This window comes from Agrococcus sp. GCM10030265 (assembly GCF_042666675.1).
Taxonomy (GTDB): domain Bacteria; phylum Actinomycetota; class Actinomycetes; order Actinomycetales; family Microbacteriaceae; genus Agrococcus.
Genome location: NZ_JBHTCZ010000002.1, coordinates 454,815 through 509,475 on the forward strand (window position 1 = coordinate 454,815; position 54,661 = coordinate 509,475).

The following is a 54,661-nucleotide window of genomic DNA, read 5'->3' on the forward strand; positions in this document are numbered from 1 at the left end:
AGCCGAGGTCGCTCGCGACGCGCGCCGTCGTCTCGCAGCACTGCTCGGTGCGGATGCCCGTGACGACGACCTCGTCGACGCCGAGCGCGCGCAGTCGCGCATCGAGGTCGGTCCCCGTGAACGCATTGTGCACGCGCTTCGCGACGTGCACGTCGTCGTCGCGCGCGTCGAGGCCGTCCTGCAGCCGCACGTGGCCGAGCGCCGGGTCGAACGCGCCCGACGTGCCGGGCTCCTCGTGCAGCACCCACGCGACGACGTCGCCGCGGTCGCGGCCGTGGTCGACGACGCGTTGCACGCGCGCGACGATGTCGGGCGCGGACACCTCGGCCCACTCGGCCGCGCGGGCGCGGAAGGACTCCTGGACGTCGATGGCGAGGATGGCGCGCATGCGACCATCCCAGCGCATGCGACGACGGCCGACCAGCGGATGCCGGTCGACCGTCGTCGAGATGCCGCTAGGCTGGGCGGCGGAGCGTGCAGCTGCGTCAGCGGCGTCCGAGCCAGCGGGCGACGGGGATCGAGCCGTCCTGCCAGGGGGTCAGCGCCCAGGCGACCGCGTACGCGACCCAGCCGAGCACGGGCAGCAGGAACGACAGCAGCACGACGAGGCGCACGAGCCACACGTTCCAGCCGACGCTCCTCGCGATGCCGCCCGCGAGGCCGCCGAGGATGCGCTGCGGGCCGCGGCGGAAGCCGGTCTTGCGGATGGAGTCGAAGATGCTCATGGCGACGACGCTATGCGGCGCGCCTGTGCCGTCGCCCTGACGCGGGTTCGACGGCGCTGCGGGCGACGATGGGCCCCTGAGCATGGCGCGCACGCCGCACGCGGAGACGAAGAAGGCCCGGAGCCATGGGCTCCGGGCCGTTCGTGCGCGAGGGGGGACTTGAACCCCCACGCCCTAATACGGGCACTAGCACCTCAAGCTAGCGCGTCTGCCATTTCCGCCACCCGCGCAGGTGTCGAATCCTCTGCAGGACCGAGGAAGACACTAGCACGCATCGCGGGGCCCGGATGACCACCGCCGCGCCCCGCGCGCCGCTGCGCCGATGACGATCGACGTCCGTGGCCGCGACTAGCCTTGACCGGTGACCCACGCGCTCTCGCCGACGGCATCCATCGCCCGCGACCTCATCCGGTTCGACACCCAGAACTACGGCGAGGGCCGCTCGAACGGCGAGGCCGACGCCGCCGCGTACGTGAGCGCGTTCCTCGCCGACCTCGGCATCGCGAGCCGCACCTTCGAGGCGGCGCCCGGCAGGCACAGCGTGATCGCCGAGCTCGAGGGCTCCGATCCGAGCCTGCCCGCGCTCGTGCTGCACGGCCACCTCGACGTCGTGCCCGCCGACGCGTCGCAGTGGAGCGTCGACCCGTTCGAGGGCGTCGTGCAGGACGGCATGCTGTGGGGTCGCGGCGCCGTCGACATGAAGGACATGGTCGCGATGATGCTGCAGGCCGTGCGGCAGCTCGTCGAGTCCGGGGCGAGGCCGCGTCGCCGCATCATCCTGGGCTTCTTCGCCGACGAGGAGGACGGCGGGGCCTACGGCGCCCACTGGCTCGTCGAGCACCACCCCGAGGTCTTCGCGGGTGCGTCGATGGCGATCAGCGAGGTCGGCGGGTTCTCGGTGACCCTCGACGGTCGCCGCGCCTACCTCCTGCAGACGGCCGAGAAGTCGCTGCTGTGGATCCGCCTGCGCGCGACGGGCACCGCGGCGCACGGCTCGCAGGTCATGCGCGACAACGCGGTGACGAAGCTCGCCCGCGCCGTGGCCGCGCTCGGCGCCCACGACTTCCCCGTCGAGCTCACCGACACGACGCGGCAGCTCGTCGACCAGGTCGCGGGCATCCTCGGCATCGACGTCGAGGAGGTCGGCCCCGACGAGGTCGCGCTGCGCACCGGCGGCATGTCGCGCTTCCTGCGCGCGAGCCTGCGCACGACCGCCAACCCGACGATGCTCGACGCCGGCTACAAGCACAACGTCATCCCCGGCACGGCCGAGGCCCGCATCGACATGCGCACGCTGCCCGGCCGCGAGGAGGAGGCGCTCGAGACGGCGCGCCGCATCGTGGCCGAGGCGGCCGACGACGTCGAGCTCGACATCGTGCGGCAGGACGTGGGCCTCGAGGTGCCGTTCGCCGGCGAGGCCGTCGAGGCGATGGTCGCCGCGCTGCAGCGGCACGATCCCGACGCCCCCGTGCTGCCGTACATGCTCTCCGGCGGCACAGACAACAAGGCGCTGTCGCTGCTCGGCATCGCCGGCTACGGCTTCGCACCGCTGCGGCTCACCCCCGACCTCGACTTCGCCGCGATGTTCCACGGGGTCGACGAGCGCGTGCCGCTCGACGCCCTCGACTTCGGCACCGCCGTGCTCGCCGACCTGCTGCGGGAGCTGTAGATGCAGTGGCTCGAGGCCGTGCTGCTCGGCATCCTGCAGGGCGCGACCGAGTTCCTCCCCATCTCGTCGAGCGCGCATCTGCGCATCGCGGGCATCTTCCTCCCCGGCGCCGAGGATCCTGGCGCGACGTTCACCGCGATCACGCAGATCGGCACCGAGCTCGCGGTCGTGCTCTTCTTCTGGCGCGACATCGTGCGCATCCTCCAGCGCTGGTTCGGCGCCCTGCGTGGCACGGTGCCGAAGGACGACCCCGACGTGCGGATGGGCTGGCTCGTCATCATCGGCACGGTGCCGATCGTCGTCGCGGGCGTGCTCTTCCAGAGCCTCATCCGCGACCAGCTGCGCTCGCTGTGGATCACCGCGACCGTGCTCATCGTCTTCGGCGTCATCCTCGGCGCGGCCGACCTGCTGGGCCGGCGCGACAAGGGCCTGCGCGAGATCACGTACCGCGACGGCATCCTCGTCGGGTTCGCGCAGGTGCTCTCGCTCATCCCCGGCGTCTCGCGCTCGGGAGCGACGACCACGATGGGTCGCGCCCTCGGCTACGAGCGGCCCGCCGCGGCGAAGTACGCCTTCCTGCTGGCGATCCCCGCGGTGTTCGGGGCTGGTCTGTACGAGACGTACCAGGCGCTCACCGAGCCGTCCGAGGTCGGCTACGGCTGGGGCCCGACGATCCTCGCGACGATCGTCGCGTTCGGCGTCGGCCTCGCGGTCATCCGCTTCCTCATGGCGTACATCTCGAAGCGCTCGTTCCTGCCGTTCGTCGTGTACCGCGTCGCGCTCGGCACGGCGCTGCTCGTGGCGCTCGGCGCAGGCTGGATCGCCGCGTGAGGGCGTGGGAGCGGGCCGAGACCCCGCGACTGCCCGGCCGCGGCGAGCGCCCTGCGCTGCACGACGCGAAGACCGACGCCCCGCTCGTCGTGCCCTCGGGCGACGACGCCTCGCTCTACACGTGCGGCATCACGCCGTACGACGCGACGCACATCGGCCACGCGGCGACGTACCTCGCGAGCGACACGCTGACGCGCGTGTGGCTCGACGCGGGCGTCGACGTGCGCACGGCCATGAACTCGACCGACGTCGACGACCCGCTGCTCGAGCGCGCCGCGCGCGACGGCGTCGACTGGCGCGAGCTCGCCGAGCGCGAGCAGGAGGTGTTCCGCGCCGACATGGCGGCGCTGCGCATCCTGCCGCCCGACTCGTGGATCGCGGTGACCGAGCGCATCGACGCGATCGCCGAGGCCGTGGCCCGGCTCGTCGACTCCGGCGACGCCTACCGCGTCGACGACGACGTGTACTTCGACACGACGCGGCAGCGGGCGTACCCGCTGGGCCTCGGCAGCCGCACGGACCGCGAGGCGATGCTGCACCTCGCGCGCGAGCACGGCGGCGACCCGGATCGCGCAGGCAAGCGCGACCCGCTCGATCCGCTGCTGTGGCGTGCCGAGCGGCCGGGGGAGCCCGCGTGGGAGTCGCCCGTCGGCCGGGGCAGGCCGGGCTGGCACATCGAGTGCGCCGTCATCGCGATGGCCGAGCTCGGCGCGCCCTTCACGGTCGCAGCGGGTGGCACCGACCTGCGCTTCCCCCATCAGGAGATGCAGGCGCACCACGCCCTCGCGCTCGGCGCGTCGCTCTTCAGCGTCGCGCGGGCGAACGCAGGGCTCGTCGCGTACCAGGGCTCGAAGATGTCGAAGTCGCTCGGCAACCTCGTGAAGGTGCGCGCCCTGCTCGACGAGGGCGTGCGTCCCGCCGCCATCCGGCTCGCGCTGCTCGACCACCACTGGCGCAGCGACTGGGAGTGGACCGACGCCGACCTCGAGGTCGCGAACGAGCGCCTCGACCGCTGGACGTCGTGGGCGCAGGTGCTGCCCGACGACCCGTCGCTCGAGGACTCGGTGCTCGACTGGCTGCGGTACACGTTGCACCACGACCTCGACACCCCGGCTGCCCTGCAGGCGGTCGACGCGTTCGTCGCCCGCGCGCCCGCCGACGACGTCTCGATCGACGCGATCGACGCGCTCCTGGGCGTCCGGCTGCGCTGAGGAGCCGCCGCATGGCGAAGGAGCCGAAGCGCGAGAAGGCGTGCGCGCAGTGCGGGCGCCCGTTCACCGACCGCAAGCGCTGGAGCGGGCGCGATCAGTGGGATGCGGTGCTGTACTGCTCGCGCCGCTGCCGCAGCGAGGCGGCCGCGGCCAGGCGACGCACGCGCGGCGACGCCTGACGCACGCCTCGCCGCGCAGGCGGGTCGGCGACGGCCGTCATCGTCGTCGCCCGGGTGCGCGGCGATGATTCCTGCTGCGACGCCACGCGACGGCACGCGCTCGCCGGGCTGCGCGTCGCGCCCGCTCGGGCGCGAGGATCCGGCGGCAACGGAGGACGAAGGTCGCGAGGAGCGCGACGAGCACGCCGAGGCCGGCGCTCGCTGCCTGCACCTGCGCGGTCGAGAAGCCCCGATCGTCGTCGGCGCCCACGACGAGACGCCAGAGCAGGAAGCCCGTCAGCAGCAGCCCGACGACGATCGCGACGACCTGCCCGGCCTGCGCGGCGGCGACTCGATGCCTGGCGGGCACGGGCACCGCCACGATCACGGCGAGCAGCACGACTGCCGTGATCCAGGCCGGCACGCCGAACGACCACGCCGTGTCGGCCGAGATGGCGTCGTTGCGTCGGGACGGGGGAGCGACGGCGACCCCCGCGACGAGCGCGGCCGTGATGCCCATGGTCGTCGCCGTCGTCCATGCCGCATGTGCGAGCCTGCCGCGCCCGGGGGCGGCCGAGGGTGCTGCCATCGCGGTCGCGAGCGATCAGACGGGCGGTGGGGGAGCGGGACGGTCGTCGCCGTCCTCGTCGCCGTCGCCCTCCGCCTCGTCGTCGGGGTGCTGCGTCTCGAGGAAGCGCTGGAACTCCTGCGCGAGCGCCTCGCCGGACGCCTCGGGGCTCTCGACGGTGTCGCGCTGCTGCTCGAGGTGGCCGATGTACGCGCGCATGTCGTCGTCGCGGTCGGCGAGCTCGTCGACGCCCGTCTCCCACTCGCCCGCCTGAGCAGGCAGGTCGCCGAGCGGCACGGTGATGTCGAGCAGCTCGGTGAGCCGGTCGAGCAGCGCGATCGTGGCCTTCGGCACGTGCGTCGCGTGCACGTAGTGCGGCACCGACGCCCACACGCTCGCCGTCTGGATGCCCACCTGCTCGGCAGCCATCGCGATGACGCTCATGATACCCGTGGGGCCCTCGTACTCGCTCTGCTGCACCCCGAGCCGATGGCGGAGCGACGCGGACTCGCTCGTGATCGTCGTGGGCGTGGGGCGCGTGTGCGGCACGTCGGCGAGCATCGCGCCGACGAACACGATGGCGTCGACCTCGCACTGGCGCGCGATGTCGACGGCCTGCTCGGCGAAGTCCTGCCAGCCTCGGCTCGGCTCGGCGCCGAGGAGCGCGAAGAGCTCGCCGTCGGCACCCGTCGACACCGACATGCCCGCGTCCTCGACGATCGCCTCGCGGGCGCTCGACCTCGTCGGCGCATAGGCGATCGTCGCGGGCCACGAGAGCGCACGCGTACCGTCCTCGAGACGCCGGATCACGGGGCGCGCGAACGTGAAGTCGATGAAGTCGTCCGGCTCGATCTCGTCGAAGGGCTCGAGCTCGCATGCCTCGATGACGCGTCGCACGGCGCTCGAGGCCGCCTCGCCCGCATCGTTCCACCCCTCGAACGCGACGAGCATGATGCGCCCGACGATGGGTCCCGTGCTCACGAACGACGTCCTCTCATCAGGCGACCACCCTACGCCCGCGCCGCGCGGTCGACCGGTCGGTGCACCCAGCGGCGGAACGTAGGATGGTGCGGTGAGCGATCTGGATGCCGTGCTGTGGGATCTCGACGGCACCCTCATCGACAGCGAGTCCTACTGGCGCGTCGCCGAACGCAGCCTCGTGGCCGAGTTCGACGTGGCGTGGACGCGCGAGGACGAGCGTGCCCTCGTGGGCGTCGACCTGTGGGACGGCGCCCGGTACATGATCGGCAGGGGCGTCGCGATGGATCCCGACGCCATCGTCGCTCGGCTCGAGCGCGAGGTGCTGGCGCAGCTGCGCGAGCACGTGCCGTTCCGGCCTGGCGCTGCCGAGCTGCTGACGTCGCTGCGCGAGGCGCAGGTGCCGCTCGCGCTCGTCACGATGTCGACGCGGGCGCTCGCCGACCTCGTGCTGTCGACGAGCGAGGCGCAGCTGGGTGCGCAGCCGTTCACGGTGTCCGTGACGGGCGACGAGGTGACGCGCGGCAAGCCCTTCCCCGACCCGTACCTGCAGGCGCTCGACGCGCTCGGCGCGCGCGCCGCCGCCTCCGTCGCCTTCGAGGACTCGATCCCCGGCACCGCCTCGGCGGTGCGCGCGGGCCTCGTGACGGTCGGCGTCCCGCATGAGGCCGACATCTCGGCCGTCGAGGGCATCACGCTCTGGCCGACGCTCGCCGGGCGCTCGGTCGACGACGTGCGCGCGCTCGTGGGCGTGAGCGCATGACGCCCCGCACCGGCCCGCTCCGCCTCGGCGACCCCGTGCAGCTCACGGGCCCGAAGCAGCGCCTGCACACCATCGTCCTCACCGAGGGCGCCACCTTCCACACGCAGCACGGCGCCCTCGCGCACGAGGAGATCGTCGGGCACCCCGACGGCTCGATCGTGCACGTGGGCGAGCACGCCTACCTCGCGGTACGGCCGCTGCTGCACGACTACGTCATGTCGATGCCGCGCGGCGCGGCCATCGTCTATCCCAAGGACGCCGGCCACATCCTCGCCTACGCCGACATCCAGCCGGGCCTCACGGTCGTCGAGGCCGGCGTGGGCTCGGGTGCGCTGTCGCTGTGGCTGCTGCGCGCGCTCGCCGGCCAGGGCGAGCTCGTCTCGTTCGAGCGGCGCCAGGAGTTCCTCGACATCGCCGAGGCGAACGTCGCCGGATGGTTCGGCGAGCGGCCCGCCAACTGGCGCACGGCCGTCGGCGACCTCGCCGAGACCCTCGGCGACCACGTGCCCGAGCAGACCGCCGATCGCGTCGTGCTCGACATGCTCGCTCCGTGGGAGTGCGTCGACGCGTCGGCGACGGCGCTGCAGCCCGGCGGCATCCTGCTCGCGTACGTCGCGACCGTGACGCAGCTGTCGCGCACGGTCGAGGCCGTGCGCGAGGACGGCCGCTTCGCGGAGCCGCACTCGCAGGAGACGCTCATCCGCTCGTGGCACGTCGACGGCCTCGCCGTGCGACCCGACCACCGCATGGTGGCCCACACGGGCTTCCTCATGACGGCGCGCCGCGTGGCCGACGACCTCGAGATCCCCTCGTTCAAGCGCCGCTCGAACAAGGCCTCTTACACCGACGCCGACGTGGAGGCGTGGACGCCCGGCGCCGTCGGCGATCGGGAGAAGAGCGACAAGCGCCTGCGCCGTGCCCTGCGCGACGCGAGGAGGCAGTCCGACCGACTCGCCGCCGGTACCATCGACCCGACTCCCTCCACGAAGGAAGACGCGTGACCAAGTCCCTCCGTCGGCCGCTCACCGCGGTCGCCACCCTGCTCGTCGTCGGCTCCGCGCTCACGGCGTGCCACGTCATCCCGTCGGAGGTGTCCATCGCAGGGTGCACGCCGTCCATCCAGCCGGGTGGCGCCTCGAACGGCGTGCGCGCCACGTCCGACGCGACGCCGACCGACGTGCCGTTCGACACGCCGCTCGCGAGCGACGAGACGCAGGCGAGCATCTCGGGTGCGACCGATGACCCGGCGGCTCCCGGCGACGTCGTCGTCGCCGACTACACGCTGTACGACGGCACGACCGGCGAGGTGCTCGAGTCGACCGACCAGACGCTGCTGCGCGCGCTCGCCGACGACAGCGGCGACGAGATGCGTCCGGCCTCCGCGCAGCTCACGCTGCGCACGGGTGGCGAGACCGTGCTGTCGCAGGGCCTCGAGTGCGCGACGGCCGACTCGACCGTCGCGCTCGTGGCGCCGTTCGCCGACCTCTTCGGCGAGTCGGTCGCGCAGTCCGGCATCGACCCGGCGTCGACCGCCGTGCTCCTGCTCGACGTGGAGGACACGTTCGCCGGCCGCGCCGAAGGCTTCCCGCAGCCCGCGGTGGGCGGCATCCCCGCCATCGCGATCGCACCGGACGGCACGCCGGGGCTCACGTTCCCGAGCACCGCGGCACCCACCGAGCTCACGGTCGCCACGACCATCCAGGGCGACGGCGCCGAGGTCGGCGAGAGCGACGAGGTCGTCGTGCAGTACACGCTCGCCGAGTGGGGCGCCGACGAGGTGACCGAGACCACGTGGGGCTCCGCGCCGGCGCGGTTCACGCTCGACGAGCTCATCCCCGGCTTCCAGCAGGCCGTGACCGGTCAGGACGTCGGCAGCCAGGTCGTCGCCGTCGTGCCGCCGGAGCTCGGCTACCAGGACGGCCGCACGCTCGTCTTCGTCATCGACATCCTGGACGCCGAGGCTCCGTGACGCAGGTCAGCGTCGAGGAGCGCCAGTTCTCACTGATGCTGGCGCTCCTCCACGCTGCGCACGGCGCCACGAAGCGCGAGCTGTTCGAGCGCGTCGCCGGCTACCAGGGCCGCCCGATCGACGCAGCCCTCGAGCGGCAGTTCGAGCGCGACAAGGACGACCTGCGCGAGCAGGGCTTCGTCATCCACGTCTTCACGCCGCCCACCGAGCACGACAACAACCAGGAGTCGCGCTACCGGCTGCTCGACGAGGCCGTGGGCGCGCCCGAGGACCTCGCGTTCTCGGATGCGGAGCGCACGCTCATCGACCTCGCGCTCCGCGTGTGGCGCGACGGTGGCCTCACCGAGGAGTCGCAGCTCGCGACGACGAAGCTGCGCGCCGACCCGCGATACCGCGCGGGCCTCGCGCACGCGGTGCTGCCGAGGCAGGCGGCCGTCGACCGCGCCTTCCAGGCGCTGAAGCGCGCGACGGAGCGCGGTCACGTCGTGCAGTTCGCCTACCTGAAGCCCGGCGAGCGCGCGGCGACGCGGCGCACGGTGCAGCCGTGGTGCGTGCTGCTGTTCCGCGGTCGGTGGATGCTGCACGGCTTCGACGTCGACCGCGGCGCGACCCGCACCTTCCTGATGCGCCGCGTCGTGAGCGACGTCGCGAGCCGTAGGCCGGCCGAGCCGTTCGGGGTGCCGGAGGGCGCCGCCGACGCGGCGCTCGCCGACCTCGAGCGCATCTGGTCGAGCGCGACGGCGACCGTCCGCGTGCTGCCGGGGTCGGATGCCGAGGTGCGCCTCGCGCGCCGGCGCGACACCGTCGTCGATGGCGACGTCCTCACGCTGCACCACGCCGACTCGAACCTGCTCGCCGACGAGCTCGCCGGCTACGGCGCCGAGGTCGTGGTGCTCGAGCCCGCCGACCTGGCCGCGCTCGTGCGTGCACGGCTCGAGCGCATCCGCGACGCGCACGGAGAGGACGCCTGATGGCGAAGGCGAAGGGTCCGAGGCAGTCGATCGCGCTGCTCGTCGCCCTCATCCCGTACCTGACGGCCGAGCGCAGCGTCACCGTCGAGGAGGCCGCCGCGCACTTCGAGGTGCCCGAGCAGCGCATCCGCGACGCCGTCGACCTCATCTTCATGTCGGGCGTGCCCGACGGCCTCGGCGACTTCGAGCGCTTCGACGTCAACTACGACGCCTACGAGCAGCACGGCGTCATCGAGCTGAGCCACCGCCCGGCGCTCGACGGCGACGTCATCCGCCTCGCGCCGCGGGAGATGGGCGCGATCCTCGCCGGCCTGCGACTGATCCAGGGCGTGCAGGGGGTCGACGACGCAGCCGTCGCGGCCCTCGTGCGACGCCTCGCGCGGGCTGCGGTGCCCGCCGCCGCGACGATCGGCGTCGACGCGCCCGTGGCCGATCAGACGGCACGCGCGGTGCGCGACGCGATCGAGCATCGCGTCGTCGTGCACCTCGACTACCGCAAGCCCGGCGCGCCCACCGAGCGCCGGACGGTGGCACCGACGGCCCTCGAGCTGCGCGACGGGCAGGCGTACGTGCGCGGCTTCGACCTCGATCGGGGCGCGGAGCGCCGCTTCCGCGTCGATCGCACCGAGTCGGTCGCGCACGCCGACGTCCCGTTCCCGGATGCGGCGCTCGCGCCCGCACGGGAGCGCATCGACCCCGACGAGACGATCGTCGTCCGCGCCACGCCCGCAGCGGCTGCGATGCTCTCCGACTACGCCGACGGGCCCTCGCGCCCCGATGGCGAGCACGAGATCGTCGACATCCGGGTGTGGAACGCCGACGCGGTGCTCCGCCAGGTCGCATCGCTCGGCGGGGACGCCGTAGTGCTGCGCCCCGCATCCGCGCGGGCCGCCATGCGCCGCTTCGCCGAGGACGCGCTGCGCGCAGGCGAGGGCGACGGCGCGGCGTAGCGCTCGACGCATAGCCCTCGCACAGCGGATCGACGCGCCACGCTGCGTCATCGGGGCGCGATCGCGGTACCCTGGGGGAGACGACAGGAGACATCATGGGCGGATTCGGCGCCAACCTGGCCTCCCACTGGTGGGTCATCCTCATCATCGTGGTGCTCATCTTCGGTGCGACGCGACTGCCGATGCTCGCGAAGGGCGTCGGGGAGTCGATCAACATCTTCAAGCGCGAGGTGAAGAAGGACGCACCCGCCGACGATGCGGAGACGACCACGACGACGACGTCGGGCGACGCGCGCGACTCGAAGTAGCGCATGGCCGTGACGGCCGGAGCCGCGAGGCGCGGTGCCTCGAATCCCGAGGGACGCATGCGGCTCGTGGAGCACCTGCGCGAGCTGCGCAGGCGCTTCGTCATCTCGTTCGCCGCGATCGCCGGACTCGGCATCGGCGGCTTCTTCCTCTCCGACCTCGTGCTCGAGCTGCTGTCGGCGCCCCTCGTGGCGTTGCAGCAGGAGGGCCGGCTCGTCGAGCTGAACATCACGTACATCACGCAGGCCTTCGACATCAAGATGCGCATCGGCCTGCTGGTCGGCCTCATCGCGGCGAGCCCCGTGTGGCTCTACCACCTGCTCGCATTCCTGCTGCCGGGCCTGCACCGCAACGAGCGGCGCTACGTGTGGGGCTTCCTCGTCGCCTCCGTGCCGCTCTTCCTCGGCGGCTGCGCCATGGGCTGGTTCCTGCTCCCGCGCATCATCCAGCTCTTCGTCGGCTTCGCGCCCGAGTCGCTCACGTCGTTCCTGTCGGCGCAGGAGTACTTCGACTTCTCGTTCAAGCTCGTCGTCGCGATCGGGCTCGGCTTCGTCGTGCCCGTGCTCGTGGTGTTCCTGAACCTCGCGGGCGCCGTATCCGGCACGGCGATCCTGCAGGGCTGGCGTTGGGCGGTGCTCGGCATCGCGCTGTTCGCCGCATGCGTGACGCCCGCGGGCGAGCTGCTGTCGATGTTCCTCATCGCAGGCCCCATCGTCGTGCTGTACTTCGGCGCGGCGGGCATCGCCGTGCTCAACGACCGCCGACGCGCGAAGCGCCTCGCGGCCGACGCCGCCGTCGGGCAGCCCGCGTGACGGGCATCGCCACCGAGGCCTTCGGCGCTGCGCTGCCGTTCGGCCTCGATCCATTCCAGCGCGAGGCGTGCGAGCTCGTCGAGCAGGGGCGCAGCGTGCTCGTCGCGGCGCCGACGGGCGCCGGCAAGACGATCGTCGCCGAGTTCGCCATCCACCTCACGATGGCCGCGCCGACGGGTCGCGTGTTCTACACGACGCCGATGAAGGCGCTGTCGAACCAGAAGTTCCGCGAGCTGCAAGCGGTGTACGGCGACGACGCGGGCCTGCTCACCGGCGACACGTCGATCCGCGGCGACGCGCGCGTCGTCGTCATGACCACCGAGGTGCTGCGCAACATGCTCTACGAGGGGCGCGACCTCTCGGATCTCGAGCACGTCGTGATGGACGAGGTCCACTACCTCGCCGATCGCTTCCGCGGCGCCGTGTGGGAGGAGGTCATCATCCACCTCCCGAGGCACGTGCGGATGGTGTCGCTCTCCGCCACGGTCTCGAACGCCGAGGAGTTCGGCGCCTGGCTGCAGGCGGTGCGCGGCGACACGAGCGTCGTGCTCAGCGAGCACCGGCCCGTGCCCCTCGACGGGCACGTGCTCGTGCGCGGCTCGCTCGTCGACCTGTTCGACTCGCGCGGCGACGCCGAGAGCCATCGCCCCAGCCGCGAGCTCGTCGAGCGCACGCGCGGCAGCGACGGCTCCGCGGCGCACGGCCACCGCGATCGTGGCGGCCACAACCGGCACGTGCGCCGCGGGCAGCAGGGCCGCAAGGGCATGCGCCGCGGCGCGGTCGTGCGCGACTCGTCCACGTGGCGCGGCGAGAGCCAGCAGCGCAGGGTCGATCGCGTCGCGCTCGTCGAGCTGCTCGACGACGCGACGATGCTCCCGGCGATCTGCTTCATCTTCTCGAGGAAGGGATGCGACGCGGCCGTCGAGCAGGTGGTGCGCGGTGGCGTCGCGCTCACGAGCGCCGACGAGCGCGCCGAGATCCGCGCGATCGTCGAGGAGCGCACGCGGCGGCTCGACGAGTCCGATCTCGCGGTGCTCGGCTACTGGGAGTGGGTCGACGGGCTCGAGCGCGGCGTCGCAGCGCACCACGCCGGACTCCTGCCCGTGTTCAAGGAGATCGTCGAGGAGCTCTTCCAGCGTCGCCTGCTGCGCGTCGTCTTCGCCACCGAGACGCTCGCGCTCGGCATCAACATGCCCGCGCGGACGGTGGTGCTCGAGAGGCTCGACAAGTTCAACGGCGAGGCCCGCGTGCGCATCACGCCCGGGGAGTACACGCAGCTCACGGGGCGCGCCGGGCGTCGCGGCATCGACACCGAGGGACATGCGGTGATCGTCTGGACGGGAGAGCAGACCCCGCAGGAGATCGCGAACCTCGCGTCGCGCCGCTCGTACCCGCTGCAGTCGAGCTTCCGCCCGACGTACAACATGGCGGTCAACCTCATCGATCGCTTCGGCGTCGACCGGACGCGCGGCGTGCTCGAGACGTCGTTCGCGCAGTTCCAGGCCGATCGATCGGTCGTGGCCCTCGCGCGGAAGGTCGTCGACCAGCGTGCGAGCCTCGAGGGCTACGCCGAGTCGATGACGTGCCACCTCGGCGACTTCGCCGAGTACGCGCGGCTGCGCCGAGAGTCGAGCGACCTCGAGCGCGACGCCGCGCGGAACGGGCTGAGCCACGCCGAGCGCGACGCGGTGCAGCAGCGCCTGCGCGACCTGCGCGCGCTCATGCGCTCGCATCCCTGCCACGCGTGCCCGGATCGCGAGAGCCACGCGCGCTGGGGCGAGCGCTACTGGCGCCTGAGGCGCGACGTCGACCAGACGGACCGGCAGATCTCGCGTCGCACCGGCGAGGTCGCCGAGCGGTTCGATCGCATCTGCGACGTGCTGCGCACGCTCGACTACGTCACCACGGGCGACGACGGCGCCGAGGTCGTGACGGCGGCGGGAGAGACGCTGCGCCGCATCTACGGCGAGCGCGACCTGCTCGTGTCGGAGTCGCTGCGCCGCGGCCTGTGGACGCGGCTCGACGCCGCCGATCTCGCGGCGCTCGTCTGCGCGCTCGTGTTCGAGCCTCGCCGCGGCGAGCAGGCATCCGAGCGCCACCTGCCCGGCGGCCCGTTCCGCGACGCCCTCGCCGCCACGACGACGCTCTGGGCCGAGCTCGACGACCTCGAACGCGGCCGCAGGCTGCCCGGCAGCGAGCCGCCGCAGACCGGGCTGTCGGTCGCGATGCATCGATGGGCGCGCGGCGCGCACCTCGACGCCGTGCTGCGAGACACCGACCTCGCCGCCGGCGACTTCGTGCGCTGGGTGCGGCAGACGGTCGACGTGCTCGAGCAGCTGCAGGACGTCGGCTCCGCCCGCATCCGCCGCACCGCGCGCGACGCCGTCGAGCGCATCCGCCGCGGCGTCGCCGACCTCGGCCAGGAGGCCTCCGCATGAGGCCGCTGCGGCTGCGGGCGCCGATGCCCGCCTGGGGCTCCGTGCTCGCCGGCATCGGCGGCGCGGCGCTGCTCGTGCTGTCGTTCCAGCCCTTCGACTGGTGGCCGCTCGTGCTGCCGGGCGCCGCCCTCGCGATCGTCGCGCAGCGCGGTCGGCGCATGTCGGCGGCATTCGGCGTCGGCACGCTCACGGGCGGCGTCTTCTTCCTCGTGCACATCCAGTGGATCACGGTGTACCTCGGGCCGGTGCCCCTCGTCGGGCTCTCGGGCCTCATGGCCGTGTGGTGGGGGCTCGGCGGCATGCTGCTGACGCTCGCGTGGCGGCTCGGTGAGCGCCTGCGCGGCTCCTGGGCGCGACTCGTCGCGCTGCCTGCGCTGCTCGCAGGCGTGTGGATGCTGCGGGAGTCGCTGTCGTCGACCGTGCCGTGGGGCGGGTTCTCGTGGGGCCGCCTCGCGTACTCGCAGGCATCGAGCCCCATCGGCGACGCCGCATCGTGGGTGGGCGCCTCGGGCCTGACGTTCCTCATCGCCTTCGTCGCGGCCCTCGGCGCGTGCCTCACGCTCGCACGCGGCATGCTCGTGCGGCGCCGGGCCGTCGTCGCGGCGGCTGCGGCCGTCGCGCTCGTCGCGATCCCCGCCTTCCCCGTCGAGCAGACGGGCGAGGTGCGGGTGGGGGCCGTGCAGGGCGACAGCGAGGCCGGCCTGCTCGCTCCGTACACGGCGGGCGAGATCATCGCGCAGCACGCGGAGGCGACCGAGCTGCTGGAGGGCGAGCAGATGGACCTGCTCGTGTGGCCCGAGAACGCGGGGGAGTACCAGCCGCAGGAGGATCCGGCGCGCATCGCGCTGCTCGACCGCGTGCAGGAGCAGGTCGGTGCACCTCTCGTGCTCGGCGCCGTGACCGCGGAGGGCGACGACACGTACAACGCGTTGCTGCTGTGGGACGAGGGCGTGCAGGCCGACTACCGCAAGCGCCACCCGGTGCCGTTCGCCGAGTATCTGCCGGAGCGCGACTTCTTCGGCCCCATCCTCGACGCCCTCGGCTTCCTCGACCTCATCCCGCGCGACTACTCGCTCGACCCGACGAGCGAGAACGCCTTCGACGTCGACGGCGTCGCCTACGGCCTGGCGATCTGCTTCGACATCATCGACGACGGCCTCGTGCGCGAGATGGTCGCCGAGCACGGCGCCCAGATCATCCTCGCGCCCACGAACAACGCCGACTTCGGCGAGGGCTCGTGGGAGAACGTGCAGCAGCTCGCGATCGCGCAGCTGCGCGCGCAGGAGGCGGGCCGCGCGCTCGTCAACGTGTCGACCGTGGGCACGAGCGCCATGGTGCTGCCCGACGGCACGATGGTCGATAGGCTGCCGCAGTACGAGCCTGGAGCCATGATCGAGACCTTGCCGCTCAGCGACACCGTGACGCCCGCGATGGCCGCCGGTGCTGCGATCGAGCGTGCGATCGTCATCGCGTCGATCGGTGCGCTCGTGGGGCTCGCCCTCGTGCGGAGACGGCGTGCCTAGCGCGCTCGTCGTCGTGCCGACGTACGACGAGGCCGAGAGCCTCGAGCGCACGATCGGTCGACTGCGGCAGACCGTGCCGCACGCACGCGTGCTCGTCGTCGACGACGAGAGCCCCGACGGCACCGGCGAGCTCGCCGACCGACTCGCCCTCGAGGACGCCGGCGTCGAGGTGCTGCACCGCACCGAGCGCGGCTACGGCTCCGCGGTGCGCGAGGGCTTCCGTCGCGCGCTCGACGCGGGCGTCGACGCCGTCGCGGTGATCGACGCCGACGGCTCGTACGACGTCACGCTCCTCGGCGAGATGCTCGATGCCATCGACGAGGACGTCGACCTCGTCATCGCCTCGCGATGGGTGCCAGGCGGCGACGTGCGCGCGATGGCGGGGCGCAGGCGCGCGCTCTCGCGCATCGGCAACGGCTACGCTCGCTCGCTGCTCGGCACCGACGTGCAGGATCTCACCTCCGGGTTCCGGGTCTACTCGACGCGCGTGCTGCGACGCATGCCCCTCGACCGGATGCGCACCGACTCGGTCGCGTTCCAGATCGAGCTCGCGGTGCGCGTGGCGCAGTCGGGCGGCCGCATCGTCGAGATGCCGGTGCAGTTCACCGAGCGAGCGGTCGGCGTCTCGAAGACCGACGTGGGGATGGTGCTCGACACGCTGCGCCGCGTGACGCTGTGGGGGGCGCGCGGCATCCGCGCGCGTCCGCGTCGCTCGATGGAGTGACGAGCGGGCGAAGGCTCAGTCGAGGCAGTACTCGTTGCCCTCGGGATCGTGCATGACGATGAAGCCGAGGGAGAGCGGCGGCTCGGGCTCGTGCCTGCGCACACGCGTCGCACCCGCCGCGACGTGGCGCGCGCACACCGCCTCGAGCGCCTGCATGCGCTCCTCGGGTGCCACGTCGGCCGCGGCGCGGAGGTCGAGGTGCACGCGGTTCTTCGCGGTCTTGCCCTCGGGCACCCGCTGGAAGAACAGGCGCGGGCGTCTGCCCTCGGGGTCGACGAGGGCGGACGAGTCGTTGCGACGTTCGCTCGGCACCTGCATGCGCTCGAGGAAGGCATCCCATGCCTCGAGCGGATCGTCGCCCGGTGCGAGGTCGACGCCCGGCGGCGGTGGATGCACGTAGCCGAGCGCGTCGCGCCAGAACGCGGAGAGGGCCTCGGGGTCGTGCGCGTCGAACGTGACCTGGAAGTCGATGGGCATCGTGCGCCTCCTCGCGTCGATGCCCGCGAGGCTACCGCGCCCCTCGGACACCCTCGCCCTCAGCGCAGCGTCGCCATCGCGACGTCGGCGCGGTCGGTGACGATGCCGTCGACGCCGAGCGCGACGAGCCTGCGCATGGCCGCCGGCTCGTCGACCGTCCACACGTGCACCTCGACCCCCGCGGCGTGGAACGCGGCGACCGAGCGCTCGTCGACGATGCGGATGCGTCCGGCACGCTCGGGGACCTGCACGGCGTCGACGCGCTCGAGCGCCCGGGACGTCGTGCCGCGCAGCCCGAGCCGCACCGCAGCCAGCGCGCGCACCATGATGGCGCGCGACGCGCTCGTGGCGACGCCGGGGAGGGCTGCGACGGCCTCGGCGCGCGTGCGCTCGTCGAACGACGTCACGAGCACGCGACGCACGGCGTCGGCCTCGCGGATCGCGCGCACGGCGGGCGCCACGGCCGTCGGCACCTTGAGGTCGAGGTTCCATCGCACGTGCGGCAGCGCCTCGAGCGCGTCGGCGAGCGCGGGCACGCCGTGGCCGCCACCGAGGTCGATGGCCTGCAGCTCGGCGAACGTCGCATCCTCGACGCGCACGGACGAGCCCGCGACGCGCTCGAGGGACGCGTCGTGGTGGAGCACGGCGACGCCGTCGGCGCTCACGCGCACGTCGGACTCGACGTGGGTGGCGCCGACGGCGTCGGCTGCTCGGAATGCGGCGAGCGTGTTCTCGGGAGCCTCGGTCGCGAGCCCGCGGTGGGCGAGGATGCGCGGCCGAGGCCCCTCGAGGAACCTCACTGCTGCGGCGGCTGCTGCGGCGGGTAGGGCGGCTGCTGCGGGGGAGCCGGCGGCTGCGGCGCCGAGCGGCGACCGGGCTCGGATGCCTGACCGGGCACCTCCTGCTCGGCCTCGCGCACGGAGTCGAGGGCATCCTCGAGCCCCACGCCCGGCGTCTCGTCGGCGATCGACGTCGACGACGAGATGCTCGTCGCCTCGCCGGCGCCCTTGGGGTCGATGCCCGAGTCCTTGAGGGTCTCGGCGATCGAGGGCACGGCGACGTCGCTCACCGAGTCGGGCTCGAAGGTCTCGTCGAGGATCGACGGCCCCTGGCCGTCGGTGAAGGTCCTCGTCGCCTGGAAGGGCACCTCGGCCTTGCCCTGGAAGAAGCCCTTGCCGATCTCCTGCAGCGCGTCGGTGAGCTCGGACGGGATGATCCACAGCTTGTTCGCGTCGCCCTCGGCGAGCTTCGGCAGGGTCTGCAGGTACTGGTAGGCCAGCAGCTTGTTGTCGGCGTCGCCGGCGTGGATGGCTGCGAAGACCCGCTCGATGGCCTCGGACTCACCCTTGGCGAGCACGACCTGCGCCTCGGCGTCACCCTTGGCGCGCAGCACCTGCGACTTCGCGTCACCCTCTGCGCGGAGGATCGTCGACTGGCGCTGACCCTCGGCCTCGAGGATCTGCGACTGCTTGAGGCCCTCGGCGGTGAGGATGGAAGCACGACGCTCGCGCTCGGCGCGCATCTGCTTCTCCATGGGCTCGAGGATCGACTGCGGCGGGTCGATCGACTTCAGCTCGACGCGCGTGACCTTGATGCCCCACTTGCCGGTGGCCTGGTCGAGCACGGCGCGCAGCTGCGAGTTGATGACGTCGCGGCTCGTGAGCGCCTCCTCGAGGTTCATCGAGCCGACGACGTTGCGGAGCGTCGTCGCCGTGAGCTGCTCGACGGCCGAGAGGTAGTCGGCGATCTCGTACGTCGCCGAGCGCGGGTCGTTGACCTGGAAGTACACGACGGTGTCCATCGCGACGTTCAGGTTGTCCTCGGTGATGACCGACAGCGGCGGGAAGGTGCGCACCTGCTCGCGCATGTCGACGCTGTACGCGAGCCGGTCGATGACCGGCACGAGGATGTTCAGGCCGGGGCCGAGCACGCGGTGGAAGCGGCCGAGGCGCTCCACGATGCCGGTGAATCCCTGCTTGATGATGCGGATCGACCTGGCGATGATCACGACGACGACGATCAGGACGATCGCGACGATGATCAGCAGCAGGACTGGGCCGAAGAGGTCCATGTCGAGCGTCTCCTAGCGGTTCGGGTACGGGGTGTCTTGGGGTCAGCGCTCGGCGGGGACGACGACGGCCGTCGCGCCCTCGATGGCGGTGACGACGACGCGCTCGCCGACGTCGAGGTCGCGAGGGCGCGTGACGGGGGAGAGGCGGGCGGACCACGTCTCGCCGTTCGCGAGCGTCACCTCGCCTGCGAGACGGACGAACTGCTTCGTCACCTCGCCGCCGATGCCGACGATGGCGTCGACGTTCGTGCGAGCGCTCTGGCCGGAGCGATGGATGCGGTTGAGGAGCGACGGCCGCACGAGGAAGAGGAACAGCGCGGCTGCGACGGCCGCGATGATGACCTGCGCCCAGATGGGCAGCCCGGTGAGGCTCGACACGAGCCCCACGAGGGAGCCGAGCCCCAGCATGAGGAACGTCAGCTCGAGCGTGATGAGCTCGATGACGAGGCAGATCAGCGCGATGGCCAGCCACCCGACCCACGCCCACATCCAGATGTCCATCCACCCCTCCTGGCGGCCACCCTATCGAGCGCGTCCGCACGCACCCTGGGTGTCGCGCGGCCCGGGCGCCTCCGCCGCGCGACCGCACCCGAAAGGTAGGGTCGAGGGTCGAGAAGAAGGAGCACTCGTGGAGAACCCGCTGCAGCCTGCGTCGCTCGCAGGCAAGGCCGCGCTCGTGACCGGCTCGAGCCGTGGCATCGGCGCCGCGACCGTCGGCCTGTTGGCCGGCGCAGGTGCCGACGTCGTCGTGAACTACCGCAACAAGGCGCCGCGCGCCGAGAAGGTGGCCGCCGCCGCGCGCGAGACGGGCGTCCAGGCGCTCGTCGTGCAGGCCGACCTCACCGACGCCGGCAGCGTCGCGGCCATGTTCCAGGCTGCGAAGGACGCGTACGGCGGTCTCGACGTGCTCGTCATGAACGCCTCGGGCGGCATGGAGGCCGGCCTCGGCGACGACTATGCGATGCGGCTCAACCGCGACGCGCAGGTCGCGCTGCTCGATGCCGCGATCCCGGTGCTGCGCCCCGGTGCGCGCGTCGTGTTCGTCACGAGCCACCAGGCTCACTTCATCCGCACCGTGCCGACCATGCCCGAGTACGAGGCGGTCGCGCTGTCGAAGCGGGCGGGCGAGGATGCGCTGCGCGAGCGCATCGTCGAGCTCGAGGCGCGAGGCATCGACCTCGTCGTCGTCTCCGGCGACATGATCGAGGGCACGATCACCGCGACGCTGCTCGAGCGCGCGAACCCGGGCGCCATCGCCGGCCGCCGCGAGGATGCAGGGCGCCTGTACGACGTCGACGAGTTCGCCGCCGAGGTGGCGCAGGCCGTCGTCGACCCCGTGCCGCACGACCACACGCGTCTCGTCGGCGACGTGTCCGGCTTCCAGGCGCAGGCCTGATGCGCGCCGCCGACATCGAGCTCCTCGTCGAGCTGTCGCGGCCGGCCGTCCATCCCGACGCGGGATGGGCGGTCGTCGCCGCCTCCCGGCCGTCGATCGCCGCGAACCGCGGCGTCGGCCAGCTGTGGCGCGTCTCGCTCGCCGACGGCTCGCGCACGCGGCTGACGCAGGGCGTGTCCGATGCAGCGCCGCAGCTGACGCCGGACGGCTCGCGCATCCTCTTCCTGCGCGGCGACGCGAAGGATCGACCGCAGGTGTGGGTCATGCCCGCCGACGGCGGCGAGCCCGTGCAGACGACGGACGTCGCGGGCGGCGTCACGGGCTTCCGGATCTCGCCGGACGGCGCGCGCCTCGCGCTCACGGTGCGCGACGTCGAGCCCGGCCGCGCAGGCACCGTCGAGGGCCTGACGCCGGAGGCGCAGTCGCCGCGGCGCATCCTCGACCTGCACGCGCAGCGCAACGGGGTCGGCTACCGCATCGACGCGCACAGCCGCGTGGCCGTCGCATCCGTCGTCGACGCGGCCGCCGAGCCCGACTACGACCGAGCGCCGTCGCCCGCCGACGCGGGCGACGCCGAGCGGCAGGAGCCCGCATCGCGCATCCCCGAGTCGCGCACCCTCACGTCGGGCGACGTCGACCACGTCGGCGCGGTGTGGAGCGCCGACGGCACGGAGGTGCTCGCCATCCGCGTCGACCACGGCGCGCGCACCGACCTGCGGAACGCGATCGTCGCGATCCCCGCCGACGGCGGCGAGGAGCGCGAGCTGCTCGGCACCGGCCACGACCTGTCGATCGCGGAGGTCGCCGCGGATGCGGATGGCCTCTGGGTCGTCGCGCAGCACGTGGGCGAGCGCGGCATCGACTTCGTCGCCCGCAACGCCGCGCTCTACCGGGTCGTCGGCGACTCGGTCGAGCTGCGCACCGACCCCGAGACGGTCGACCTCGCGGAGGGCCATCTCACCCTCGTCGACGACGGCGTGCTCGTGCAGGACCGCACCCGCGGCCGCGTGCAGGTGCTGCACGTCGGCGCCGAGGGCGTCGCACGGCTCACCGCCGACGCGACGGAGGCGACGGGCGTCGCAGCCGCGGCGGGCACGATCGTCGCGACCGTGCAGACGCCGACCTCGTTCGGCGAGCTCGGCGTCGTCGAGCAGGGCGCCGTGCGCATCCTCACCGACTTCGGCGCTGCCCTGCAGGCAGCGGGCATCGTCGAGCCCGTGGAGCACGACCTCGTCGTGCGCGACGGCGAGCGCGTGCACGGCTGGGTGTGGCTGCCCGAGGGCGAGGGACCGCACCCCGTGCTGCTCAACATCCACGGCGGCCCGTTCGCGCAGTACGGCGTCCACGTGTTCGACGAGGCGCAGGTCGCGGTCGCCGCAGGCTACGCCGTCGTGCAGTGCAACCCGCGCGGCTCGGCCGGCTACGGCCAGGCGCACGGGCGCTCGATCCGGCAGCGCATGGGCACGGTCGACCTCCACGACGTGCTCGACTTCCTCGACGGCGCCCTCGCCGCGCATCCGCGGCTCGACGCCGACCGCGTCGGCATCATGGGCGGCTCGTACGGCGGCTACCTCACGGCGTGGACGATCGCGCACGAGCAGCGCTTCCGCGCCGCGATCGTCGAGCGCGGCTTCCTCGACCCCGACGCGTTCGTCGGCACCAGCGACATCGGGTCGTTCTTCGGCGACGAGTACGTCGGCACCGACCCCGCGCTCGTCGCGTCGCAGAGCCCGATGGCCGTCGTCTCGCAGGTGACGACGCCCACGCTCGTCGTGCACTCCGAGCGCGACCTGCGCTGCCCGCTCGAGCAGGCGCAGCGGTACTTCGCCGCCCTGCACCGCCAGGGCACCGACGCCGAGCTGCTCGTCTTCCCCGGCGAGGACCACGAGCTCACGCGCTCCGGGCAGCCGCGCCATCGCGTCGAGCGGTTCGAGGCCGTGCTCGACTGGTTCGGCAGGCACATCACCGCCTGAGCCGCCGGGCACGCGACGAGGCCCCGCACGCCATCGCGTGCGGGGCCTCGACGCATCCGGGCGCTCAGCCCCGTCGCGCGCCGGCCCGCTGGCGCATCCCCGCCTCGTCGTCGAGCCAGTTGGTGCCCTTGTTCCTGAGGAACACGACGTAGACGACGAGCGAGCCGGCGATCGCGATCGTTACGTAGCCGATGAACAGCGGCACCTGACCCGCGCCGTTCGCGGCGGCGTAGAGCAGGGGAGCGGTGCCGCCGAACATCGAGTTGGCGAGCGCGTAGCCGAAGCCGACGCCCAGCGCGCGCACGTGCGTCGGGAAGAGCTCGGCCTTCACGACCGCGTTGATCGACGTGTAGCCCGTGAGGATGACGAAGCCGCCGACCAGGATCGCGAACGCCGCGACGGGGCTCGTCTGCTGCGGGAGCCACGTGAGGAGGAACCACGTGTAGAGCACGCCGCCGATGCCGAAGAAGACGAGCAGCGTCTTGCGGCCGACGATGTCGGAGAGCCAGCCGCCGAGCGGCTGCAGCAGCATGAGGATCGTCAGCGCGATGAGGTTGATGACGGTGCCCGTGACGACGTCGTCGCCCGCGAACGCGCCCTTCACGATGCTCGGGCCGTTGACGGAGTACGTGTAGAACGCGACCGTGCCGCCCATCGTCACGAGGAAGCACAGCAGCAGCGGTCGCCACTGGTGCACGAGCAGCTCGCGCATCGAGCCCGCCTGCCGCGACTCGCCGCTGCGCGCCGCCTCGATCGCCTCGGTCGTGAGCGACTCGTCCATCGTGCGGCGCAGCCAGAAGACCACGAGCGCCGCGACGCCGCCGATGCCGAACGCGACGCGCCAGCCCCACTCGGAGATCGCGGTCGCGTCGACCGTGAGCACCATGACGAGCAGCGTCGCCTGCGCGAGCACGTGCCCGCCGACGAGCGTGACGTAGTGGAAGGACGAGAGGAAGCCGCGGCGGCCGGGCACGGCCGCCTCCGACATGTACGTGGCCGACGTGCCGTACTCGCCACCCGTCGCGAAGCCCTGGGCGAGCCTGCACAGGATGAGGATGATGGCGGCACCCGCGCCGATGACGGCCGCCGTGGGCGTGATGGCGATGACGAACGAGCACGCCGCCATGAGCGACACCGACACCGACAGCGCGAGGCGGCGACCGTGCCGGTCTGCGAAGCGGCCGAAGAACCACGAGCCCAGCGGGCGCATGAGGAAGGTGACGGCGAAGATCGCCCACACGTAGATCGTCGAGTTCTGGTCGTCCTCCGCGAAGAACTGCGACTCGAAGTAGGAGGCGAAGACGGAGTAGACGTAGACGTCGTACCACTCGACGAGGTTGCCCGCCGAGCCCTTCAACGTGTTGGAGACGGATCTGCGGAGGCTCACCGGAGCGTGGGTCGTCGTCGACATGCGACCCATCCTGGGGTCGCCGACGCGCATCCGGCGCCGTGCGGCCCGCATCTTTACGTCGCCTTGACGTTGCGGTGGCGAGCACGGACCGCCGCGCGTGCCTACCATGCAGGGTGCGGGTGCTCATCGCGGAGGACGACGCCTCGGTCGCCGGGGCGCTCGTCGCCGTGCTCGAGCGCGCCGGCCACGAGGCGGCTGCCGTGGCACGAGGCGGCGACGTGCTGCTGCGGCACCGGGATGCCGATGCGGTGCTGCTCGACCTCGGCCTCGAGGACATGGATGGGCTCGAGGCGCTGCGCCGGCTGCGGCAGGTGAGCGACGTGCCCGCCATCGTCGTGACGGCGCGCGGCGACGAGCGGTCGACCGTGCGCGCGCTGCGCCTTGGCGCCGACGACTACCTCGTGAAGCCCGTGCGCATGCACGAGCTGCTCGCCCGGATCGACGCCGTCTCGCGGCGCAGGGGTGCCGCCGCCGAGCGGCGCGACGCCGTCGTCGCCATCGGCGACGTGCGCATCGACCTCGCAGCGCGGCGCGTGACGGCTGCCGGTGCCGAGGTGGCGCTCACGCCCACCGAGCTCGCGCTCCTCGCGGTGCTCGCCCGCGACGTCGGTCGCGCGGTGAGCAGGCAGCAGATCCTCGACGAGGTGTGGGGCGACGCGTACGCCGCGACCTCCCGCTCCTACGACGTGCACCTCGCGCAGGTGCGCGCGAAGCTGCCCGCTCTCGCGATCACGACGATCCGCGGATTCGGATGCAGGCTCGAGGAGGTCGGGCGCGCGTGAGGCTGCGCGTGCTGCTGCCGCTCATGCTGCTGGGGCTGCTCGCCGTGTGCGCCGTCGTCGTCCCCGCCGCCGAGGGCATCGCCGTGTCGCGCACGCAGCAGCTGACGCTGCAGCGCTCGACGACCATGGATCAGATCGTGCAGCGGGCCGAGTCGGCGGTGCGCGACGACGACCCCGCCGCCCTCGCGCGGTACCTCGATCGTCTGCACGCGACGTACGGCGAGTCGGTGCTCGTCGTCGACGCCGCGGGCGACGTCATCGCGTCGGCGGGTGCGCTCGAGCGCGACGGCGACGTCGAGCGCCTCGCGCTCACGGCATCCCGTGCCGTGCCCCAGTGGTCGCTCGCGACCGTCGTGCCCTGGAGCGGCGAGACGGCGCTCGTCGCCGAGCCGGTGCTGGCCGACGCGAGCGTCCCCGTCGCGGCCGTCGTGCTCGAGGTCGACGTGACGGCGGCGCGCGCCGACGTCGTGCGGTGGTGGGTCGTCGTCGCCGTCGCCGGCGCGCTCGTGCTCGCGACCCTGCTCGCCGCGTCGCTGCAGTGGACGCGGTGGGTGCTGCGGCCCGTGCGCGCGCTCGATGCCGCCGCGTCGGCGCTCGCCGAGCTGCGCGAGCCCGAGCCGACGCCGCTCACGGGGCCGCCGGAGCTGCGCCGCCTGCAGTCGACGTTCGAGCGCATGGCGTTGAGCGTCGAGGACGCCCTCGAGCAGCAGCGCGGCTTCGTGGCCGACGCATCCCACCAGCTGCGCAATCCGCTCGCGGCGATCCGCCTGCGGCTCGACGCCGCGCGCCGCGACGAGCCCGACCCCGAGATGCTCGCCGCCATCGACGTCGACCTCGCGAGGCTCGAGCGCACCGTCGAGCGCATGCTCGACCTCGCCGACGCCGAGCATCGAGCCACCGCGGAGGCGAGCGGGCGTCGCACGGGCTTCGCCGACGCGTCGCCGCGCGAGCACGTGACGTCGGCCGCGGCGCTCGCCGAGCCCTGGGTGCAGCCGCTCGCCGCCGCCGAGATGCGGCTCGTGGCATCCGGCGAGGGCGACGTCGCGGTGGCGTGCCGCCGCAGCGACCTCGAGGAGATGGTCGAGATCGTGCTCGACAACGCCCGCAAGTACGCGGGGGAGGGTGCCACCGTGGCGCTGCGCGTCGAGCGCGACGAGCACGGCGTCGTGGTCTCCGTCGTCGACGACGGCCCGGGCCTCGCCGCCGACGACCTCGCGAGGGCGGGCACGCGCTTCTGGCGTGCGTCGGCGCACGGGGCGCTGCCCGGCTCAGGGCTCGGGCTCGCCATCCTGCACGAGCTCGCCCGCGCGAACGACGGACGCGCGACCATCGCGTCCGGCGCGGGCGGCGGGCTCGCCGTGACGATCGTGCTGCGGAGCGCCGCGTGAGCGTCACGCGTCGCGCCGTCCTCGCCGCGGGCGGCGCGCTCGTCGCGGGCTCGCTCGCGAGCGCCCTCGCGGGCTGCGGCATCGGAGCCACCCCTCCGAGGCTCACGATGGCGTGCGGCGAGCGCGGCGGCACCTACGTGCAGTTCGGCGACCTGCTCGCGGCGGCGCTCGCAGACCGCGGCGCCGCCGACCTCCGCGTGCGCGAGTCGCAGGGCAGCGTCGACAACCTCGCGCTGCTCGGCAGCGGCGACGCCGACCTCGCCATCGCGCTCGCGGATGCCGTGGCAGAGGCGCAGGCGGCCGACACCGAGCTCGTCGCGATCGGTCGCGTGTACCAGAACTACCTGCAGTGCGTCGTGCGCGCCGACGGCACCGTGCGCACCCTCGACGCGCTCGCCGGCGCCCGCGCGTCGATCGGCGCGCCCGGATCGGGTGCTGCGCTCACCGCGCAGCGCGTGCTCGAGGCCGTCGACCTGTGGGATGGGCCGCGTGCGGTCGAGCGCTCCGCGCTGCAGCTGACCGAGGCGGTCGACGCGCTCCGCGACGGCGCGATCGACGCCTTCTTCTGGTCGGGCGGCGTGCCGATCCCCGAGGTCGAGCGGCTGCGCTCCACGACGCGCGTGACGCTCGTCGACTGCACGCCCGCGCTGCCTGCGCTCGACGCCGCGCATCCCGGCCTCTACGCGTCGACGGCCGTGCCGGCCGGCGTCGTCGACGCCGCGCGGCCCATCCCGGCGATCGGCGTCTCGAACCTGCTCGTCGCACGCCCCGACCTCGCCGCTGCCATCGCCGCGACGCTCGTCGACGCGCTCGTCGACGACGCCGAGCGCCTCGTGCCCGACGACTCCGTGGGCGTGCAGTACCTCACGGCGTCGAACCTCATCGACACGGCGCCCGCGTCGCTGCACCCCGCCGCCCGAGCGCGCTATCGCGAGCGGTACGGCTGACGCGCGGCGCGCCCGGGACGCCGCTCGACGCGATCCGCGCCCCATCGCGACGCGTAGGATCGTGCCGTGGACCAGCTTCCCGTGACCGCCACCGAGATCGCCTCCTGGGCCATCGCCGCCATCGCGATCGCGATCGTCGTCGTGGGGGGCGTCATGCTGCTCGTCTCGCGCCGCCGCAAGGCAGCCCAGACGCCCGCGCAGCCCGCCGAGGCCACCGAGCCCGGCCCCGACGACGCACGGGACGCCTGATCGCCGCTCGCGCCGACGCACGCGGGGTGCGTCGCACCGCGCGCGTGCTGTGCGTCGATCCGACGGGTGCCGCGCTGCTCTTGCGCACGCGGTGGGACGCCGACGTCGCGCCGCCCCGATGGCTGACGCCCGGCGGGGGCATCGAGGGTGACGAGACCGAGCTCGAGGCCGCCGTGCGCGAGCTGTTCGAGGAGACGGGGCAGCGGGTCGACCCGGCAGCCCTCGTCGGACCCATCGGCCACGCTCGCGTGCCGCATCCCGACGGCCACCCGTACGCCGCGACCGACGCGACGACGTACCTGTGGCGATGCGAGCGCTTCACGCCGCTCGACGAGCACCGCATGGACGACGAGCTCGACGACATCCTCGCCCACCGCTGGTGGACCGCCGACGAGATCCGAGCCTCGGGCGACGAGTTCAGCGCGGAGGACGTGCTCGCGAGCCTCGATCGCCTCGCGGGCGGCGCGCCTCAGCCCGGCGATGCGGTGCGCGTCGAGGGTGCGAAGTGGAACGGCAAGCCCCACTGGCGCTACGACGCGACGGTGCTCGGCACCGACGAGCACGGCCTCTGGATCGGGGTGAGCGCCGGCACCACCGTGCAGAAGGGGTGGCGCAAGGAGTACCTCTCGGGGCACGCGTTCGTGCGCCTCGTGCCGCCGACCACCGAGGCCTGGCCGGACGGCACGTGGATGCTGCCCGGATGGTGGGACCGCGCCGACGTCGACGCCTACGTCGACGTGTCGACGCCGCCGACGGTGCGCCGCGACGAGACGGGGGAGGGTTGGATCGTCGAGTACGTCGACCTCGACCTCGACCTCGTGGTGCCGGCGAGCGGCCTCGCGCCGTGGCTCGACGACGAGGACGAGTTCGCGGCCCGCTCCGTGAGCCACGGCTGGCCGTCGTGGCTCGTCGAGCGCGCCCGCGCGACCGCCGACGACCTGCTCGTGCGCTCCACGAGCGCGCCCGCCGTCGCCATGGAGGCGGGCCACGCCTGGCTCGCGCAGCTGCTCGCGAGCGAGCCCGACAGCGTCTGAGCCGCGGGCCTCAGCCCTGCACCTCGCGCTCTGCGGTGGCGACGAGCTCGTCGCGGTGCCCCTCGCGGACGCCCTCGCCGTCGAGCCCCTCGAGCACGGCGGCGTGCACGCGCTCGACCCCCGCCTCCGACACGAGCCCGAGCCCCGCGGCGATGCGCGCCGCACCCGAGTAGGTCGAGAACGTCGAGACGCCCTGCTGCGCCCAGCGGGCCCGACGCTCCTGCGGCACGCCCGTGACGTCGTGGATCAGCACGCGCGCCATGAACTCCGGGTCGCGCGCGACCATCGCCTGTCCGACCTGCGGATCCGCCTGCCCGGAGTCGCCCACGAACACGTAGCGGCACTCGGGGAAGAGCTGGCGCTCGTGGTCGAAGTTCTGCAGCTTGCGCGCAGCGATCGACGCCTTCGTGGCGATGTTGAGGAACGACCCGCCGAGCACGGTGTGCGGCGGCAGTCCGAGCGGCGCGAGCGCGTCGCGCGTGTACTGCTCGATGAGAGCCCTCGGCCCCTCGGGCCTCGCCGTGACGAACGTCAGGTCGCCGGGGCGGCCCGCCTCCGCGGCGGCGCCGTCGTCGAGCTCGCGCAGCAGCTGCACGACGCCCGGGTACACGGTGCCCCGCGCGAACCGGCGGTCGTGCAGCATCGACTTCACGGTGTCGTCGATGTCGCAGAGGATGCGCAGCTCGTGGTGGTCGAGGCCGCGCGCCTCGTCGCGGATGCGCTGCAGCACGTGATGCCGGTCGACGAGCGTGAGCCGCTCGAAGACGACGTGCTCGAGGTCGTGCCGGTCGCCGGTGGCGTTGAGCCGGTACTTGAAGTCGCGGAACTCCTCGCCGGAGAGCGCGTCGAAGACCCCGCGGATGGCGCCCGAGAACGTGCCGCGATTGCGCAGCGAGCGCATGGCGTGCACGACCTCGGCGAGCACCGACGCCGACAGGTCGCGCGCTCGGTCCAGGCACAGCAGCACCGCGAGCTCCGCGCGGCGGTCGCGCGCGAGCAGGGGTCCATCGAACGCGCGCATGAGGCGGTCGACGTCGAAGCCCGCGAGCACGGCGTCGAGGTCGTCGGCCGTGGCGAGCGTCGCGAGGATGCGGGTGCGGGCGTCGGTCATCGGGCTCCTCCAGGTCGGCGCACGAGCAGCACGCCGGGGTCGATCCATGCGTCGAGGCGCGTGATGCGGCCGTGCGCATCGCCGTCGATCTGCACGGGGATGCGGTCGGCGTCGAGCCGCACGCGGCGGCCCGTGCGATGCGAGAGCACGCCCTCGGCGCGCGCGAGCCCCATGCCGGCCGCGGCGATGCGGCCCCAGTGGGCGACGCGTCGTGGCGACACCGCAGCGAGGTGCAGCAGGCCGTCGTCGGGGCGCGTGTCCGGCACGACGCGCAGCCCGAGCGTGATGCGGGCCGTGTTGTGCACGAGCACGGTCCACGCCTGCGTGCGCACGGTCGGCTCGTCGTCCAGCCGCGCACGCACCTCGAGCAGGGGATGCGCGAAGCGGCGCACGCCTGCGACGACGTACGCACCCCATCCGAGCCGCTGCTTGCGAGCGAGCGACGCGGCCTCGACCGCCGTGGCGTCGTGGCCGACGCCGACGACGACGAGGAACGCGCGCGGTGCGTCGACGCGGTCGCCGACGTGCAGCACGACGCGCCCGAGGTCGGTGGGCAGGGGAGCGGCGGTGAGGGCGATGCGCGCCGCGCGTGCCACGTCGCGCACCGGCAGATCGAGGTTGCGGGCGAAGAGGTTGGCCGTGCCTGCCGGGACGATGCCCATGGGCACGCCCGTGCCAGCGAGCACGTCGGCGACGTCGCGGATCGTGCCGTCGCCGCCGACCGCGACGACGGCATCCGCGCCCTCGGCGAGCGCGCGGCGGGCGAGGGCGTCCGCGCGCTCGTCGCCCGTCCAGCGCACGTCGACGTGGGCGGCGGCCTCGAGCGCCCGGACGCCGCGCAGCGAGGCGCGCGCGATGGGGTTCGCGATGACGACCGGCACGCAGGCGAGGCTAGCCCGTGCAGGCTGGGGGTCGGTGGGGGCTGGCGCTCGAGCGGTCCGCGCGACATCGTGTGGATGCCCGCCCGGGCGCGCGACAGCACGTAGCGTGGTCGCGTGACCCACGCGAGCAAGCACCCCGCCACCATCGCCGTCACGGCAGGCCGCCCGCCCGCCGAGTCGGATCAGCCGCTCAACGCGCCGATCACGCTCGCGTCGTCGTACATCGCGGGCGGCGACCTCGAGTACGCCCGCTTCCAGAACCCCACGTGGACGGCGCTCGAGGATGCCATCGGGCAGCTCGAGGGCGGCCGCGCGCTCGCGTTCGCCTCGGGCATGGCCGCCGTCGCCGCCGTGCTCGACCAGGTGCCCGTCGGCGGGCGCGTCGTCGTGCCGCGCCACGCGTACCAGGGCTCGCTCGGCCTGCTCGAGCAGCACCGGGCCGCCGGGCGCATCGAGCCGCAGCTCGTCGACGTCGAGGACGCCGACGCCGTGATCGCCGCCATCGACGGCGCAGCGCTCGTGTGGCTCGAGACGCCCACGAACCCGGCGCTCGAGGTCGCCGACGTCGCGCGCATCGTCGCGGCGGCCAAGGAGGCCGGCGTGCCGGTCGCCGTCGACAACACGTTCGCCACGCCCCTGCTGCAGCGTCCGCTGGAGGACGGCGCCGACATCGTCGTGCACTCGGCGACGAAGCTCCTCTCGGGCCACTCCGACGTCATCATGGGCGCCATCGTCACCCGCGACGACGACTGGTTCGCGCGCCTGCACGGCAACCGCTCGCTGCACGGCGCGATCCCCGGACCGTTCGAGGCGTTCCTCGTGCTGCGCGGGATGCGCACGCTCGACGTGCGGCTCGAGCGCGCGCAGGCGACCGCGAAGGCGGTCGTGACGGCGCTCGAGGCGCACCCGGCCGTCTCGCGCGTGCGCTACCCGGGCTACTCGACCGTCGTCTCCTTCGAGGTCGAGTCCGCCGAGCGCGCCGACCGCGTCGTCGCCGCGGTGCGTCTCGCGCGGCACGCGACGAGCCTCGGCGGCGTCGAGACCACGCTCGAGCGCCGACGACGCTGGGCGAGCGAGTCGAAGAGCATCCCCGAGGGTCTCATCCGCGTGTCGATCGGCATCGAGCACGCCGACGACGTCGTCGCCGACCTGCTGCAGGCGCTCGACGCGTAGCGGTCGCGCAGGCACGGCGTCACCCCGCCGAGCCATCCGTCGGGGGTCGGTCCTAGAGTGATCGTCGCGCCGCCCAGCACGCGGCGAGACGCCTCGACCGACGGAGCACGATGAGCGCGAGCCAGCATCCCGCCGACCGCCACGACCTCATCCGCGTGCAGGGCGCACGCGAGAACAACCTGAAGGACGTCTCGCTCGACATCCCCAAGCGCCGGCTCACGGTCTTCACGGGCGTGTCCGGCTCGGGCAAGTCGTCGCTCGTGTTCGGCACGATCGCGGCCGAGTCGAAGCGCATGATCGACGAGACCTACCCCGCCTTCGTGCAGGGCTTCATGCCCTCGCTCGCGCGCCCCGAGGTCGACCGTCTCGAAGGCCTCACGACGGCGATCATCGTCGACCAGGAGCGCCTCGGCGCCAACCCCCGGTCGACGGTCGGCACGGCGACCGACGTCAACGCCATGCTGCGCATCCTCTTCTCCCGACTCGGGTCGCCCCACATCGGCTCGCCGAACGCCTTCTCGTTCAACGTGCCGAGCGTGCGCGTGCAGGGCTCGATGACGGTCGACAAGGGCAGCGGCAGCATCGCGGTCGAGCAGGATCACACGATGCTCGGCGGCATGTGCCCGCGCTGCGAGGGCCTCGGCCGCGTCAACGACATCGACCTCGCGCAGCTCTTCGACGACTCGCGCTCGCTCCTCGAGGGTGCGATCACGGTGCCGGGCTACACCGCCGACGGCTGGCTCGTGCGGATCTTCGTCGCATCGGGCTTCGTGCCCGGCGACGTGCCGATCCGCGAGCTCACCGAGCAGCAGCGCGCCGACTTCCTCTACAAGGAGGCCACCAAGGTCAAGGTCGACACGATGAACATGACGTACGAGGGTCTCGTGCCGAAGATCACGAAGTCGCTCCTGTCGAAGGACAAGGAGTCGATGCAGCCGCACATCCGCGCCTTCGTCGATCGCGCCGTCACGTTCCAGCCCTGTCCCGAGTGCGAGGGCACGCGCCTCGCAGCACCGGCGCGGTCGTCGACGATCGCCGGCATCTCGATCGCGGATGCGTGCAGCATGCAGATCTCGGATCTCGTCGCGTGGGCCCGCGGCATCGACGAGCCGAAGGTGGCGCCGCTGCTCGAGTCGCTCGTGCAGACGCTCGAGTCGTTCGTGTCCATCGGCCTCGGCTACCTGTCGCTCGACCGACCCTCCGGCACGCTCAGCGGGGGAGAGGCGCAGCGCACGAAGCTCATCCGACACCTCGGCTCGGCCCTGACCGACGTCACCTACGTCTTCGACGAGCCGACGATCGGCCTGCACCCGCACGACATCCAGCGCATGAACGACCTGCTGCAGCAGCTGCGCGACAAGGGCAACACCGTGCTCGTCGTCGAGCACAAGCCCGAGACGATCGCGATCGCCGACCACGTCGTCGACCTCGGTCCTCGCGCAGGCACGCACGGTGGCGAGATCCAGTTCGAGGGCACGGTCGACGGGCTGCGTGCCAGCGGCACCCTCACGGGCAGGCACCTCGACGATCGTGCGTCGCTCAAGCCGAGCGTGCGGAAGCCCACGGGCGTGCTCGAGGTGCGCGGCGCGTCCACGCACAACCTCAAGCACGTCGACGTCGACGTGCCGCTCGGCATCCTCACGGTCGTCACGGGCGTCGCTGGCTCCGGCAAGTCGTCGCTCATCCACGGCTCGATCGCGAGCCGCGAGGGCGTCGTGTCGATCGACCAGACCGCGATCCGCGGCTCGCGTCGCTCGAACCCCGCGACCTACACGGGTCTGCTCGAGCCGGTTCGCAAGGCCTTCGCCAAGGCGAACGGCGTGAAGCCGGCGCTCTTCAGCGCCAACTCCGAGGGCGCGTGCCCCACGTGCAACGGCGCGGGCGTCATCTTCACCGACCTCGGTCCGATGTCCACCGTGTCGACGACGTGCGAGGACTGCGGCGGCAAGCGCTTCATGGCCTCGGTGCTCGAGTACACCCTCGGGGGCAAGGACGTCAGCGAGGTGCTGGCCATGTCGATCGCCGAGGCGCACGCGTACTTCGCCGAGGGCGAGGCGCGCACGCCCGCCGCCGTCGCCATCCTGTCGCGGCTCGAAGACGTCGGGCTCGGCTACGTCACGCTCGGGCAGCCGCTCACGACGCTGTCGGGCGGCGAGCGCCAGCGCCTCAAGCTCGCCGTGCAGATGGCCGAGAAGGACGGCGGCGTCTACGTGCTCGACGAGCCGACCACGGGCCTGCACCTGGCCGACGTCGCGCAGCTGCTCGGCCTGCTCGACCGTCTCGTCGACTCCGGCAAGACCGTCATCGTCATCGAGCACCATCAGGCCGTCATGGCGCACGCCGACTGGATCGTCGACGTCGGACCTGGCGCCGGTCACGACGGCGGCACGATCGTGTTCGAGGGCACGCCGGCCGATCTCGTGGCAGCCCGAGCCACCATCACGGGCCAGCACCTCGCCGACTACGTGGGTGCCTGAGATGCTGCGCGGGGCGAACGCGGCCTTCCTGCCACTGGCGATCACGTTCGGCGTGCTGGCGCTGCTGTTCCTCGCGATGGGGGAGTCGATCTGGGTCGTGTTCCTGCCCCTCGCCATCACGTTCGGCGTGCTGACGTTCACCGGCGCATCCGACGATGACGAGCCGGACGCGTCGACCACGCACGACGGCCCAGCCTGATGCTCTCAGGATTCTCACAGGTTCGGGGGAGTCGTCGGCGACTCGAGCGCCGCGTGCAGCGTGACGCTCGTGGGCTGCAGCCCTCGGTCGAGCTGCCGTGGAGCCCGCCGTGGAGCGTCGACCTCGGCGAGGCGCTCGTCGACCTGCTGGCAGACGTCTCGGTGCTGCAGGCGGACGTCGCGAGCGCCGCGACATGGCTCGACGACGAGGACGCACGACGGCGCCGATCCGCGGCGATCGACGCCGCGGTCGCGCTGCGCGCACGATGCGCGACCCACGGATTCACCGCGACGGCTCATGCACTGCACGAGATCGCCTCGTCGCTGCGTGCGTGGGAGGCGCTCGGCGCGTGACCCGCCCCGCTCGCCGCCGCCCGCACGAACGCCGATAATGCACATTATGTCCGAATGAAAGAGGGATGGAGTGTGCACGAGTTCGCCCCGGTCATTCGAAGCGGCTTCCTCGTGGCATCGCTCCCCGACGTCCTCGACCACGGTGACTCCCCTATCGGAGCCGACGCGCTCGATCAGCGAAACATCCTCGTTCCCCGATCCGGCGGGGTCGTCTGCACCGCGGCCCGTACCTGGCGACGCTGCAGAGCGCGAGGATCGCGATCGAGAGCTCGAGCACCGAGACGCTGCTCGGCCTCGCCGAGCATGGGGAGGCGTCGCCCTCGTCCCGACCCTCGTCGTGACCCCCGACGACCGGCTCCGCTTCCCGCGCCTGCGGATGTCTCCGCTGGCGTCGGGACCTCCCGACATCTCGCTCGGCATCGCCATGCGCGCGGGCGGACAGTCGGAGGAGAGCCGTGACATCGCTCCGCTCGTTCGAGATCCCCTGCACGAGACGCTGTGGCGAATCGGCGCGCTGACGGGGAGGTAGGCCGTCCGGGCCGGTCGCTGCGTCGAAGGCGGCCAGCGGACGGGTGATCGGCGCCGCGCTCACGACCGAGGCCGACATCCCCGAGACCCAGCCGAAGGCAGGACGAGGCCCGTGCGAACCCCTCGGCGCGCCCCCGGGTTCCGCGACGCTTCCCGAGCATCCGTCGCAGATCGGCGAGCGAGCGTCGCACGGACAGGTCGATGCGACCACAGCGGTGCCGATCGGCCGGCGATGCGCGAAGCGCACGCGCGTCGCTCGGCCTACGCTCGCCGGATGAGCCCGTTCCTTCCTGTGTCGCGTGGCACGCAAGCCTGCCCGAACTGCGGCGCCCAGGTCGCCCAGTCGGACCGGTACCCCGAGTACCTGTGCCACGGATGCGAGGCTCGCGCAGTCGATGCGAACGGCGCACGCGTGGCCGGATCGAACGCATCGTTCGGCGGTGGGTTCGTGCTGCACTGGCCGGACGGCGAGCACGAACCGCTCCCCTGCATCTCGGCGCGGGTGTGGGTCGATGGACGCGAGTGGGACTACCGGGAGGCACGATTCGGCGGAGTGCTGATCACGCCACCGCGCGAGCGCTGACCGCCGAAGCACGCACGGACCGATGGCGCGCCTCCCCACGACGGTGCTCGGTCAGGTGCGCGACGGTCCTCGGCCGCGGGTTCGACGACTCGGCAGCGATCACCAGATGTCGCTCGCCGACGACGCGGCCAGGCCACCCGTGCGTCGCGTCAGTCGCCATCGGCGGCACGCGCGGCGTGCCGTCCGACGACCGCGGCCCGCAGCGCGAGCACGATCATGCCGGTCGTGCCGAGCAGCACGACGGCGATGACGACCGACATCGGAAGCGGCACGAGCGCGGTGGCGCCGGCGCCGATCGAGCACCATCCTGCTGCACGGGTCAGGCCATCGGCGCGGCGATGGGCGGCACGCCACGCCGCGTCGCTCGCGAGCGTCGCCCGCGTGCGGATGCCGGCGATCGGATCGCGCCCGAGGCGGCCGGATGCTGCGGCACCCGCCATCCAGCGCAGCAGGAGCCCCGATGCGAGCACCACGGCGAGCACGCCGCGTCCGATCGGCTCCTCTCGAGACCCCGGAGAGCACGAGCGGGGCTCCACCGAGCCGACCCAGTCATCCCCCGAGCGCTCGACCGCACTGCCTACCGATGGTAACCTACGAGAAGTAGGTACGAGAGGAGGGCAGCCATGCACACGCAGGTTGCACCCACGGGGTCTCGCCGACGGCTGCCCCGAGCCGAGCGTCACGCGCAGCTGATCGCCACGGCGCGCGCGCTCATCCAGGCCGCGGGCAGCGACGAGTTCACGCTGGGTCGGCTCGCCACGGCGGCCGGCGTCGCCAAGCCGGTCGTGTACGACCACTTCGGCGACCGCGCCGGCGTCTTCGTCGAGCTGTACGAGGAGTTCGAGGCGCGCCAGCGCGAGACGCTGCGCGCGTCGCTCGACGGCGCCGTCGACGACCTCGAGCTCGTCTGCGAGCTCGTCGCGAGCGCATACGTCGACTGCTGGCTCGCCGAGGGCCGCGAGATGTCGAGCGTCGTCGCTGCGCTCGCCGGCTCCCCCGAGCTGGAACGCCTCCGCGATGACGCCGAGCGCGGCTACATCACCATCTGCCAGGACGCGCTCGAGCCGATGGTCGGACGGCTCGACGACGCTCGCATGCGAGCCGTCGTCGGCGCTGGTGACGCGCTCGCTCGCGACGTGCTGACGGGCACGATCGAGGCGGATCGAGCCCGGCACGTGCTCGCCGCCGTCGCCGTCGCGATGGCGACGGGCCCGTCGGCGAGCTCCGAGGAGGTGCGATCGTGACCACCGCCCGCACGGCCGCTCCGCATCCGGATGCCGCGCTGTGGGTGCACGCGCATCCTCGACGCGGATCGCTGAATGCGCGACTCTTCCGCGAAGGCGTCGACGCGCTCCGCGAGACCCATCGGGTCGCCACCTCCGACCTCTACGCCGACGGCTTCGATCCGGTCCTCCGCGCGAGCGACCTCGGCACGCTCGCCGAGACGCGCGGCAACATCGCCGAGCAGCTCGGCGACGCGTACGCCGCGGGTCAGCTGGCTGCCGAGGTGCGCGAGGAGCAGGGCAAGATCGCCGACGCAGAGCTGCTCGTGCTGCAGTTCCCGCTCTGGTGGTACGGCGTGCCGGCGATGCTGAAGGGGTGGTTCGATCGGGTCTTCACCGCAGGCTTCGCGCTCGGGGACCTGGATCCCGAGCTCGGGGTCCCGCGTCGGTACGGCGACGGCGGGCTCACCGGACGAAAGGCGCTCATCATCGTGACCGCGGGCGAGGATGCGCGGTCGATCGGCCCGCGAGGCATCAGCGGCGATCTCGACTCGCTCCTCTTTCCCGTGACCCACGGCGTGCTGTGGTACGTCGGCATCGAGAGCTACGACCTGCACGTCATCCACGACGCGGACGCGCTCGACGAGGCGGCAGTCGAGCACGAGGTCGAGCGTCTTCGAGCCAGACTCGCGTCGCTCGGCACCGAGCCGACGCGAGGCTTCAGGCGCCTGCGTGACGGCGACTATCGCGGCACCCGCGCCCTCCGGGACGATCTGGCACCCGGCCGGCTGGACCTGCACATCCACCGCCGCGACGACGACGCAGCACTCGAGCGCGAGGCATCCTGACCTGCCGGTCGAGTGCCGATGCATGGACGGCAGCGAGGAGGGGTGACGGCAGCGCCGTCACCCCTCCCCTGCCGTCGGCTCAGTGCTCGTCGTAGTGGCCCTCGTGCTCGGCGTGCCTGTGGCCGTCGTGCACGTAGTCGACGTGGTCGCCGTGGTCGACGACCTCGTGACCGCAGCCCTGGCCGTGCTGGTGATCGGCGACCGCATGCTCGGCGACGGACTCGTGCTCGTCGTAGTGATCGCCGTGCTCGGCGTGACGGTGCGTGCCGTGCAGGTAGTCGACGTGGTCGCCGTGCTGCACGGCGTCGTGGCCGCACTGCTCGCCGTGCTGGTGCTCGTCGACGGAGTGCTCCGCGTGCGTCTCGGTGGTGGTCATGGTCGCTCCCTCAGTCGTGGTCGTCATGCGATTCGTGGGCGTGGGCGACGGCGTCGACCACGATGTGCAGCACGTGCTCGTCGGCGACCGCGTAGCGCACCTCGGAGCCGGAGCGCGTCGCGGCCACGAGATCGGCCTGCCGCAGCGTGCGCAGATGCTGCGACACCATCGGCTGACGAAGTCCGCTGCGCTCGGCGAGCTGAGTCACCGACAGCGGCCCCTCCCCCAGCAGGCGGACGAGGTCGAGCCTCGAGGGATTGCCGAGCACCTTGAAGACCTCGGCTGCCGCCTCCACGTCGCGTCGTCGCTCCATGGCACGAGCGTAGCGCAACATCGCGATATCGCAATGTCACCACGCACGGGGTCGCCGTCGCCATCCTCGGACATCGGCCGAGGACCGCGAGCAGCGTCCTGGCGGCCACCAGCCGTCGCATCCGCGACTCCCAGGTTCGCGACTCGTGGTCGCATAGCGTCGAGCCATGACGCTCGACACCGCCACCTGGACCCGCCGCCTCGACATGCGCCAGCCGGTGCGCGATCGCACGGGATACATCGCACGGCGCACGGTCGTGTCGATCGTGTTCGGCGTGCTCACGCTGATCGGTGCCGGCATCCTCATCGCGGGCGTCGTCGAGGGCCTGGCCGCGATGGGCGTGTTCATCGTGCTCATCGTGACCTTCTTCACCTCCCTCATCGCCCTCATCCAGCGCAACAACGCCGCTGGCATCGCTCGGCTGCGTGGAGACGACCTCGTCGTCGCGGTGGTGCTCGACGAGGGCATCGTCGTGCAGGGTGGCCTGCCGATCGCGTGGAGCGAGGTCACGAAGGTGCGCATCGGCCGGGTGCGACGAGGCGGGCGCGGCGTCGCCGGGGCCGCGACGCGCGCCATGATGCGCGCCGATGGCGTGTCGGACGTGTGGACCACCGTGACCCTCGAGCTGCGCGACTGGCCGGCGATCGAGGCGCGTGCCACGACGAAGGCCATGGCCACCACCCTCACGCGGCCGCTGGCGGGCCTGTCGGCGGCGGCTCTCGTCAACCTCGGCACGCTGCCCGAGACCGACGTGCAGCAGGTGCTCGCCGCGATCGGCCAGCAGGCGCAGCGGCACGGCATCCCCATCGACGCCCTCTGAGCACGCCGCACGCCGCGCGCCGGGCGGCGCGACCACCCGCGGCGCCGAGGCCCTACGCGTGGACGCTCGTGAGCAGCAGCACGCCGCCGATGCCGACGAGCGCGGTGCCGGAGGCGGCGTCGATGGCGATGAGCGCCCGGCGACGCCGCAGGATGGCGCGGAAGTGCGAGACCGCCAGCACGAACGCCGCCCACCATGCCGCGCTGAGGACGAGACCCAGTGCGCCGAGCACGGCGAGCTGCGGCACCACCGGCGCCGACGTGGTGAGGAACTGCGGCAGGACCGCGACGAAGAACAGCACGGCCTTCGGGTTCAGCACGTTCGCGGCGAAGGCCGACGCCCAGCTCGTCGCGACCGGCTCGTCGATCGCCTCGGTCTCGGCCGGCACGGCCTCGTCGCGGGCGCGCCAGCGCCGGACCGCGGCGATCAGCGCTCGGACGCCGAGGACGCCGAGGCAGATCGCGCCGGCGATCTTCACGACCATGAACGCCTCCGCGCTCGCGACGAGGATCGCCGAGACGCCGAGGCCCGCCGCGAGCAGATGGAGCGTGAGGCCGCACAGCAGCCCCAGCGCGCTCCACATGCCGTTGCGGCGCGAGCGCGCCGCCGAGCGCAGGACGATAAACCAGTCCGGCCCGGGGATCGCGAGGGCGATGGCGGCGGCGGCCAGGAATCCCAGCACGAGCAGCACGTCCACGATGACCTCCCGAATCGGACGCTCGATCCTATGCCAGCAGCGCGGCCGCCATCCGGTCCGCGCGGCGCGCCTGTGAGCGCCGGGCGCACGGCCTGAGCATCGCCGCGATCCGCAGCCTCCCACTTGCGTTCAGCATCGACCGGTGTCAATATAGACGCATGTCGATGCAGGAGTGCTCTCGACGCCTCGATGCCCCCGAGCGCGTCGAGACGCGGCCGTGACCGTCGTGCACGCCTCCGCTGCCACCGCCGCGATGGGCGAGACCGCGGCCGCCGCGCTCGCGGTCACGCTGCGGTCGCTCGCGGATCCGCTGCGGCTGCGGATGCTGTCGGCCATCGCCGCCGACGCCCGCGGCGAGTCATGCGTGTGCGACCTCGCGGGGCTCGCCGACGTCTCCCAGCCGACGGTGTCCCACCATCTGAAGGTGCTGCGCGACGCCGGCGTGCTCACGTCGGAGCGCCGCGGCACCTGGGTCTGGTACCGGATCGACCCCGCGCTGCGGCCTGCGGTCACGGCGCTGCTCGCGTCGTTCGCGCCCGCGGCGATCGACGCATCCCAGGGGCACGATGGCTCGCACGACGTCGACCGCACCGGCGACGGCGTCGACGAGGCGCTCGACCGCCTCGCGATCGAGCTCGCGGTCGCCCATCCCACCGCGCCCGACGCCACCGTGCTCTCGCTCGTGCGCGAGTCGCACGCCGCACTCACCCGCACCGCGGGCAGGCGCACGCACCTGCTGCCCCTCACGGAGCGGTTCGCGCACCAGCGGCTCGTCGACCTCGCGCGCGACCGCGCGACCTCGGTGCCGCAGGTGCTGTTCGTGTGCGTCGCGAACGCCGGCCGGTCGCAGCTGGCAGCCGCGCTCGTCGACGCGCGCGCCGGCGGCCGCGTCGTCGCGCGCTCCGCAGGATCCGACCCCGCAGGCGCCGTGCACGCCGCGGTGCGCCCGGCCCTCGACGCGATCGACCCGAAGGCCGCCGCCGCTGCGTTCCCGAAGCCGCTCACCGACGACGCGGTGCGCGCCGCCGACGTCGTCGTCACGATGGGCTGCGGCGACGTCTGCCCCGTCCTCCCCGGCGTGCGATACCAGGACTGGGCCATCGGCGACCCGGCCCTCGCCTCCCCCGACGGCGTCGCCGCCATCCGCGACGACATCGCAGCCCGCGTCGATCGGCTGCTCGCCGACCTCCTGCCCACTCGCTGAACGGAACGAGACCATGCCAGACGCCACGCCCTCCGTCCTCTTCGTCTGCGTGCACAACGCAGGCCGCTCGCAGATGGCCGCCGGCTACCTGCGAGCCCTCGCAGGCGATCGCGTCGAGGTGCGCTCGGCCGGCTCGATGCCCGCCGACCGCATCAATCCCGTCGCCATCGCAGCCATGGCCGAGGAGGGGATCGACATCGCAGCCGAGCAGCCGAAGGTGCTCACCACGGAGGCGGTGCGGGAGTCGGACGTCGTCATCACGATGGGGTGCGGCGACGCGTGCCCCATCTTCCCGGGCAAGCGCTACGAGGACTGGACGCTCGACGACCCCGCGGGGCAGGGCATCGACGCGGTGCGCCCCATCCGCGACGACATCCGTGCGAGGATCGCCGCGCTCGTCGAGGAGATCGCGCCCGCGCCGCGCTGACGGCTGCGAGATCCGCCGACCGACGGGCTAGTGCCCGCCGCCGAGGGTGCCCGCGAGGCGCGCACGCATCTCGGCGCTCGCCGCGTCGAGGCCGCGGAGCTCGACCGTCTTCCCGTGGTCGCGGTAGCGCGTCTCGATCGCGTCGAGCGCGGCGACGGTCGAGGCGTCCCAGATGTGCGAGCGCGACAGGTCGACGACGACGCGCCGCGGATCGTCGACGTACGCGAACTGCGTCGTGAGGTCGTCGCTCGAGGCGAAGAAGAGCTGGCCCTCGACCCGGTAGTGCGCGACCGGATCGCCATCGACGTCGCGCACGCTGCGGGTGACGGTCGCGAGGCGCGCCACCCGCCGGGCGAAGGCGACCATCGCGGTCACGACGCCGACGATGACGCCGATCGCGAGGTTGTGCGTCGCCACCACCACCGCGACGGTCACGACCATCACGATCGTCTCGCTCCACGGTATCCGCCGCAGGGTCGCGGGCCGGATGCTGTGCCAGTCGAACGTCGCGACCGACACCATGACCATGACGGCCACGAGCGCCGCCATGGGGATGATCGCGACCACGTCGCCGAGGCCGACGACGAGGGTGAGCAGGAAGACGCCCGCCAGGAAGGTCGAGACGCGCGAGCGCGCACCCGAGGCCTTGACGTTGATCATGGTCTGGCCGATCATCGCGCAGCCGCCCATGCCGCCGAGCAGGCCCGAGAGCACGTTCGCGACGCCCTGGCCCCACGACTCGCGAGTCCTGCTCGAGCGCGTGTCGGTGATCTCGTCGACGAGCTTCGCGGTCATGAGCGACTCGAGGAGGCCCACGAGCGCCATCGCGAGGGCGTACGGGGCGATGATCGCGAGGGTCTCGAACGTCAGCGGGACGTTCGGGATGAAGAGCTCGGGCAGGCTGCGGGGCAGCTCACCCTGGTCGCCGACGGTCGGCACGGCGATGCCGAGGGCGACGACGGCCGCGGTGAGCAGCACGATCGCGACGAGCGGCGCGGGCACGACCCGCGTGAGACGCGGCATGCCGACGAGGATCGCGATGCCGACGGCGACGAGCGGGTAGACGAGCCACGGCACGCCCAGCAGGTGGGGCACCTGCGCGACGAAGATGAGGATCGCCAGCGCGTTGACGAAGCCCACCATGACGCTGCGCGGGATGAAGCGCATGAGCCGCGCGACGCCCAGCACGCCCATGAGCACCTGCAGGAGGCCGGCGAGGATGACGGTGGCGATCAGGTGGTCCATGCCGTGGTCGCGCGCGACGGGTGCGATGACGAGCGCCACCGCGCCCGTCGCGGCGGTGATCATCGCCGGGCGCCCGCCGAGGAACGCGATCGACACCGCCATGACGAACGACGAGAACAGCCCGACCCGCGGATCCACGCCGGCGATGATCGAGAAGGAGATCGCCTCGGGGATCAGCGCGAGGGCGACGACGAGCCCTGCGAGCGCCTCCCTCGTGAGCAGACGCGGCGTGCGGAGCACGGTGAGCACCGAGGGATCGTCGCGATGGCGCGAGCGCTCGGACGCGGACGTGGTGGTGGTGGTGGCGATGGGGTGCCTCCAGGGGCGGGGATGCGCGCGAGGCCCGCATCGAGGGAGAGGGCGAGGGTGCGCGGCGTCGCGCGGCGCTCGAGCCGATCGAGGGATGCGACGATGGCTGAGCACGAGGGTCGGAGGCCGACCCCGACGACACTACTCTGACGTGAGGGTAGAGATGGGATGCGGCGTGGCGAGCGACGGCATGATGCACATCGGCGAGCTGGCCGACCGCACCGGCCTGTCGCTGCGCACGCTCCGACACTGGGACGAGGTCGGGCTCGTGCCGCCGTCCGGCCGCTCCGAGGGCGGCTTCCGCCTCTACTCCCCGACCGACGAGCAGCGCGTCATCCTCATCCGGCGCATGAAGCCGCTCGGCTTCAGCCTCGAGGAGATGGCCGAGCTGCTGCGCGCGATGGATGCCTCCCCGAGCGACCCGATGGCCGGCCTCCCCGCCGATCGCGCGGAGCACTTCCGCCGCGAGGGCAGGGAGCGCCGCGAGCGGATCGCCCGCACGCTGGCCGGGGCCGACGAGTTCCTCGAGCTCATCGCGCCGAGGCCGTAGTCGGCGGCACGACGGGCCACGAGGCCGTGCGCCTCGCGCCGTCCGTTTGCGGACGAGGCGCCCCGCCCGTCGGATGGGCGGAGCGCCTGGCCGCCTCGCGAGCGGCCGCGCGATCAGGCCATGGTGCGCAGCGGCACGTTCGGGAAGTCGACGGGCACGCCGAGCGCGACGTTCACCGTGTTCGTGAAGACGTTCAGCGCGACCTGGCCGATGGTCTCGACGATCTCCTCGTCGCTCCAGCCATGCGCCCGCAGCGCCTCGACCTCGTCGGGTGCGACGTGCCCGTGCGCGTCGACGAGCCGGATCGCGAACTGCAGCAGCGCCGCGACGCGCGGGTCGTCGGAGTCGCCGAGCTGCGCGGCGCGCAGCGCCTCGCGCGAGACGCCTGCGCCCCGCCCGAGCACGGTGTGCGCCGCGAGGCAGTACTCGCACGCGTTGCGGTTGGCGACGGCCACGGCGATCTGCTCGCCGAGCGCGGCGCCGAGCGCTCCTGCGCCGAAGGCCCCGAACGAGCCCCACATGCTGCGCAGCGCGGCGGGCGAGTTGGCGACGACGCGGAACATCGCGGGCACGGCGCCGAACGCGGCGTGGATCTCGTCGAGGTGGGCGCGCACCTCGCCGGTGGCGGACTCGCGGTCGATGGCGGGGACGATGGACATGGATGCTCCTGACGATGCCGTTCGCGGCGCCGGGCGGCGCCGCACCTCCATGCTCGCGAGTCACGTCGGACGCTGCGTACCGAATCCTCCGTGATTCGTGACGCATCGTCCTAGGATCGGGGCATGCCCGCAGTCGACCGCCTCACGCCGCTGCTCGAGCGCTTCCGCGTCGAGACGCGCCTCTTCCACGCCGGCGCGCTCTGCGGCGTCACGACGTTCCCCGCGAAGCCGGGCCGCGGCTTCCTGCACGTCCTCCGCTCCGGCACGCTCACGGCGACGTATCGCGACGCCGGAGGGGTCGTGCGGCGCCTCGCGGTCGAGCGCCCCTCGGTCATCCTCTCCCCCGGCTCGGTCGAGCACGCCTTCCACACCGATGCGCGCGACGGCTCCGACTTCACGTGCGCCTCGCTCGACGTCGTCGGCGGCGCCGCGCATCCGCTGCTGCGCACGCTGCCGCCGATGCTCGTCGTGCCGCTCGACGAGCTCGGCAGCGCCGAGCACGTGCTGCAGGTGCTCTTCGACGAGGTCGACGACGTGCGCTGCGGCCGTCGCCTCGTGGCCGATCGGCTGTTCGAGGTCGTGCTCATCCAGGTGCTGCGGTGGATCCTCGATCACGTCGACGAGCTCGGGGTGCCCGCCGGCCTGCTCACGGGTCTCGCCGACGAGCGGCTCGCGCCCGCGCTCGCCGCCGTGCACGCGAGCCCCGGTGCCGGCTGGTCGCTCGACGCCATGGCGCGCGAGGCGCGGATGTCGCGCAGCGCCTTCGCAGCACGCTTCCGCGACGTGGTCGGCGCGACCCCGGGCGATCACCTCACGCGATGGCGCCTCACCGTGGCGCAGGAGCGGCTGCGCGCGGGCACGTCGATCGCCGATGCCGCGGCGGAGGTCGGCTACGGCAGCGCGTCGGCGCTCTCGCGGGCCTTCTCGCAGCATCTCGGCCGCTCCCCGCGCGCGTGGCTCGGCGACCTCGATGGGCTCGCGACGTCCTGATCGCGCAGCGTGCCCCCGCGGAGCCCGACACGATCGGCGGCGGAGCGCTATCCTGAATCTGGCTCATCTTTCAGGAGGACTCCATGCGCATCCGCCCCGCGACGATCGACGAGGCGCGGTGGTGCGCCGGGGTCGTCGCCGCGGCGCTGCTGGACGACCCGGTCGGCAGACGAGCCGTGCGCACGAGGCATGACCGCCTGCGGCGCATGACAGGGCTCTACGAGGCCGAGCTCCGCCTCGGCGCCTTCGCGCACGGGCACGTCGACGTCGCCGTCGAGGACGATGGCGAGTCGATCCTCGGAGTCGCGGCGTGGGTGCGCCCCGATGCCTGCAGCGACCTGGCGGCCACGGTGCGGCAGGCACCGCGGTACGTGCACGCGATCGGCATCGCGCACGCCGTGAGCGCCATCCGCGCGCTGCTCCGGCGCCGGCGCGCACGACCGGATGCGGCGCACTGGCTGCTCGCCGACGTCGCGGTGGTCGAGCACGCGCGAGGGCGCGGCATCGGAGCCGCGCTCCTGCAGCACGGCCTCGAACGGTGCGACGGCGCCGTCTACCTCGAGGCCACCACCCCCGGCAGCCAGCGGCTGTACGAACGGCACGGCTTCGTCGTGCATCGACGCATCGGCCTCGTCGACGGCGGCTTCCCCCTCGGGATGTGGCGCGAGCGCGACGCGGCGCTCGCCACGCGCTGACGCACGCCGACGGGAGGCGGCCCCGGGCCGCGAGGCATCGACCACGATGGGCGCGGGGGCTCGGACGCGTCGCTCGGGTCGCGACGGCTCAGACGCGTCGCTCGGGGCGCGGGCCGGGCGTGCGGCGCGGCGCCCGCCTGGGCCCGCTCGCGGCACCCGCCGCGTAGACGAGGCGCGTGACGCGATAGCGATGGCCGCGCCACGGCTCGAGGTACGCGAGCAGCTCGGCGTCGTCGAACGCACGGCCGACGAGCGTCATGCCCACGTCGCGCGGCAGGTGCACGTCGCCGACGGACACCGCATCGGGGTCGCCCAGCACGCGCTGCCGGACCTCGGCCGACGTCCACACGCCGATGCCGGGCAGCGCCCGCAGCGCACGATCGACCGCGTCGAGCGGGCTCGCGTCGTCGACGAGCCGCTGCAGGCTGCGCTCGCGCGCGGCCACCCAGCGGATGGCGGCGGCACGCCGCAGGTCGACGCCGACGGCCCGCCAGTCGCCCTCGCCGATCGTGTGCCACGCCGCACCCGCCGGGAAGATCCGCATGCCCGTCGGCACCGGCCCGGGCGCCGGCTCCCCCAGCCTCCCGACGAGCTGCGACCACGACCGCATCGCGGCGACGTACTCGACCCGCTGCTCGAGGATGGCGCCGACGAGCCCGTGGAGCATGTCGCCCGAGCCCGCGATGCGCAGGCCCGCATGGCGACGGTGCGCGAGCTCGAGGAGCGGATGCGCGGCGACGAATCCCGTCGGGTCGTCGTCGCCCCCCGCCAGCCACGGTGCGCGCGCGACGACGTGCTCGGCGCCGGCTCCCCACGCCTCGCAGCGCAGCTCGGCGCCCGACTGCGTGAAGCGCGCGGACGCCGGACCGGACGGGGTGCGGATGGTGCGCCACACCGCGCCGTCGTGCGTGCGACGCTGCGTCGGATCCCAGGCTCCGAGCTGCCCCCGCCGCAGGGTGCGCACGAGGTCGGTCGCGTGGCGCGGCACCCACGTCGTGACCGCGTCTGGCGGAGCAGGCGCGGGGCTCACCTCGTGCAGGGCGGGATCCGACATCGCCTCGAGGCTACGACCCACCACCGTCGAGGCCGACGGTCGCGTGCGGGATGCGTCCGTCACCGCGCAGGCACGGGTCAGGCGGGCGCGACCGTGCCGAGGAAGCGGTCGACCGCGATCTCGATCACGATGCGCTCGGGGTTCTCGCGCGGCGCACGGTAGCGGCGCGCGTAGCGCTCGACGGCCTCGGCGACGCGCGACGGGTCGTCGGACACCGTCGCGACGCCCTCGACCGTGCTCCACCAGCGCCCCTCGACCTGCGAGAGCGCGACGCGCGTGCCGGGGCGCGCACGCAGCATCCTGGCCTTGACGCTCGATCCGGACGCGATGACCCGCACGAGCCCGGTCGTGGCATCCCATGTCGCACCGACGGGCACCAGATGGATCGAGCCGTCGCGACGGGGGGATGCGAGCGTGCAGAGCCTGCGCTCCGCCCAGAACTCCTCGAACGCGGGGGCATGCTCCATGTGCTCCATCGTGGCAGCGATCGCCACGGCGCTGCGCACCTCGCCGACTCGCCCGCGGCGACCGCGGGCGCCCGCCGTCCGGCGTCGAGGGGGGCAGGATGGGTGCATGCCGCTGCCCGAGCCCCTCGCGTCCGCGCGACGCGTCTGCGTCGCACCGATGGCAGGCGGGCCCACGACGCCCGCGCTCGTCGCGGCAGCCGAGTCGCACGGTGCGTTCGCGCAGCTCGCAGCGGGATACCTCGGCGCCGACGCGCTGCGGCAGCGCATCGCCGAGACCCGCGCGCTCGGCGCGGTGCGCTTCGGCGTCAACCTCTTCGTGCCGAACCCGCATCCCATCGACGAGCACGACTACGAGGCGTACTGGCGCGCGATCGAGCCCGACGCCCGCTCGCTCCTCCCCGACGCCGCGATGGTGCCGCGCACCGAGGACGACGACGCGTGGGAGGCGAAGCTCGCCGTCGTCGTCGCCGAGCGCGTGCCGCTCGTGAGCCTGACGTTCGGGCTGCCGAGCGCCCACGACCTGCGCACGCTCGCCGCCGCGGGCATCGCGACCATGCAGACGGTGACGTCGATCGAGGAGGCCCGGGCAGCCGCAGCCGCGGGCGTCGACGCGCTCGTCGTGCAGGGCGTCGGGGCAGGCGGGCACTCCGGCGTGTGGGCGCAGGATGCCGTGCCCGCCGACGTGCCGCTCGAGACCCTCGTGCGCGGCGTCGCCGCAGCCGTCGACCTCCCGATCGTCGCGGCGGGTGGCATCGCCGATCGTGGGGCCGTGCGCGCTGCGCTCGACGCCGGCGCCGAGGCGGTCGCCGTCGGCACCGCCGTGCTGCTCGCCGACGAGGCGGGCACGTCGGCGACGCACCGCGCTGCCCTCGTCGACGACGCGTACGAGCGGACGGCGCTGACCCGCGCGTTCACCGGTCGGCCGGCACGCGCCCTCGCGACGGCCTTCGTCGACGCGCATGCCGACGCGCCCTCCGGCTACCCCGCTCTGCACCACCTCACGCGCCCGATGCGCTCGGCCGCCGCGGCGGCCGGAGACCCGGCCCTGCTGCACGTGTGGGCGGGCACGGGGTGGCGCATGGCCCGGGCCGAGCCCCTCGCCGCGGTGCTCGATCGCCTCGACCCCGAGTCGGGGGCCCGCTGATGCGCTACGTGTTCGACGCGGAGCTCTACCGCTGGTCGGCGCGCCGCGAGCTGTGGACCTTCGTCGACGTGCCTGCGGAGGCCGGCGCCGAGATCCGCGAGGTCGTCGGCGAACAGGCAGGCGGTTGGGGCTCCGTGCGCGTCGACGCGCGCATCGGCGCGACGAGCTTCCGCACCTCGATCTTCCCCGGGGATGCGTCGACGTACGTGCTGCCCGTGAAGCGCGCCGTGCGCGAGGCCGAGGGCCTCGAGCTCGGCACGCTCATCACGGGCGTCGAGATCGACCTGATCGACTTCTGACGACGCACGCGCGACCCCGCGGGTCGCGCGATGGCATCACTCGCCGTGGTTGATGAGCCCGAGCCACTGCCCGAACGGTGCCTCGACGACTTCGTCGGGCCACCGTGCCTGCGTGTCGCCATCGCTGTCGCGATCTGCCATGGGTCGCTCCCCTCATGCTGCCGCGTGCGCCCGGTTCCTCGGATGCCGCGGATCGCGCTGCTGGTCGACGGTCGTCGTCCGTGCTCTCAGCATGCGCCTGCGCGGCCTGCACGCGCTGCCCATCACGCAGGAAAGATACGGGAATCTTGCGCTCCAGAGCGAGGAGCAGCGTCCCTCTCGCCCGCGAGCACCCTGCCGCGTCGACGACTTGTCGCCGGACGGCGCGTCGCTGGTCGATTCCGAGGCCGTGCCCGAGCCCTCGTCTCGCTCATCCCTGGCATCGACATTGATACCCCAGGGGGGTATGATGGGGCGCGGACATACCCCCTTGGGGTATCGGGAGGGACACATGACGCAGCACGACGCCCGCCAGCACGCGGGCAACGCGGAGCACACGGGGCACGCGGAGGACGGCGGCTCCGCGATGCACGCGGACCACGGCGGCCATGCAGGCCACGCAGACCACGGCGGCCATGCAGGCCACGGCGGCCATGGCGATCACGTCGCGCAGTTCCGATCGCGATTCTGGATCGTGCTGGCGCTCGCGGTGCCGACGGTCGCGCTCTCCGGCATGTTCGCGTCGATCGTCGGCTACGCCCTGCCCGAGGTGCCAGGCGTCGCATGGGTCTCCCCCGTGCTCGGCACGGTCGTCTACGCCTGGGGTGGCTGGCCGTTCCTGCGGGGCGCCGCCGACGAGCTGCGCGCGCGGCAGCCGGGCATGATGCTGCTGGTCGCGCTCGCCATCACCGTGGCATTCGTCGCATCCTGGCTCGCATCGCTCGGCATCGCGGCGCATCACCTCGACTTCTGGTGGGAGCTCGCGCTCCTCGTCGTCGTCATGCTCCTCGGCCACTGGATCGAGATGCGCTCGCTCGCGCAGACGACCTCGGCGCTCGACGCGCTCGCATCGCTGCTGCCCGACGAGGCCGAGCGCGTGACCGCGACGGGGCTCGAGCTGGTCGCCCCCGCCGACCTCCTCGTCGGCGACGTCGTCGTCGTGCGTCCCGGCGCGGCCGTGCCCGCCGATGGGCGCGTCGTCGACGGCTCCGCCGCGCTCGACGAGTCGATGGTGACGGGCGAGTCACGCACCGTGACGCGCGGCATCGGCGACGCCGTCACCGCAGGCACGGTCGCGACCGACTCGAGCCTGCGCGTCGAGGTCGTCGCGACGGGCGACGACACGGCGCTCGCCGGCATCCGCAGGCTCGTCGCCGACGCGCAGGCGTCGTCGTCGCGTGCGCAGCGGCTCGCGGATCGCGCTGCGGCGCTGCTGTTCTGGTTCGCCCTCGGCGCCGCCGTCGCGACGGCGGTCGCATGGATGCTGCTCGGCACGCCGGAGGAGGCCGTCATCCGCACGGTCACGGTGCTCGTCATCGCGTGCCCGCACGCCCTCGGCCTCGCGATCCCGCTCGTCGTCGCCATCGCGACCGAGCGCGCCGCCCGAGGCGGCGTGCTCGTGAAGGATCGACTGGCGCTCGAGCGCATGCGCACCGTCGACGCCGTCGTGCTCGACAAGACGGGCACGCTCACGCGCGGCGAGCCCGCCGTCACCGCGATCGTGCCGCTCTCGGGCCTCGACGCCGATGCGGTGCTCGCGCTCGCCGCGGCCGCGGAGGCCGACAGCGAGCATCCGCTCGCCCGCGCGATCGTGCGCGCGGCCGAGGACGCACGCGTGATCGTTCCGCACGCGGTCGACGTGACCTCGTCGCCCGCCGTGGGCGTCGCCGCGACGATCGGCCACGCCCGCGTGCTCGTGGGCGGCCCGCGCATGCTGCGAGACGCTCGGCTCGAGCCCGCGGCACCCGCGGCCGACTGGGCGATCGAGGGCGCGACGGCGTTGCACGTCGTGCGCGACGGCGTCGTCGTCGGGGCGCTGCGCCTCGCCGACGACATCCGCCCCGAGTCCGCCGACGCGGTCCGGGCCATGCAGGCCCTCGGGATCGAGGTCGTCATGCTCACGGGCGATGCCGCACCCGTCGCGCGCTCGGTCGCCGCCCAGCTCGGCATCGACCGCGTCGTCGCAGACGTGCGCCCCGAGGAGAAGGCGCAGCACGTCGCGACGCTGCAGGCCGAGGGCCGCACGGTCGCGATGGTCGGCGACGGCGTGAACGACGCGCCCGCGCTCGCGCGCGCCGACGTCGGCATCGCGATCGGCGCGGGCACCGACGTCGCGATCGCCTCGGCCGGGGTCGTCCTCGCGGGCTCCGACCCGCGCTCCGTGGTCTCCGTCATCGAGCTCTCGCGCGCCGGCTACCGCACGATGCGTCAGAACCTGTGGTGGGCGGCGGGCTACAACCTCCTGTCCGTGCCGCTGGCCGCGGGGGTGCTCGCGCCCATCGGATTCGTGCTGCCGATGTCGGTCGGCGCCGTGCTCATGTCGCTGTCGACCATCGTCGTCGCCGCGAACGCCCAGCTGCTGCGCAGGCTCGACCTCCGCCCCGAGCGCAGCGTCGCCGCCGTGCTCGGCGCGCGATGACCCATCCCCTGCGGATCGGCTCCGGCCCGATCCGCACGCCCGAGAGGAACCCCGTGCCCCATCGTCCGCGCGCCACGCTCGCGACCCTCGCACTCGTCGCCGTCGCGCTCATGGGCTGCGCCTCCGCCGGAGCACCAGCCGACGGGCACGGCGACGCTCACGGGGGCCACGGCGCACCCGCCTCGAGCGCGGAGGCGTCGACGGCGTCGGACGCCGACGTGGCGTTCGCGGCCATGATGATCCCCCACCATGAGCAAGCGGTCGAGATGGCCGGCATCGTGCTCGCCACGCCGGACCTCGATCCGCGCGTCGCCGACCTGGCCGTGCGCATCCGCGATGCGCAGGTGCCCGAGATCGAGCAGATGCGGGGCTGGCTCGAGGCGTGGGGCGTCGACGCGGATGCGCACGACGGCATGGAGCACGGCGACGACGGCATGCTCTCGGACGACGAGCTCGCCGACCTCGAGGCAGCCGACGGCGCCGCCGCGTCGCGGCTGTTCCTGGAGGGCATGATCGCCCACCACGAGGGAGCCGTCGCGATGGCGCGGACGCAGCTCGACGACGGCGCCGATCCCGACGCCCTCGCGCTCGCCACGACGATCGCCGCGACGCAGCAGGCCGAGGTCGACGAGATGCAGGAGCTGCTCGAGGCCCTCTGAGCCACGGGCCGCCTTCGTCCTGCGGCGCCGCTCCGTCAGCCGATCCGCAGGCGCACGGCGACGCGGTCGCCGAGCGCCACGCCCTCGGCGCGACGCACGGCATCCTTCAGCGGCACCAGGTAGCCGCCCTCGCGCGGGAAGAGCGAGGTCGTGAACGTCGTGTCGCCGAGGTGCCCGCGCACGGGGATCACGCCCCAGCCGTAGGAGACCATCGCCGCGAGGTCGCGGATCGCCTCCGCCTCGGCATCGGGCACGCGCACGAAGTGGAAGGGCGCGGGCCCCCGCCACTCGATGACGTCGCCCTCGATCGTCACGTCCATGCCGCCTCCTCGCTCGGCGGCATCCTCGCACGCACCGGCGACACGGGCGACGCCGGCCTGCGTCAGTCGGCGAGCGCCGCCTCGATGGCGTCGTCGATGTCGGAGAGCTGCTGCAGCTCGAGCGGCTCGCCGTCGACGAAGATGCTCGGGGTGGACTCGACGCCGAGCGCGACGCCCGCGTCGTAGTCGGCCTGCACGCGGTCGCCCGTCGCCGGGTCGGCGACGGCGGCGTCGTAGGCGTCCATGTCGAGCCCGAGCTCCTCGGCGAAGCCGCGGAACGTCTCCGCGGCGCCGTCGGTGCCCGCCCAGTCGGTGTGGGTCTCGAACAGACGCTGGTACATGGCCTCGAACTCGCCCTGCTGGGCGGCGGCCTCCGCCGCGATCGCGGCGGGGAAGGCGTTCTGGTGGACGCCGAGCGGGAAGTAGCGCACCGCGAAGGTCACGTCGCCCTCGTGCTCGGCGCGCAGGTCCTCCATCGTGGGATGGATGAGGGCGCACGACGGGCACTCGAAGTCGAGGAACTCGACGACGACGGGGGCGCCCTCGCCGGCGTCGTCGAGGATGTGCGTGTCCTCCGCGAGCGTGTCGGCGGCCGTGACCTCGCCCTCGGGCGCCGCTGCGGTGGACGCCTCCCACGGTCGCGTCACGAGCAGCACCGCGACCACGACGATCACGAGCGCGGCAGCGACGATGCCGAGGATGTTCCAGGTCTTCGCGGTCATGACGGCAGCCTCGTTCGTTCCACGGTGGGCAAGGGGATGCGTCGAGCCTATGCGCCGCTCCTATGGGGCGCCGATGCTGCGGAACGCGGCGACGGCGACGCGCCCGGTCCTCGGCGCGTGCGCCGTGTCGGTGCCCGCTCGTATGGTCGGTGGCATGCACGGCATCGTCCCTCCGTTCCTGCTCGAGCGACTCGGCGATCACGCCGACGCCGAGGTCGCGCGGCACGCGCAGCGCACCCTCACCCTCGACGAGGCGGTGCGCACGGCGCGCCGCTCGTCCCAGCCCGAGTCGTCGCCGGCCGCTCCGAGCCTGCGCGCCGACACGTCCGCCGCCGCGCCGCAGCGCACGATCGCCGACGCGCAGGGCACGATGCGGCTGCCGGGCACGACGGCGCGGAGGGAGGGCGACGAGCCCGCTGGCGACGTCGCGGTCGACGAGGCGTACGACGGCCTCGGCATCACGTGGACGCTGCTGCACGAGGCCTTCGGGCGCGACTCGCTCGATGGCGCTGGCATGCCGCTGCTCGCGACCGTGCACTACGGCGAGGCGTACGACAACGCGTTCTGGAACGGCGAGCGCATGGTCTTCGGCGACGGCGACGGCCGGGTCTTCCTCGGCTTCACCGGCGCGGTCGACGTCATCGGCCACGAGCTCGCGCACGGCCTCGTGCAGGCGACGACCGATCTCGTCTACCAAGGGCAGTCGGGCGCGCTGAACGAGTCGGTGGCCGACGTCATCGGCTCGCTCGCCAAGCAGCACGCGCTCGGGCAGACGACCGACGAGGCCGACTGGCTCGTCGGCGCGGGCCTCTTCGCCGAGGGCGTGCAGGGCATCGCCCTGCGCTCGCTGCGGGCGCCGGGCACCGCGTACGACGACCCGGCGCTCGGCAGGGATCCGCAGCCCGCGACGATGGCCGACTACGTCGAGACGTCGAGCGACAACGGCGGGGTGCACATCAACTCGGGCATCCCGAACCACGCCTTCTACCTGGCGGCGACGGCCATCGGCGGTCGCGCGTGGGAGCACGCGGGCCTCGTGTGGCTCGACGTGCTCACGAACGGCTCGATCGACGTGCGCGCCGACTTCGCCTCGTTCGCCGCAGCGACCGTGGCCGCGGCCGAGGCCCGATTCGGTGCCGACTCGCGCGAGCGCGGCGCGATCGCAGCCGCGTGGGATGCCGTGGGCGTCACGGGCGGGTCGCGCGGCTCGAGCCCGAGCACGGTCGACGACGCCGAGACGGTGCGCGTCGCACGCTCGGGAGGGCTCCTCGGGCGCGAGCGCGTCGGCGAGCTGCCGGAGTCCGCCCTGCCCAGCCGCGACCAGCGGGCCCTCGAGGCGCTCGTCGAGTCCGGCGAGCTCGTGGGGCTCGCGGCCGACGACGACGATCGCCTGC

The 54,661-nt window shown here is 73.2% G+C and carries 59 protein-coding genes, 1 tRNA gene and 1 pseudogene (2 of these 61 only partly in view); 39 read left to right on the plus strand and 22 right to left on the minus strand.

Going from position 1 to position 54,661, the window contains the following annotated elements; translation table 11 throughout:
• The 3 genes from ACFQPP_RS06320 to ACFQPP_RS06330 all read right to left on the minus strand — a co-directional run.
• Nucleotides 1-388: the 5' portion of a cysteine hydrolase family protein gene (locus tag ACFQPP_RS06320; protein WP_376915700.1), read on the minus strand. 158 nt of this gene lie to the left of the window's left edge; the window shows 388 of its 546 coding nt (coding positions 1-388); its start codon is at nt 386-388; the stop codon falls past the left edge of the window.
• Between the two features lie 97 nt (nt 389-485).
• Entirely contained in the window at nt 486-725 is a 240-nt protein-coding gene (locus ACFQPP_RS06325; protein ID WP_376915701.1) for a PspC domain-containing protein, read from the minus strand.
• A gap of 144 nt (nt 726-869) precedes the next feature.
• Nucleotides 870-955, minus strand: a tRNA-Leu gene (locus tag ACFQPP_RS06330).
• 131 nt (nt 956-1,086) lie between these two features.
• Here ACFQPP_RS06330 and ACFQPP_RS06335 point away from each other — a divergent pair.
• The 4 genes from ACFQPP_RS06335 to ACFQPP_RS06350 are packed head-to-tail and all read left to right on the plus strand — an operon-like array spanning nt 1,087 to nt 4,615.
• Nucleotides 1,087-2,394 carry a M20/M25/M40 family metallo-hydrolase gene (locus ACFQPP_RS06335; RefSeq protein ID WP_376915702.1) on the plus strand — a complete coding sequence of 436 codons (1,308 nt, stop codon included), beginning with the start codon at nt 1,087-1,089 and terminating at the stop codon, nt 2,392-2,394.
• On the plus strand, nt 2,395-3,225 hold the full coding sequence (locus ACFQPP_RS06340; protein WP_376915703.1) for an undecaprenyl-diphosphate phosphatase: 831 nt from the start codon (nt 2,395-2,397) through the stop codon (nt 3,223-3,225). It begins immediately after the preceding gene.
• Nucleotides 3,222-4,436, plus strand: coding sequence for a cysteine--1-D-myo-inosityl 2-amino-2-deoxy-alpha-D-glucopyranoside ligase (locus tag ACFQPP_RS06345; protein WP_376915704.1), 1,215 nt, complete (start codon nt 3,222-3,224; stop codon nt 4,434-4,436). Before ACFQPP_RS06340 ends, ACFQPP_RS06345 begins: the two co-directional genes overlap by 4 nt.
• Nucleotides 4,437-4,447: 11 nt before the next feature.
• On the plus strand, nt 4,448-4,615 hold the full coding sequence (locus ACFQPP_RS06350) for a DUF2256 domain-containing protein (protein WP_376915705.1): 168 nt from the start codon (nt 4,448-4,450) through the stop codon (nt 4,613-4,615).
• 37 nt (nt 4,616-4,652) lie between these two features.
• On the opposite strand, the gene ACFQPP_RS06355 is transcribed toward ACFQPP_RS06350, so the two are convergent.
• Nucleotides 4,653-5,183: a hypothetical protein gene (locus ACFQPP_RS06355; RefSeq protein WP_376915706.1), complete on the minus strand. Its 531-nt coding sequence runs from the start codon at nt 5,181-5,183 to the stop codon at nt 4,653-4,655.
• Between the two features lie 15 nt (nt 5,184-5,198).
• Nucleotides 5,199-6,143 (minus strand): PAC2 family protein, encoded by a 945-nt coding sequence (locus tag ACFQPP_RS06360; RefSeq protein WP_376915707.1) that lies wholly within the window; start codon nt 6,141-6,143, stop codon nt 5,199-5,201.
• Between the two features lie 91 nt (nt 6,144-6,234).
• On the opposite strand from ACFQPP_RS06360, the gene ACFQPP_RS06365 reads away from it, so the two are divergent.
• From ACFQPP_RS06365 to ACFQPP_RS06410, 10 genes are all read left to right on the plus strand, one after another.
• Entirely contained in the window at nt 6,235-6,903 is a 669-nt protein-coding gene (locus ACFQPP_RS06365; protein WP_376915708.1) for an HAD family hydrolase, read from the plus strand.
• The gene (locus ACFQPP_RS06370) at nt 6,900-7,904 is read left to right on the plus strand and encodes a tRNA (adenine-N1)-methyltransferase (protein ID WP_376915709.1); all 1,005 of its coding nucleotides are present in this window, start codon (nt 6,900-6,902) and stop codon (nt 7,902-7,904) included. Before ACFQPP_RS06365 ends, ACFQPP_RS06370 begins: the two co-directional genes overlap by 4 nt.
• Nucleotides 7,901-8,872, plus strand: a complete 972-nt coding sequence (locus tag ACFQPP_RS06375) for an FKBP-type peptidyl-prolyl cis-trans isomerase (RefSeq protein ID WP_376915710.1) — start codon at nt 7,901-7,903, stop codon at nt 8,870-8,872. Before ACFQPP_RS06370 ends, ACFQPP_RS06375 begins: the two co-directional genes overlap by 4 nt.
• Nucleotides 8,869-9,843, plus strand: coding sequence for a helix-turn-helix transcriptional regulator (locus tag ACFQPP_RS06380; RefSeq protein ID WP_376915711.1), 975 nt, complete (start codon nt 8,869-8,871; stop codon nt 9,841-9,843). The genes ACFQPP_RS06375 and ACFQPP_RS06380 overlap by 4 nt, the downstream gene beginning before the upstream one ends.
• A complete protein-coding gene (locus ACFQPP_RS06385) occupies nt 9,843-10,793 on the plus strand; it encodes a helix-turn-helix transcriptional regulator (protein WP_376915712.1) in 951 nt (316 codons plus the stop codon). The genes ACFQPP_RS06380 and ACFQPP_RS06385 overlap by 1 nt, the downstream gene beginning before the upstream one ends.
• A 95-nt stretch (nt 10,794-10,888) precedes the next feature.
• A complete protein-coding gene (locus ACFQPP_RS06390; RefSeq protein WP_376915713.1) occupies nt 10,889-11,101 on the plus strand; it encodes a twin-arginine translocase TatA/TatE family subunit in 213 nt (70 codons plus the stop codon).
• 9 nt (nt 11,102-11,110) lie between these two features.
• Nucleotides 11,111-11,911, plus strand: a complete 801-nt coding sequence (tatC, locus tag ACFQPP_RS06395) for a twin-arginine translocase subunit TatC (protein ID WP_376915714.1) — start codon at nt 11,111-11,113, stop codon at nt 11,909-11,911.
• Nucleotides 11,908-14,349, plus strand: coding sequence for a DEAD/DEAH box helicase (locus tag ACFQPP_RS06400; RefSeq protein WP_376915715.1), 2,442 nt, complete (start codon nt 11,908-11,910; stop codon nt 14,347-14,349). The genes tatC and ACFQPP_RS06400 overlap by 4 nt, the downstream gene beginning before the upstream one ends.
• Complete coding sequence (gene lnt / locus ACFQPP_RS06405) at nt 14,346-15,872, plus strand: apolipoprotein N-acyltransferase (RefSeq protein ID WP_376915716.1); 1,527 nt, start codon at nt 14,346-14,348, stop codon at nt 15,870-15,872. Before ACFQPP_RS06400 ends, lnt begins: the two co-directional genes overlap by 4 nt.
• Nucleotides 15,865-16,596, plus strand: a complete 732-nt coding sequence (locus ACFQPP_RS06410) for a glycosyltransferase (protein WP_376915717.1) — start codon at nt 15,865-15,867, stop codon at nt 16,594-16,596. The genes lnt and ACFQPP_RS06410 overlap by 8 nt, the downstream gene beginning before the upstream one ends.
• 15 nt (nt 16,597-16,611) lie before the next feature.
• On the opposite strand, the gene ACFQPP_RS06415 is transcribed toward ACFQPP_RS06410, so the two are convergent.
• The 4 genes and pseudogenes from ACFQPP_RS06415 to ACFQPP_RS06430 form a co-directional block, all read right to left on the minus strand.
• Nucleotides 16,612-17,073: a VOC family protein gene (locus ACFQPP_RS06415; RefSeq protein ID WP_376915718.1), complete on the minus strand. Its 462-nt coding sequence runs from the start codon at nt 17,071-17,073 to the stop codon at nt 16,612-16,614.
• Nucleotides 17,074-17,132: 59 nt separating this feature from the next.
• Nucleotides 17,133-17,873: a glycerophosphodiester phosphodiesterase family protein gene (locus ACFQPP_RS06420; RefSeq protein WP_376915719.1), complete on the minus strand. Its 741-nt coding sequence runs from the start codon at nt 17,871-17,873 to the stop codon at nt 17,133-17,135.
• Between the two features lie 365 nt (nt 17,874-18,238).
• Nucleotides 18,239-19,144 (minus strand): annotated as a pseudogene (locus ACFQPP_RS06425) (SPFH domain-containing protein); the annotation flags it as partial.
• Between the two features lie 42 nt (nt 19,145-19,186).
• The gene (locus ACFQPP_RS06430) at nt 19,187-19,645 is read right to left on the minus strand and encodes an NfeD family protein (RefSeq protein WP_376915720.1); all 459 of its coding nucleotides are present in this window, start codon (nt 19,643-19,645) and stop codon (nt 19,187-19,189) included.
• Between the two features lie 127 nt (nt 19,646-19,772).
• Between ACFQPP_RS06430 and ACFQPP_RS06435 the strand changes: the two genes are divergently transcribed.
• Together ACFQPP_RS06435 and ACFQPP_RS06440 are read left to right on the plus strand one after the other, a co-directional pair.
• Nucleotides 19,773-20,540 carry an SDR family oxidoreductase gene (locus tag ACFQPP_RS06435; RefSeq protein WP_376915721.1) on the plus strand — a complete coding sequence of 256 codons (768 nt, stop codon included), beginning with the start codon at nt 19,773-19,775 and terminating at the stop codon, nt 20,538-20,540.
• Entirely contained in the window at nt 20,540-22,513 is a 1,974-nt protein-coding gene (locus ACFQPP_RS06440) for a S9 family peptidase (protein ID WP_376915722.1), read from the plus strand. The genes ACFQPP_RS06435 and ACFQPP_RS06440 overlap by 1 nt, the downstream gene beginning before the upstream one ends.
• A 64-nt stretch (nt 22,514-22,577) precedes the next feature.
• Here the strand turns inward: ACFQPP_RS06440 and ACFQPP_RS06445 are convergent, their stop codons facing one another.
• Nucleotides 22,578-23,924 (minus strand): MFS transporter, encoded by a 1,347-nt coding sequence (locus ACFQPP_RS06445; protein ID WP_376915723.1) that lies wholly within the window; start codon nt 23,922-23,924, stop codon nt 22,578-22,580.
• A gap of 113 nt (nt 23,925-24,037) precedes the next feature.
• Between ACFQPP_RS06445 and ACFQPP_RS06450 the strand changes: the two genes are divergently transcribed.
• The 5 genes from ACFQPP_RS06450 (at nt 24,038) to ACFQPP_RS06470 (ending at nt 28,324) form a co-directional block, all read left to right on the plus strand.
• Entirely contained in the window at nt 24,038-24,706 is a 669-nt protein-coding gene (locus ACFQPP_RS06450) for a response regulator transcription factor (protein ID WP_376915724.1), read from the plus strand.
• Nucleotides 24,703-26,094, plus strand: a complete 1,392-nt coding sequence (locus ACFQPP_RS06455; RefSeq protein WP_376915725.1) for a sensor histidine kinase — start codon at nt 24,703-24,705, stop codon at nt 26,092-26,094. Before ACFQPP_RS06450 ends, ACFQPP_RS06455 begins: the two co-directional genes overlap by 4 nt.
• Nucleotides 26,091-27,041, plus strand: coding sequence for a TAXI family TRAP transporter solute-binding subunit (locus ACFQPP_RS06460; RefSeq protein WP_376915726.1), 951 nt, complete (start codon nt 26,091-26,093; stop codon nt 27,039-27,041). The genes ACFQPP_RS06455 and ACFQPP_RS06460 overlap by 4 nt, the downstream gene beginning before the upstream one ends.
• Before the next feature lie 66 nt (nt 27,042-27,107).
• Nucleotides 27,108-27,290, plus strand: coding sequence for an LPXTG cell wall anchor domain-containing protein (locus tag ACFQPP_RS06465; RefSeq protein ID WP_376915727.1), 183 nt, complete (start codon nt 27,108-27,110; stop codon nt 27,288-27,290).
• Nucleotides 27,291-27,316: 26 nt separating this feature from the next.
• Complete coding sequence (locus ACFQPP_RS06470; RefSeq protein ID WP_376915728.1) at nt 27,317-28,324, plus strand: NUDIX domain-containing protein; 1,008 nt, start codon at nt 27,317-27,319, stop codon at nt 28,322-28,324.
• A gap of 10 nt (nt 28,325-28,334) precedes the next feature.
• Here ACFQPP_RS06470 and ACFQPP_RS06475 read toward each other — a convergent pair whose 3' ends face one another.
• Both ACFQPP_RS06475 and ACFQPP_RS06480 read right to left on the minus strand, forming a co-directional pair.
• Nucleotides 28,335-29,435: a phosphatase domain-containing protein gene (locus ACFQPP_RS06475; protein ID WP_376915729.1), complete on the minus strand. Its 1,101-nt coding sequence runs from the start codon at nt 29,433-29,435 to the stop codon at nt 28,335-28,337.
• A complete protein-coding gene (locus ACFQPP_RS06480) occupies nt 29,432-30,316 on the minus strand; it encodes a diacylglycerol/lipid kinase family protein (protein WP_376915730.1) in 885 nt (294 codons plus the stop codon). The genes ACFQPP_RS06475 and ACFQPP_RS06480 overlap by 4 nt, the downstream gene beginning before the upstream one ends.
• A 114-nt stretch (nt 30,317-30,430) precedes the next feature.
• On the opposite strand from ACFQPP_RS06480, the gene ACFQPP_RS06485 reads away from it, so the two are divergent.
• The 5 genes from ACFQPP_RS06485 (at nt 30,431) to ACFQPP_RS06505 (ending at nt 35,629) form a co-directional block, all read left to right on the plus strand.
• On the plus strand, nt 30,431-31,489 hold the full coding sequence (locus ACFQPP_RS06485; RefSeq protein ID WP_376915731.1) for a trans-sulfuration enzyme family protein: 1,059 nt from the start codon (nt 30,431-30,433) through the stop codon (nt 31,487-31,489).
• A gap of 110 nt (nt 31,490-31,599) precedes the next feature.
• Nucleotides 31,600-33,966, plus strand: coding sequence for an ATP-binding cassette domain-containing protein (locus ACFQPP_RS06490; RefSeq protein WP_376915732.1), 2,367 nt, complete (start codon nt 31,600-31,602; stop codon nt 33,964-33,966).
• Entirely contained in the window at nt 33,959-34,165 is a 207-nt protein-coding gene (locus ACFQPP_RS06495) for a hypothetical protein (protein ID WP_376915733.1), read from the plus strand. The genes ACFQPP_RS06490 and ACFQPP_RS06495 overlap by 8 nt, the downstream gene beginning before the upstream one ends.
• Nucleotides 34,166-34,218: 53 nt before the next feature.
• Nucleotides 34,219-34,518: a hypothetical protein gene (locus ACFQPP_RS06500; RefSeq protein WP_376915734.1), complete on the plus strand. Its 300-nt coding sequence runs from the start codon at nt 34,219-34,221 to the stop codon at nt 34,516-34,518.
• Between the two features lie 802 nt (nt 34,519-35,320).
• Nucleotides 35,321-35,629, plus strand: coding sequence for a hypothetical protein (locus ACFQPP_RS06505; protein ID WP_376915735.1), 309 nt, complete (start codon nt 35,321-35,323; stop codon nt 35,627-35,629).
• 149 nt (nt 35,630-35,778) lie between these two features.
• Here the strand turns inward: ACFQPP_RS06505 and ACFQPP_RS06510 are convergent, their stop codons facing one another.
• Nucleotides 35,779-36,111 carry an SdpI family protein gene (locus ACFQPP_RS06510; RefSeq protein ID WP_376915736.1) on the minus strand — a complete coding sequence of 111 codons (333 nt, stop codon included), beginning with the start codon at nt 36,109-36,111 and terminating at the stop codon, nt 35,779-35,781.
• A gap of 141 nt (nt 36,112-36,252) precedes the next feature.
• Here ACFQPP_RS06510 and ACFQPP_RS06515 point away from each other — a divergent pair, with 141 nt between their 5' ends.
• A complete protein-coding gene (locus ACFQPP_RS06515; RefSeq protein ID WP_376915737.1) occupies nt 36,253-36,873 on the plus strand; it encodes a TetR/AcrR family transcriptional regulator in 621 nt (206 codons plus the stop codon).
• Nucleotides 36,870-37,700: an NAD(P)H-dependent oxidoreductase gene (locus tag ACFQPP_RS06520; RefSeq protein ID WP_376915738.1), complete on the plus strand. Its 831-nt coding sequence runs from the start codon at nt 36,870-36,872 to the stop codon at nt 37,698-37,700. The genes ACFQPP_RS06515 and ACFQPP_RS06520 overlap by 4 nt, the downstream gene beginning before the upstream one ends.
• A gap of 79 nt (nt 37,701-37,779) precedes the next feature.
• On the opposite strand, the gene ACFQPP_RS06525 is transcribed toward ACFQPP_RS06520, so the two are convergent.
• Together ACFQPP_RS06525 and ACFQPP_RS06530 are read right to left on the minus strand one after the other, a co-directional pair.
• On the minus strand, nt 37,780-38,076 hold the full coding sequence (locus tag ACFQPP_RS06525) for a hypothetical protein (RefSeq protein WP_376915739.1): 297 nt from the start codon (nt 38,074-38,076) through the stop codon (nt 37,780-37,782).
• Between the two features lie 10 nt (nt 38,077-38,086).
• Nucleotides 38,087-38,389 (minus strand): ArsR/SmtB family transcription factor, encoded by a 303-nt coding sequence (locus ACFQPP_RS06530; protein WP_376915740.1) that lies wholly within the window; start codon nt 38,387-38,389, stop codon nt 38,087-38,089.
• Between the two features lie 166 nt (nt 38,390-38,555).
• On the opposite strand from ACFQPP_RS06530, the gene ACFQPP_RS06535 reads away from it, so the two are divergent.
• Nucleotides 38,556-39,209 carry a hypothetical protein gene (locus tag ACFQPP_RS06535; RefSeq protein ID WP_376915741.1) on the plus strand — a complete coding sequence of 218 codons (654 nt, stop codon included), beginning with the start codon at nt 38,556-38,558 and terminating at the stop codon, nt 39,207-39,209.
• 52 nt (nt 39,210-39,261) lie between these two features.
• Here the strand turns inward: ACFQPP_RS06535 and ACFQPP_RS06540 are convergent, their stop codons facing one another.
• On the minus strand, nt 39,262-39,906 hold the full coding sequence (locus ACFQPP_RS06540; RefSeq protein ID WP_376915742.1) for a LysE family translocator: 645 nt from the start codon (nt 39,904-39,906) through the stop codon (nt 39,262-39,264).
• Between the two features lie 253 nt (nt 39,907-40,159).
• On the opposite strand from ACFQPP_RS06540, the gene ACFQPP_RS06545 reads away from it, so the two are divergent.
• Entirely contained in the window at nt 40,160-41,110 is a 951-nt protein-coding gene (locus tag ACFQPP_RS06545; RefSeq protein ID WP_376916767.1) for a metalloregulator ArsR/SmtB family transcription factor, read from the plus strand.
• Between the two features lie 13 nt (nt 41,111-41,123).
• A complete protein-coding gene (locus ACFQPP_RS06550; protein WP_376915743.1) occupies nt 41,124-41,537 on the plus strand; it encodes an arsenate reductase ArsC in 414 nt (137 codons plus the stop codon).
• A 27-nt stretch (nt 41,538-41,564) separates the two neighbouring features.
• On the opposite strand, the gene ACFQPP_RS06555 is transcribed toward ACFQPP_RS06550, so the two are convergent.
• Nucleotides 41,565-43,031 (minus strand): SulP family inorganic anion transporter, encoded by a 1,467-nt coding sequence (locus tag ACFQPP_RS06555; protein ID WP_376915744.1) that lies wholly within the window; start codon nt 43,029-43,031, stop codon nt 41,565-41,567.
• Nucleotides 43,032-43,266: 235 nt separating this feature from the next.
• Between ACFQPP_RS06555 and ACFQPP_RS06560 the strand changes: the two genes are divergently transcribed.
• The gene (locus tag ACFQPP_RS06560; RefSeq protein WP_376915745.1) at nt 43,267-43,641 is read left to right on the plus strand and encodes a MerR family transcriptional regulator; all 375 of its coding nucleotides are present in this window, start codon (nt 43,267-43,269) and stop codon (nt 43,639-43,641) included.
• Between the two features lie 113 nt (nt 43,642-43,754).
• On the opposite strand, the gene ACFQPP_RS06565 is transcribed toward ACFQPP_RS06560, so the two are convergent.
• Nucleotides 43,755-44,300 carry a carboxymuconolactone decarboxylase family protein gene (locus ACFQPP_RS06565; protein ID WP_376915746.1) on the minus strand — a complete coding sequence of 182 codons (546 nt, stop codon included), beginning with the start codon at nt 44,298-44,300 and terminating at the stop codon, nt 43,755-43,757.
• A gap of 123 nt (nt 44,301-44,423) precedes the next feature.
• Here ACFQPP_RS06565 and ACFQPP_RS06570 point away from each other — a divergent pair, with 123 nt between their 5' ends.
• Entirely contained in the window at nt 44,424-45,290 is an 867-nt protein-coding gene (locus ACFQPP_RS06570) for an AraC family transcriptional regulator (RefSeq protein ID WP_376915748.1), read from the plus strand.
• A gap of 83 nt (nt 45,291-45,373) precedes the next feature.
• Nucleotides 45,374-45,985, plus strand: a complete 612-nt coding sequence (locus ACFQPP_RS06575; protein WP_376915749.1) for a GNAT family N-acetyltransferase — start codon at nt 45,374-45,376, stop codon at nt 45,983-45,985.
• A gap of 88 nt (nt 45,986-46,073) precedes the next feature.
• Here the strand turns inward: ACFQPP_RS06575 and ACFQPP_RS06580 are convergent, their stop codons facing one another.
• Nucleotides 46,074-47,039 (minus strand): DNA-3-methyladenine glycosylase family protein, encoded by a 966-nt coding sequence (locus ACFQPP_RS06580; RefSeq protein WP_376915750.1) that lies wholly within the window; start codon nt 47,037-47,039, stop codon nt 46,074-46,076.
• A 77-nt stretch (nt 47,040-47,116) separates the two neighbouring features.
• Nucleotides 47,117-47,506 (minus strand): pyridoxamine 5'-phosphate oxidase family protein, encoded by a 390-nt coding sequence (locus tag ACFQPP_RS06585; RefSeq protein WP_376915752.1) that lies wholly within the window; start codon nt 47,504-47,506, stop codon nt 47,117-47,119.
• 106 nt (nt 47,507-47,612) lie between these two features.
• Between ACFQPP_RS06585 and ACFQPP_RS06590 the strand changes: the two genes are divergently transcribed.
• The 4 genes from ACFQPP_RS06590 (at nt 47,613) to ACFQPP_RS06605 (ending at nt 52,225) form a co-directional block, all read left to right on the plus strand.
• Entirely contained in the window at nt 47,613-48,650 is a 1,038-nt protein-coding gene (locus tag ACFQPP_RS06590) for a nitronate monooxygenase (protein WP_376915753.1), read from the plus strand.
• Nucleotides 48,650-48,949, plus strand: coding sequence for a DUF1905 domain-containing protein (locus tag ACFQPP_RS06595; protein WP_376915755.1), 300 nt, complete (start codon nt 48,650-48,652; stop codon nt 48,947-48,949). The genes ACFQPP_RS06590 and ACFQPP_RS06595 overlap by 1 nt, the downstream gene beginning before the upstream one ends.
• 490 nt (nt 48,950-49,439) lie before the next feature.
• Nucleotides 49,440-51,566 (plus strand): heavy metal translocating P-type ATPase, encoded by a 2,127-nt coding sequence (locus tag ACFQPP_RS06600; protein ID WP_376915757.1) that lies wholly within the window; start codon nt 49,440-49,442, stop codon nt 51,564-51,566.
• Between the two features lie 53 nt (nt 51,567-51,619).
• The gene (locus tag ACFQPP_RS06605; RefSeq protein ID WP_376915759.1) at nt 51,620-52,225 is read left to right on the plus strand and encodes a DUF305 domain-containing protein; all 606 of its coding nucleotides are present in this window, start codon (nt 51,620-51,622) and stop codon (nt 52,223-52,225) included.
• Between the two features lie 35 nt (nt 52,226-52,260).
• On the opposite strand, the gene ACFQPP_RS06610 is transcribed toward ACFQPP_RS06605, so the two are convergent.
• Nucleotides 52,261-52,545 carry a DUF1905 domain-containing protein gene (locus ACFQPP_RS06610; protein ID WP_376915760.1) on the minus strand — a complete coding sequence of 95 codons (285 nt, stop codon included), beginning with the start codon at nt 52,543-52,545 and terminating at the stop codon, nt 52,261-52,263.
• A 62-nt stretch (nt 52,546-52,607) separates the two neighbouring features.
• Nucleotides 52,608-53,267, minus strand: a complete 660-nt coding sequence (locus ACFQPP_RS06615) for a DsbA family protein (RefSeq protein WP_376915762.1) — start codon at nt 53,265-53,267, stop codon at nt 52,608-52,610.
• 154 nt (nt 53,268-53,421) lie between these two features.
• Here ACFQPP_RS06615 and ACFQPP_RS06620 point away from each other — a divergent pair, with 154 nt between their 5' ends.
• On the plus strand, nt 53,422-54,661 hold the 5' portion of the coding sequence (locus ACFQPP_RS06620) for a M4 family metallopeptidase (protein WP_376915764.1). The gene runs 125 nt beyond the window's last position; 1,240 of the gene's 1,365 nt are visible here — the first part of the coding sequence; its start codon is at nt 53,422-53,424; its stop codon lies beyond the right edge, outside the window.

Excerpts from the sequence above, each read along its gene's own strand:
- ACFQPP_RS06390 (WP_376915713.1), top strand. The coding sequence starts at position 10,889 with ATGGGCGGATTCGGCGCCAACCTGGCCTCCCACTGGTGGGTCATCCTC.
- ACFQPP_RS06325 (WP_376915701.1), bottom strand. The coding sequence starts at position 725 with ATGAGCATCTTCGACTCCATCCGCAAGACCGGCTTCCGCCGCGGCCCG.
- ACFQPP_RS06515 (WP_376915737.1), top strand. The coding sequence starts at position 36,253 with ATGCACACGCAGGTTGCACCCACGGGGTCTCGCCGACGGCTGCCCCGA.
- ACFQPP_RS06535 (WP_376915741.1), top strand. The coding sequence starts at position 38,556 with ATGACGCTCGACACCGCCACCTGGACCCGCCGCCTCGACATGCGCCAG.
- ACFQPP_RS06545 (WP_376916767.1), top strand. The coding sequence starts at position 40,160 with ATGGGCGAGACCGCGGCCGCCGCGCTCGCGGTCACGCTGCGGTCGCTC.
- ACFQPP_RS06575 (WP_376915749.1), top strand. The coding sequence starts at position 45,374 with ATGCGCATCCGCCCCGCGACGATCGACGAGGCGCGGTGGTGCGCCGGG.
- ACFQPP_RS06505 (WP_376915735.1), top strand. The coding sequence starts at position 35,321 with ATGAGCCCGTTCCTTCCTGTGTCGCGTGGCACGCAAGCCTGCCCGAAC.
- ACFQPP_RS06590 (WP_376915753.1), top strand. The coding sequence starts at position 47,613 with ATGCCGCTGCCCGAGCCCCTCGCGTCCGCGCGACGCGTCTGCGTCGCA.
- ACFQPP_RS06580 (WP_376915750.1), bottom strand. The coding sequence starts at position 47,039 with ATGTCGGATCCCGCCCTGCACGAGGTGAGCCCCGCGCCTGCTCCGCCA.
- ACFQPP_RS06445 (WP_376915723.1), bottom strand. The coding sequence starts at position 23,924 with ATGTCGACGACGACCCACGCTCCGGTGAGCCTCCGCAGATCCGTCTCC.
- ACFQPP_RS06490 (WP_376915732.1), top strand. The coding sequence starts at position 31,600 with ATGAGCGCGAGCCAGCATCCCGCCGACCGCCACGACCTCATCCGCGTG.
- ACFQPP_RS06440 (WP_376915722.1), top strand. The coding sequence starts at position 20,540 with ATGCGCGCCGCCGACATCGAGCTCCTCGTCGAGCTGTCGCGGCCGGCC.
- ACFQPP_RS06565 (WP_376915746.1), bottom strand. The coding sequence starts at position 44,300 with ATGTCCATCGTCCCCGCCATCGACCGCGAGTCCGCCACCGGCGAGGTG.
- ACFQPP_RS06610 (WP_376915760.1), bottom strand. The coding sequence starts at position 52,545 with ATGGACGTGACGATCGAGGGCGACGTCATCGAGTGGCGGGGGCCCGCG.
- ACFQPP_RS06415 (WP_376915718.1), bottom strand. The coding sequence starts at position 17,073 with ATGCCCATCGACTTCCAGGTCACGTTCGACGCGCACGACCCCGAGGCC.
- ACFQPP_RS06615 (WP_376915762.1), bottom strand. The coding sequence starts at position 53,267 with ATGACCGCGAAGACCTGGAACATCCTCGGCATCGTCGCTGCCGCGCTC.
- ACFQPP_RS06355 (WP_376915706.1), bottom strand. The coding sequence starts at position 5,183 with ATGGCAGCACCCTCGGCCGCCCCCGGGCGCGGCAGGCTCGCACATGCG.
- ACFQPP_RS06340 (WP_376915703.1), top strand. The coding sequence starts at position 2,395 with ATGCAGTGGCTCGAGGCCGTGCTGCTCGGCATCCTGCAGGGCGCGACC.
- ACFQPP_RS06550 (WP_376915743.1), top strand. The coding sequence starts at position 41,124 with ATGCCAGACGCCACGCCCTCCGTCCTCTTCGTCTGCGTGCACAACGCA.
- ACFQPP_RS06570 (WP_376915748.1), top strand. The coding sequence starts at position 44,424 with ATGCCCGCAGTCGACCGCCTCACGCCGCTGCTCGAGCGCTTCCGCGTC.
- ACFQPP_RS06350 (WP_376915705.1), top strand. The coding sequence starts at position 4,448 with ATGGCGAAGGAGCCGAAGCGCGAGAAGGCGTGCGCGCAGTGCGGGCGC.
- ACFQPP_RS06370 (WP_376915709.1), top strand. The coding sequence starts at position 6,900 with ATGACGCCCCGCACCGGCCCGCTCCGCCTCGGCGACCCCGTGCAGCTC.
- ACFQPP_RS06600 (WP_376915757.1), top strand. The coding sequence starts at position 49,440 with ATGACGCAGCACGACGCCCGCCAGCACGCGGGCAACGCGGAGCACACG.
- ACFQPP_RS06595 (WP_376915755.1), top strand. The coding sequence starts at position 48,650 with ATGCGCTACGTGTTCGACGCGGAGCTCTACCGCTGGTCGGCGCGCCGC.
- lnt (WP_376915716.1), top strand. The coding sequence starts at position 14,346 with ATGAGGCCGCTGCGGCTGCGGGCGCCGATGCCCGCCTGGGGCTCCGTG.
- ACFQPP_RS06585 (WP_376915752.1), bottom strand. The coding sequence starts at position 47,506 with ATGGAGCATGCCCCCGCGTTCGAGGAGTTCTGGGCGGAGCGCAGGCTC.
- ACFQPP_RS06385 (WP_376915712.1), top strand. The coding sequence starts at position 9,843 with ATGGCGAAGGCGAAGGGTCCGAGGCAGTCGATCGCGCTGCTCGTCGCC.
- ACFQPP_RS06530 (WP_376915740.1), bottom strand. The coding sequence starts at position 38,389 with ATGGAGCGACGACGCGACGTGGAGGCGGCAGCCGAGGTCTTCAAGGTG.
- ACFQPP_RS06430 (WP_376915720.1), bottom strand. The coding sequence starts at position 19,645 with ATGGACATCTGGATGTGGGCGTGGGTCGGGTGGCTGGCCATCGCGCTG.
- ACFQPP_RS06475 (WP_376915729.1), bottom strand. The coding sequence starts at position 29,435 with ATGACCGACGCCCGCACCCGCATCCTCGCGACGCTCGCCACGGCCGAC.
- ACFQPP_RS06525 (WP_376915739.1), bottom strand. The coding sequence starts at position 38,076 with ATGACCACCACCGAGACGCACGCGGAGCACTCCGTCGACGAGCACCAG.